Genomic DNA, 57,671 nt, shown 5'->3' on the forward strand with positions numbered 1-57,671 from the left:
AGCAGTCTGCCAAGGGAAATCAGGCAACTGTCAAACCTGGAAAAGCTGGATCTTCGTAGAAATCCAGTCCCCATTCCACCAGAGATTTTGGGGCCGAAGGTTTACTACCAAAATCCGGGTAATGTGAATGAAATTCTCGATTTCTATTTTCGGGTGCAAGATCCAGCAGAAAGCGAACCCTTCTACGAAGCAAAATTCTTGATTGTTGGCGAAGGAGGAGCCGGTAAAACCTCTTTAGCTAATAAAATCAAAAACGAAACCTATAAACTCCAGGCAGAAGAGAAATCAACCCAAGGCATTGACGTGATTCGGTGGCACTTTACACAGCCCAATGGCAAAGATTTTCGTGTCAACATCTGGGATTTTGGCGGTCAGGAAATCTACCATCAAACCCATCAGTTTTTCCTCAGCAAGCGTTCTCTCTATGCTTTAGTTGCCGACACTCGCAAAGAAAACACTGATTTTTACTGGTGGCTGAAAGTTGTCGAACTCTTGAGCGACAAAAGCCCAGTTCTCATCATCAAAAACGAAAAACAAGACCGTCAGTGCGAAGTCAATGAAGGCCAGTTACGAGGAGAATTTAGCAATCTGGAGAAAATACTGGCAACCAATTTCAGTAAATCGCAAAGTTTTTTCCAAGAGAGCGATCGCCAATATTTTGTAACTTGAGATACATTTTCTGCGAAACTATCTTAACCCGTAGGCTGGGATAAATTACTTTTACTTATAGTTAAGCAACTTTTAACGATTGCTAACCCGATGGAATATAAATACCTTTAACACTTCCATATTTGCGCTCAACAACTTGACGTAGAAAAGCTAACATTTGTTTAAGACAGAAAAGGTTACGATAAATTAATCGCCTACCCTTTCGTTTTCGACTAATCTTAAACCAAAGAAGATAAACCCAAATATTGACTAACACAAAAGAAATACCAACATATAATAATCTCAATACGGGCTTCTTATTATTTGTTCTGATTCGACATAGATTTTTTAATCTATAACTGCTTTCAATTCCAAATCTTTTTCGATAATCTTGATGAATGTAAGATAGGTTTATTTTCGACTTATAAACAACATAAGCAAAGTATTCAATACCATGTTGTTTTCTTGTCCCTTTTTTGTATTTGCAGATAATCCATAAGCTAAAGGTAACATTATTATCTTTCTCTTCACCCATTGTGTAAGTAGTTTTATAACTACTTCTGCCTTTAAGAAATTGATTTACACCACCCTTTTTTCCTCTTCTAATCGCTGGCATTATAAAGGGAATATCCAAGGCTTGCAACCACCTGATTACAGCGATACTAAAAAATCCTCTATCCAAATACAGTGTTTTTACATTTACTTTAATAGTCTCAAGTTCAGCTAATAAGTAGGTGATAATGGCAACATTTGTATCTAACCAACGTACTCCTCTAATCGCCAGTGTAATCCGTTTCCCCTTGGTTAATATATATAAAGTTGCATAGGCATAAAAAGAACAAGTTCCTGACTTAGCCTGACTTCTATAAATATAAGGGTCTTCATCACTATCAGGTTTCCCATAGTAAGGAATTAAATTTAAATCAATGGCAATTTTATGATATGCATTTTTAATACGATGAGGAATTCTACTTTTGAGAGCTAAATTGATTTGATTTTCTAGCTGCTCAAAATTATTGATTTTATCTAAGTGATACCTGATATCGCTACCACATGGACTACTATTTAAAACTTTTGTTGTATTCTCAATACTATCTCCACTACTTGCTGCTCTCACTAATATTTCAAATAGAGTTTTCTGATCGCAAACTCCTTGGGTCTCAATAGAAATATTTTCACTTAAACAATCCAGAACTTCGTCAAGGGTTTCTGAATCAGTTAGTGCAAGCTGTTTTGGTAAAGTCGTCAATGGTCATTATTTGGGTGGATGTACATTCTTGATAATTTCAGTTTTTGAACCTCTTTTATTGAATATAAGTTTTAATTATAAAATAGGTATTATTTAGAACTAACTTCTACTGAGTGTCTACTTAGCGATCGCTCTTTAGCAAAACTTTGCGATTTACTGAATTTAGAAAATAATCGCGGTTTAACCGAGATTAAAAACGCGATTCAGCTTTACATCAGCAATCTTGACCACGTTGGCACACCTTTACCAAAACTCTGGGTAAGAGTCAGAACCGCCTTAGAGAACGATTCCCGAAATTACATCAGCGTTGAAGAATACTTTAACCTTTGCCGAGTCAATAATTTAACTGACCGTAAAGACATGCTGCGCTTGAGTAGCTATCTTCACGACCTCGGCGTTTGCCTCCACTTTCAAGATGATTCTACACTCAAACACTACGTCATCCTCAAACCGGAATGGGCGACAACTGCCGTTTACAAAGTTTTGGATAATCAAGCTGTCAAGGAAAATCTAGGTTGTTTTACCAAAGACGACCTCAAAAATATTTGGCAAGATGGCGAATATGCAGATATGCGAGATGAACTCCTGCAATTAATGATGCAGTTCAAGCTTTGTTACGAAATCCGCGATCGCCCTAACAATTATATTGCGCCTCAATTGCTTTCCATTGAAAAAGCTAAATATACTTGGGATGATACCCACAACCTTATCCTACGCTACACCTATACATTCATGCCCAAAGGCATCCTCACCCGCTTTATTGTCGAGACGCACCCTTGGATTGAACAGCAAAAACTCGTTTGGAAAAACGGTGTTGTTCTCAACAAAGATCAAACTCGTGCTGAAATCATTGAAAACTACAATCAACGGGAAATTAAAATCCGTGTAGCCGGAAACCGTACAAAAGAATTGATGGCTGTCATCACCCATGAACTCGAAAAAATCCACAACTCTTACGAACGTTTGGAATATCAAACTTTAGTTCCTTGTAATTGCAAAAACTGTGAAGGAAGCCGGACTCCTCATGTTTATTATATGGATGTGCTGTATAGGTTTCGATACGCTCGTCAGTACGAGATCCAATGCCAGAAAAGCTTTCAAATGGTAGATGTCCGCAGGTTAATCGATGATGTAATGTTCCAATCCGCTAAAGCAGATGAGGAAATCAACCCCCAAGTTACACCGTTGCAAAGCGAACTGGAGCAAGAGAGAAATGAATTGTTGACGCATCGGTTACGAGATAGCAAACAAGTAGAAAAAGGTATCATGAATAGTCAATCTGCAATAGAGTTCGAGAAGGAAATTTTTATCTCTTATGCTTGGGGTGGAGAAAGTGAGCAATTTGTCAATAAACTGGATGAAACTTTCCAGGCAAAAGGAATCAAAATCATCCGCGATAAACGCGATTTGGGCTACAAAGGACTAATTAAATCCTTCATGGAACGCATTGGACGCGGTAAATGTGCGATCGCAGTTATTAGTGACAAGTATTTAAAATCTCCCAATTGCATGTTTGAGCTAGTGCAAATTGCTAAAAATGGTGAATTTTATAATCGAATTTTCCCTATTGTGTTAGCGGATGCCCAAATTTATAAGCCTGTTGCAAGACTTAAATATATTAAACATTGGGAAGACGAAATTAAAGAATTAGACGAAGCTATGAAAGGGGTTTCCGCAGCTAATTTGCAGGGATTTCGTGAAGAGATTGACCAATACACCGAGATTCGCAACACGATCGCGGAACTGACTAACCTGCTAAAAGATATGAACACACTCACCCCTGATATTCACAGCAAATCAGACTTTGAGGAATTGTTGAATGCGATCGCACACCGTTTAGATGAGTAAAAATAGACTATTAGTGAAGTTTAAAGGTGAAGCGTTGTCTCCGACGGGCTACTCCTACGACCTTTTTACTCGAAAATTTGTGTTCCAATTACGAATTACGTTAGCGGAGCGGGGCGTTAGCCCATTACGAATTACGAATTGGTATTAGCCACCCAAAAACCTGCTCAACCGTCAAATCCAGTGTTAAAAACTTTGGTGTGGGAAGACAATCGCTACCTATCAACTCAATAGGTTCCTGTCCTGGTGAAAATGCTAAAATCAGTCGTTCCTCTGGATCGATTAACCATCCTAGCTGAGTACCATGTTTAAGGCAGTGCAAAATATTACTGATAACTTTAGTAGCTCTCTGCTCAGGTGAGAGAATTTCTACAGTCCAGTCGGGATAAATTTCAAAAGCATTGGGTACTTCACCATCAGCTTCAAAAGGGATTCGCTCCCAAATGAATACAGCAGCATCGGGAACAATAGAACGTCCACCAAAGCTACAACGCAATTCTGGAAAGGCGAGAGCAATTTGTGACGTTTCGGCAACTTGATTTACAGCATCACAAAACTTGAGTTGCAGACGAGAGTGTTTGCCTTGAGGCATAGGTTTCTGGTAAATTTGACCGTCAATAAACTCACTGGCAGGCTTGGTTTCTGGCAGTTTGAGGAATTCTTCGAGGGTGAGAGACGAAGGAGTTGCTGTTGTCATCGCCTTGAGTTCAGTATCATTGCCACTCTGCCAAAATTTTATCGCTTATATTTTCTGCTGAGATAAATCCATCAAATTTGCCAGCTTGTAAACTACCCGCGCCCCAACATTACCATCCCACTCAGCATCCCCAACTTCGCAGAGATCAAAGCCAATAATTTTTCTCCCACTATTGATCAATTCTCGGAACAGACAAAAAGTTTGCTCTAATTCCAACCCACCTGGAACAGGAGTACCTGTACTCGGACACAGTTTTGGATCTAGACCATCTATATCAAAGCTAATATGAACATACTCAGGTAAATGACTGATAATTTCTCGACATAAATCAATCCAAGTTGTTCCAGAGTAAAGCTTTTGCTTAATAGCTGGGTCGTAATAAGCAATAATGCGACTATCAGATTGGTCAATCATTTGCACTTCATCATGACTAATATCACGCAAACCCACCTGCACCAGCTTGGAAATTTGCGGTATTTTCATCGCATTAAACATAATAGACGCATGGGAAAACTCAAATCCCTCATAAGCATCGCGTAAATCTGCGTGGGCATCAATATGCAAAATGCCATAGTTTGAGTATTTAGCCGCTAATGCTTGAAAATAACCTAAAGGTGAACTGTGATCTCCACCAATAACCGCAACTCGCTTACCATGATTAATTGCTTCTTGACAATTTTCAAACAGCCATTGATTAACCTGTTCACCAGCCTGATTAATTTCTGTCAGGACAGGTGTTAAATCTGGTGTATCTGAGAGTTGTTTACCTTGGGCTAATCGCTCAATAATTTTTGCTGCCAAGGTGCGATAGTATGTGTTCTTCTCTAAAATATCTTGGGGAATTTCCACCATGAAAATTCCCTGCTTCCAACCATTAGGGTTATCAAAATCGAACAAATCTAGTTGAGTCGAAGCATCTAGAATTCGCTGTGGGCCATTAGCAGTGCCAGCGCCATAGGAAACAGTGACTTCCCACGGCACACCAAAGACAATCAGGTTTGCAGACTCGTAATCGCAAGGCAAACCTAAGAGATTGCCATTTACTTCACCTACGCCGCTGGGATTGTAGTCTTGTAGTTGATTACTCATCAAATATCTTCTGGATTTAGGTAGATGGACAGCACGCCGCCGAGTGGACATCTGCATTGTAATACAAACAAACAAAGTAAAAAGTGGGGAAGAAGAACTATTGATCCATACCCAATCCCCAATTCCCAATAACTATTTACCAATATCTTCATTCCATAGTTCGGGGTTAGCTTCAATAAACTCACTCATCATTTGTTCGCATTCGTCAAGATTAAGATCAATTACTTCCACACCGTGAGATACCATAAATTCTTTAGCACCAGGAAAAGTTCTGGATTCTCCAGCGATGACTTTTTTAATGCCAAATTGTACCACTGCCCCAGCGCACAAGTAACACGGCATTAAGGTTGAATAGAGTGTTGTACCTCTATAACTGCCAACCCTTCCAGCATTGCGGAGACAATCGATTTCGGCATGGGTGACAGGATCGCCGTCTTGCACACGTTTATTGTGTCCTCTGCCGAGAATTTTGCCATCCTTGACGAGAACCGAACCAATGGGAATTCCACCTTCTTGTCTGCCTTGTTTGGCTTCCTGAATTGCGGCTTTGATAAACTCATCCATATTAATAATTCTCCTTTTATGTCAAAACAACTAGTATTAATGGATCACGATGGTGGTGTAGATGATTATCTAGCAACTATGCTGCTGTTGACGATGGATCATATTGAACTCCTTGGTGTTGTCGTCACTCCAGCAGATTGTTACGTTCAACCGGCTGTTAGCGCCACACGTAAAATTATAGATTTGATGGGATTTTCTCATATCCCGGTTGCAGAAAGTACTGTGCGCGGGATTAATCCATTTCCTACTCTCTATCGCCGTGATTCGTTTATCGTTGACCATCTCCCCATTCTCAATCAAAGGGAAACCATCACTACGCCTCTGCTTGCCGAAACAGGTCAAGATTTTATGATCCAGGTGTTACGTGACGCATCAAGCCCTGTAACGTTGATGGTAACGGGGCCGTTGACGACGGTTGCAGTAGCATTGGACAAAGCACCAGACATTGAAGCCAAGATTCACAAGATTGTGTGGATGGGGGGTGCATTAAATGTCCCTGGTAATGTAGAAAAAAGTCTGGAAGCGGGACAAGATGGTTCTGCTGAATGGAATGTTTATTGGGACGCGGTTTCAGCTGCGCGGGTATGGCAAACCCAAATTGAAATTATTATGTGTCCTTTAGATTTAACTAACAATGTCCCTGTCACATCGGAATTAGTGCAAAAAATGGGACGACAGCGCCAGTATTCCATCTCTGATTTAGCTGGACAATGTTATGCACTAGTTATCCCCCAAGATTATTATTTTTGGGATGTTTTAGCAACAGCTTATTTGGGACATCCAGAATTTTATCAACTGCGCGAATGGGAAACAGAAATTATCACCACTGGCCTTAGTCAGGGGCGTACTAAAGTAGTACCCGGTAGTCGGAAAATTTATGCAATGGATAAAGTCGATAAAGATGCTTTTTATAATTACATTTTGCAGCAATGGGCAAGATAAAAATAAGCCACTACAGCTTATAGTTTTGCTTCATGAGATAAGAGATCGTTTCCTTAATAGTAATATTCATAGTGTTGCCCAAAGAAATGGCTTAATACCAATTTAATGTGAAGTTGCACATATCTTGATCCCCCTAAATCCCCCTTAAAAAGGGGGACTTTGAATTCCCCCCTTTATAAGGCTACGGTGTACACACAAGTCCTAAATGCATTCATTGAGTCTCTGACTCCATGCCAGATCGGAGGCAGAGCCTCCACGAGGAGCATTCCCATGTAGAACATGGGAACGAGATAAAAACGAGGTAAACGAGATAAACAAGAGAAGAATGGAAAATCAAGCTTTTTTCGACTTGTGTGTACACCGTAGCCTTTATAAGGGGGGCTAGGGGGGATCGAATTCTATGCAGCTTCATAAAGAAATGGCTTAAGTCAAGGCTTCAGTTAGCTAAGTCTGCGTAGGATTAAGAAGCAGAGGGGCAGGGAATGTGGGCAATACTTGTCGGGTTTTGGGGAAAAGTAAAGAAAAAACCTTGAACCTTTTCCCCAAACCCAATTCCGAGTTAAGAATACAAAACCCAAGCAGTATTGGAAGTGTGGGGAGTTTTCTGCCCCATCTCCTCATCTTCTCCATACCTTATACAAAACCTTAGAAGAATCCTCTTGTCGGCAGAGGTGTGCCGTTAATTTCGTAGTCTCCGATTGCACGGGCTTTGAAGTGACTGGGGTTATGTGATGCCAAAGTCCGGGCGTTTCGCCAATGACGATCGTAGTTGTAGCTTTGCTTGGTCGTTGAAGCTCCACCAACTTCAAATAGTAGGGTAGCAGAACGTAGTGCCAAGTCATCGACAATCAATTTGGCTTTGGCTGCACTTAAAGAAGCTGCTAGCGCTGCTGCTGTTTCCGACTCTTCACCCTGGGCTTGGGTAGTAGAGAGGCGATCGCGATCGCGCTCGGTTGCCCCCAGCGCGATAAAATCCAACAGGGTTTGCAGTTCGGGAGAGTTGGCTGTGACAGAAGCAGAGAACTCAAAGGTGGAATCTAAAGCTTTTTCTTCAATGTGGGTCATGGTTTTTCTCTCTGAATATTTTTGGAATAGCTACATTTAGCTGACAGATGCGGTTGTGGGCTGGAAGAAGCGGTTAGTAGGGCGAGCAAGTCCCAGATTTTCGCGCAGCGTCTTGCCTTCGTACTCCTGGCGGAAAATCCCACGTCGTTGGAGTTCTGGCACAACCTTGTCTACAAAATCATTCAGCCCTTCAGGAAGAAAAGGGAACATAACATTGAAGCCATCAGACCCTTCCTCGGTCAGCCATTGCTCCATCTCATCGGCGATCGTTTGGGGTGTACCGACGAAAGCCAGCCCACCATAACTACCGATACGTTGCGCCAGCTGACGAATCGTCAGGCTCTCACGTTGCGCTAAGGCGATTACTCTTTCTCGTGAAGAGTGACCACCGTTATTCGGTGGGATTTCTGGCAAGGGGCCATCCGGGTCAAAACCCGAAACGTCGTAGCCAATAGCACTATTGAGGCTGGCAATTCCACTGTCATAATGTACTAGGCTATCCAAATAAACACGCTTGGCCTGTGCCTCTGCGACGGTTTCCCCCACGATGACTAAAGCACCTGGAAGGATTTTTATGCTGTCTGGGTCACGTCCGATTGCCTGCGCTCGTCCCTTAATGTCCGCAAATAAAGCTTTGCCAGCCTCCAGATTACTAGCAGGTGCAAACACAGCCTCGGCGGTTTCGGCAGCTAATTGCCGTCCGGCTTCGGATGCGCCTGCCTGAACGATTACCGGCCAACCTTGGACAGGTCTGGCGATGTTCAATGGCCCTCGCACCGAGAGATATTTTCCCTGATGATTCAGAACGTGAAGCTTTGCAGGGTCGAAATAAATCCCTGCTTCCACATCCCGAATAAACGCATCATCAGCAAAGGAATCCCAAAGACCTGTGACAACATCATAAAATTCTCTAGCCCGCCGATAGCGTTCATCATGCTCTACCTCTTCTTCTAATCCAAAGTTGAGGGCTGCGTCTGGATTGGCTGTGGTGACGATGTTCCAGCCAGCGCGACCGCCACTGATATGATCGAGAGACGCAAAGCGGCGAGCGATGTGGTAAGGCTGGTCATAAGTCGTGGAAGCGGTAGCTGCCAGCCCAATGTGTTCGGTGACGCTGGCAAGAGCAGAAAGCAGGGTAAAAGGCTCGAAAGAAGTGACCGTATGGCTGCGTTTGAGCGCGTTGACTGGCATATTCAGCACCGCTAAGTGATCGGCCATGAAGAATGCGTCAAATTTGCCTTGTTCTAGTTTTTGAATAAATTGTTTCAGCGCTGGGAAGTTGAAATTAGCGTCAGGCAAAGCCCCAGGATAGCGCCAAGCGCCAGTATGTATGCTGACTGGGCGCATGAATGCACCTAGTTTTAATTGCTTCGATCTGCTCATCTTAAATGGGTTATTTAGTGAATACAAGTTTTTAAGCATGGGAAAGACAGCCGATGTAACGGGCGATCGCTTTTGCAACTCAAGAGTCGCTAGTCACGAGCGCGATCTGCGCTTCGCTATCGCAGTCGTAACCTTTACTACCCACGGTTTGGATCTCTGTAGCACTCACACGCGGTTCTGCTCTACATACTTCAGCCTCGATCTTTAGTCTTTCAATAAGGCTGAGGTATGTCCCCACTGTCCAGTAAAGACAAATTCTTTCAACGGCTTGCGGACACGGGGAGCCAGTTCGCGATCGCGTAGTCCATCAGGGAGGCTTTGGGGATCGCCAGGATAACCAACTGTCACTACAGTTGCAGGCTCATAGTCTTCTGGAATTTGGTATATTTCTCTCGCGGTATCTGCATTAAATCCCGCTATTTGATGGGCAAATAAACCAAGAGAAGTCGCCTGAAGGATCAGGTTTTCTAAAGCCAGCCCGACATCATGAAATGCATGTCTGTTTGTTTTCCCGTCGTCAGTAAGGATTTTAGCGACTGCAAGTATCAGTACCGGAGCATTTTTCGCCCATCCTTGATTAAACTCCACCAAGGTACTAAGTAGACGATTGTATTCCGTTGAGTCATCTTTGGTGGCAACAATAAAGCTCCAAGGCTGATGATTGTAGGAAGAAGGTGCCCAACGAGCTGCTTCTAGCAATGAGAGTAGTTTATCCTGCTCAACTGAGCGATCGGCAAAAGCTCTAGGACTCCAACGACTCTGGATCAAGTCATGAACAGGGTATTGTGTTTGGGCAAGTTTCTGCGTCATTTTAATGAATTTCCTTATCGATACTCAGTAAGTTGCCAATTGAAGATAACTAGGATTAAGAAACGGAAACTTTTAGCCTTTTTTAAAAAACTTAGCAAAGCTAACAATCTAGGCTTTCATTGATTTTTAGATGTAAATAGTGAGCTAGCATGAGCAATCCAGCATTGTAGGATAGAAACAACTTTGTTGATTAATTATATAATACGGTAAATTTATCGATTTATAGTATTATACTTTCAATGGCGATCGCTTCCTTTGATATATTGCTTGTATTTCTCCATGCCCATTGACTATTTAGCGTGAAGGATTAACCCGTGGTCAAACTAATTTTACCGATAGAACTTACTACCGAGATTGAGCCACACCTACCATCGGATACAAAATTTGTGCGGGTAGATAGTGATGGTAATTTTGATAGCGATCCTAGTGATGCTGAAGTTTATCTCAATGGGTTTAAATTGAAGCCAACCACTCTACATAAGGTGCTGGCGGCTGCTCCTGGAATACGTTGGCAACAAACTCCTAGTGCTGGTGTAAATCACATTTTGACACCGATTTTTCTCGAACACGATATTATTCTGACTAATGGCGCGGGGGTTCATGCGATTCCGATTTCGGAATTTGTCTTAAGTTTGATTCTCTATCACGCCAAACAGTTACGGCAATTGCAAGCAGATCACGATCAACGCAAATGGGAAAAAAGCTGGTTAGTACTACCAGAGTTAGCAAATTCAACTGTGTTAATTCTTGGTACTGGAAACATAGGTCAAGCGATCGCAGCTCGGATTAAACCATTTGGGGCGAGAGTTTGGGGCGGTCGTCGTCATCCACAGCCTCTAACAAATTTTGATAAAGTCGTCGGCACAAATGAATGGCACGCATTGTTACCAGAAGTTGACTATATAATTGTGGCGACACCTCTAACACCAGAAACCAAAGCCTTAATTGATGAAACAGTACTGCGATCGCTACCCAGTCATGCTTATTTAATTAATGTCGGTCGAGGTGCAGTTGTGGATGAATCAGCCTTAACTAAGGCTCTCACTGAAGGCTGGATTGCAGGTGCAGGATTAGACACAGTTTCTATTGAACCCTTACCGCCAGAAAGTCCTCTATGGTTATTACCTAACTTGTTTATTACACCCCATACTTCCGCAATTTCCCCAGCATTAAAAGGACGCATTACAGACTTGTTCCTTGATAACTTAGAGCGTTACCGAGGCAATAAGCCTTTACGGAATGTAGTCAATAAGAAAGCAGGATACTAATTGACTGTTAAAGAAGAATTCAGAAGTCAGAATTCAGGAGCGGAGCCGGAGACTCCGAAAGCTCCGGTCAGAATGAATCAGTGGCGGGTCTGAATCCCCCACTGATTAAAGACCACTAAATCTTTGATTTAGTGGGGGTCTTAAACCCTGGATTCATCCACTATGAAGTTCAAAATTCATTCTGTTAGCGGTAGCGGGGCGTTTAGCCCATTCTGGCTACTGACTCCTGAATTCTGTTTCGATAAATTTATAAAGCGATAATTATGAATACAAAAACTTTTCAAGTCTCGGCGGCACAGAGTGTAATTACCACTGATGTCTTAGTTCTGGGTGGCGGGCCGGCTGGTACTTGGGCAGCACTTTCAGCAGCAAAGCAAGGTGTCCGTGTCATCCTAGCGGATAAGGGGTATTGCGGTACATCAGGGGCAACAGCTCCATCCAATACTGGCGCATGGTATCTTCCCAAAGGCGCAGAACGTGATGCAGAAATTGAGCGTCGGCTGTCTCGCTCATCAGGACTTGCCGATCGCCGTTGGTTGCAGCGTGTGATTGAGCAGGCACAAATAGGTTTAGATGATTTAGGGGATAACGGCTATCCTTTTCCTTTTGATGAGCAGGGCAATCCCTACCGTGCTAACTTGCGCGGGCCAGATTATATGCGCTTCATGCGCCAAAGAGCGATCGCAGCTGGTGTACGCATTCTTGATCATCATCCCGCACTCGAACTACTTTGGGCCGATGGTGCGATCGCAGGTGCGGCAGGTATTCATCCCCGCACTGGGAATCGCTGGGAAGTCAGAGCAGGTGCCGTTGTGCTGGCGACTGGCGGATGCGCTTTTCTGTCTCATGCATTAGGTTGCGATGGTAATACCGGTGATGGTTATCTCATGGCAGCAGAGGCAGGAGTCAGGCTATCTGGAATGGAATTTTCCTCACAATATGGCTTGTCACCCGCTCATACTTCCGTGACCAAGGGATTGACCTTTACCTTCGCCAGTTTTTATCTGGAGGATGGCTCTCCCTTACCGGAAACTGGGGAAGACCGAGCTGTACGTATTGCACGCCAGTTGCTTGCGGGTGAGAAAGTGTATGCCTTGATGAATCGCGGCAACCCTATGGAACATGAATGGTTGCGCCAGGGTCAACCTAACTGCTTTCTCCCATTTGAGAGGATTGGTTTAGATCCATTCCAGCAACCCTTCCCAGTGACACTACGTTCAGAAGGAACTGTTCGCGGCGTAGGTGGACTGGAAATTATCAACAATGATTGCGCTACAAAAGTGCCGGGACTTTATGCCGTCGGTGATGCAGCCTCTCGGGAAAATCTGACAGGGGCAGTTTCAGGAGGGGGAAGCCCTAATGCATCCTGGGCGATCGCTAGTGGGACTTGGAGTGGTCGCGCAGCAGCACTTTTTGCTGCCTCTTTAGGCGACAAAGCCGGGACACGCTTGGTTCGTGGTTTAGGTCAAGCAGGTTTGCGTCCCCGTAAACAGCCGCTAGAGAATGAGCTAATATCGGAAGCGATTAGTGCTGTTCAGGCTGAAACCTTGCCGCTTGATGTTAATTTCTTTCGTTCTGGAGCGAGGATAGCGCTATCACGTCAACGTTTGGATGCAGTATGGACAGATATTCGAGATTATCTAGTAGGTGAAGGTCGCAATGCTCTACGCGCACGGGAAGCTGCGGCGATGGCGGCCACAGCTCGCTGGATCTGGGCGAGTGCGGATGCACGTAAAGAAAGTAGAGGAATGCACCGACGCATGGATTTTACAAAAACTGACGTGCAACAAACAAGAAGAATATTTACCAGTGGTATCGATGATGTTGTGGTTGTCGCCGCAGAAAATCAGTTGCAAGAGGTAGCGTAATGATTGAAATTGTTGATAGCGATCGCTGTATCGGCTGTGATATCTGCGTAAAAGTTTGTCCGCGCGATGTCTTTGATTCTGGAGACGATGGAATAGCTGTAATTGCTCGTAAATCAGATTGTCAGACTTGTTTTTTGTGCGAGTTGTATTGCCCTGTTGATGCGCTCTATGTCTCGCCTTATGCCGAACTGGATGATGAGGTTGATACAGAACAGTTAATTACCCAAAACTTACTGGGTAGTTACACCCGTAACATGGGTTGGCATCATGGCAAAATGGGAGGGACTGACAAAGATCCAACTCAACAACTTAGAATTTTGAATAGGGCAAGACAGGATAATGCAAGATTGAATGAAACTTAACGAAGGCAGGAGGCAGGAGGCAGGGGGCAGGAGACTACCTAATTTAGGATGATTGCATTTACGGACTATAGCCTAGTCATAAAAAGGCTTTGAACGTTTTCGGAGATGTCTAGTAGACGCGCTTTGCGTAGCTTTTTGTAAAGACAAGATACTATATCTGCATACACCATAGTTGCAGATAGCGATCGCCCAGCCCCTAATAGTCCGCCACACAAAGTTTACGTGGTGGCGTTTAGGCAAAAAGAGGTAAAATCAAGGCTTTTAACCCGCGTAAGCGGGTTTTGCCTGTGCAACCATGACTTCCAGCCGCCTGGTGCAAGATTACTCTATGGGCGATTTCCAGATGGGTGCTGATGCCCTAGTATAGGATGGGGTGTGTAAGGTTCTTCTAAGAATTTGCGCTCTTGATCAGAAAGCTCTAAATCCACTGCCTCGACAGCCTCTTTAAGATATTCTATCTTACTAGCGCCAATTATGGGAGATGTCACACCTGGTTGATGCAATAGCCAAGCTAGGGCAATTTGTGTGGGTTTCACACCTCGTTTTCCGGCTAATTCAACTACGCGATCGACTACTTGAAAATCTGAATCTTGATAGTAGAGATTGTGAGCAAATTCGTCAGTTTTTGCCCGCAGTGTTTGGCCATGGTCTGACTTACTGCGATTTCCTGCTAAAAAGCCCCGCGCCAAGGGACTCCAAGGAATAATACCAATCCCTTGATCTAAGGCTAAGGGTATGACTTCTCGTTCTTCTTCCCGATAAACTAAGTTGTAGTGATTTTGAATTGATACAAAACGAGTCCAGCCGTGAATGTCTGCTGTATAAAGGGCTTTAGCAAACTGCCATGCGTAAACACTAGAAATTCCTAAGTAACGGACTTTACCTGCTTTGACAATATCATGCAGTGCTTCTAGGGTTTCTTCAATTGGTGTTTCATAGTCCCAACGGTGAATTTGGTACAAGTCTACATAATCAGTCTGTAGCCGCCGCAAAGAAGCATCAATGCTGTCAAAAATATGTTTGCGAGATAGTCCTCGATCATTTGGGCCATCGCCGACTTTGCCATGTACTTTAGTAGCAATCACAACTTGATCCCGTTTGGCAAAGTCTTTTAGCGCTCGTCCGACAATTTCTTCACTAGCACCCAAGGAATAGACATCGGCGGTATCAAAGAAATTAATCCCCAATTCCAAAGCCAGTTTGATAAATGGCCGACTTTCTTCTTCTTCTAATACCCATTCGCGCAATTTACGCGAACCATAAGTCATCGTGCCTAGTGTAATACGGGATACTTTGAGTCCAGTTTTGCCAAGATTTACATATTTGATCATACTGTTTGCTCTCTTTTGTTGGGATACTTAATAATGTTGTGACGTTTTTACAGCCAGTTGAGACATCTCCAGAAATTAAATATGCCTTGTCTAGAAACCTTGTAGAGACGTAGCAGTGCTACGTCTCTACATCTTTTTTGGAGATGTCTAATGAAGTTAGGCGATCGCAGCTTCAGCAACAGCCGCAGTTTTGCTAAACTGATTTACTGGACGAGGTAAACCAAGATTTTCCCGCAAGGTTCGTGCTTCATATTCTGTACGGAACAGACCGCGACGTTGCAATTCAGGAATTACCAAGTCTACAAACTCATCTAATCCTCCGGGCAACCAGGGCGGCATAATATTAAAGCCATCTGCCCCGCCATTGACAAACCAATCTTCTAGTTGATCGGCAATTTGTTCTGGTGTGCCTAAAATCTGACGATGCCCACGCGCTCCAGCTATCGACAAATACAGTTGTCGAATCGTTAAATTTTCTCTCTTAGCTAGGTCAATCAGAAGTTGCTGACGGCTTTTACCCCCGTTAGTCTCTGGTAGCTCCGGCAACGGCCCGTCCAATGGATAGCCGGATAGGTCAAATCCACCAATCATTGAACCAAGCAAATTTAAGCCGACCACCGGATCGATCAACTCTTGAATCTGATCGAATCTATCTTTAGCTTCTTGCTCAGTTTTGCCGATGACTGGAAATACACCAGGCATAATCTTGAGATGGTCAGGTGAGCGTCCGTATTGAGCTAGTCTCCCCTTCACATCTTGATAAAAAGCCTGAGCTTCTGCCAAGGTCTGCTGGGCAGTGAAAATTACCTCCGCCGTTTGTGCAGCCAGATTCTTACCATCCTCGGAAGACCCAGCTTGAATGATCACCGGATAACCCTGGATGGGACGCGCCACATTTAGCGGGCCGCGTACTGAAAAATGTTCGCCTTTGTGGTTGGGAACGTGCAGTTTATTTGGATCGAAGTAAATACCCGATTTTTTATCATGTAAGAAGGCATCGTCCTCCCAACTATCCCAAAGTTTCGTGACAACATCCACAAACTCTTTGGCACGCTCATAACGTAGGGTATGCTCCATGTGTTTTTCCCGATTGAAGTTTAACGCTTCAGCTTCAGTCGCGGAAGTCACGAGATTCCAACCGGCACGACCGCCGCTGAGATAATCTAGTGATGCAAACTTGCGGGCGAGGTGATAAGGCTCGTTGTAGGTAGTGGATACTGTTGCTGTCAAACCAATGTTTTCCGTTACTACAGACAGAGCCGACAACAGGGTAAGAGGTTCAAAGTGGACGAGTTTCCCATTTCGGCTTAAAAGGTCGGCGCTTTGATTGCGTTGGCGTAGCCCGCCGTAGGCATCGCGCACAGCCACGCCGTCTGCAAAAAAGATCATGTCAAATTTGCCGCGTTCCGCCGTTTGTGCCAGCCTTTTATAATGCTGAAAGTTCAAACCAGCGTCAACTTCCGCTTCAGGGTGTCGCCATGATGCTACGTGATGGCCAGTGCTGGGCAAAAATGCACCTAGTCTAAGTTGAGGTTTTTTTGTAGTCATGCTTTTTTCTGTTTGGTAAGAAGTGTTTTTAAACGCAGAGGCACGCAAAGTAAGTGCAGAGGAACGCAGAGTTTTGCCGAATTTATACAATGTTGTACTAAGGTGTTATGAGTTATACACGCTAGTTTTTTTAATTTTGAATTGCTTACACTGGCTGGGGTTTGAGTAAATCTGTTTTGGTAACAAATTCACTAAATGCACTTGCAACTTGCTGTGGTAATGCGATGCCTGCGGCGGGCGTAGCCAACGCTTGGGCGATTTGCTGCATATAGGGATAAGTGGCTGGTCGCCTACCGATTGTAGTACCTAAATAACGCTCATCTCCCTGTGTAGGCAAATACCAAAAAACTTCCATTTTCCTATCTCCTGGCGCTATTTATGGCTAATTGTTTCCGGTGTTATAGCTGCATATTGTTCGCTAGTCAGCATCGCTTCCTTAATATTGATAGATTTAGGAATCACTTTTTCTTTGGCAAATAAATCTGCAATTTTCTGTTGATTTTGCATGATTTCTGGCGTAATTGGTCTTAAACCGTAAGTTCGCCTTTCAATCATTGTTGTTAAAATATCTTCATCAATTTTGAGATGAGGAATAGTCAGTTTTACAACTTCCGATCGGTTTTTCTCACCCCATTGCCCTGTGTTATCTATCTCCTCAAGAACTAATCGCACTAATTTTGGGTTTTCTGTAGCAAATTTTCGTGCAGCCATATAATATCCGCCCTGAGTAGAAATGCCACTAGCATCTCGCAAAACACGAGCATTGGCCTTTTTTTGTACCACAGCTAAATAAGGGTCCCAAGTTACCCAGGCATCTATTTTCCCTTGAATAAAAGCATCACGGGCTTCTGAAGGAGGGAGGCTAATGGCTTGAATATCACTATATTTCAAACCAGCCTCTTCTAAAGCTTTTATTAATAAGTAATGGGAAGCAGAACCCTTTTGAAAAACTACTTTTTTACCTTTGAGTTCGGCTAAAGTCCGAATCGGTGAATTATTTTGGACGATAATTCCGCTTCCTTTACCAGTACTGGGCTTATTACTAGCAACATAAACTAAAGATGTACCAGCAGCTTGGGCAAATATCGGGGGAGTCTCGCCTACAGAGCCAATATCAACTCTACCCACATTCATCGCTTCCATCAGTTGTGGCCCGGCGGCAAATTGCGCCCATTCCACAGAAACACCTAAAGGCTTTAGACGTTTTTCTATCAATCCTTTAAGTCTGACAATATCCCCAGAACTTTGATATCCCATTCGGACAACTTTGGTTTTCAAACCATTGGTTGGATTTTCTGAATTTGGGGTTTGGACTGAGCAACTGATTAAGGTTGTTGAGATTGTTAATAATCCAGGTAAAAGTAATAGTGAAAAATGTTGGAAAATCTTAAATCGTGGCTGTTTGAAGGCGGTAATCATGGACGTGATACTTTGTTTTTTATTTGCTTTTGACTAGTCGTAGAGGCGCACATTTGTGCGCCTCTAGTGTTGTATTGCTCCTAACCTAAAGATTTAGACTTTTTGAAGCTGAAGGTTCTTTTGGAACAGTTCTTGAACGTTTTTCCAAGCATCGGCAGCAGCTTCGGCATTGTAGCTGGCGCGATGATTGCAGAAAAAGCCATGTCCTGCACCGGGATAACGAAAGATTGCATGAGTAATCTGATTTTTCTTCAATTCAGCCTCAATTTGTTCTGTATGTTCTAAGGGGATTCCCTGATCATCAAGACCAAAGAAGGCGTAGATGGGGCCTTTAATCTCTGAAGTGCGGGTGATGGTTGGTTCTCCACCGCCAGGAGTTGAGTTAGGAATACCGCCACCATAGAAGGAAGCTGTAACTTTAATGTCTGGTAAAGTGGCAGCTAGGTAAACAACGTGACCACCAAAGCAGAAACCAATGGAACCGATCGCATCTCCTTGCACATTTGGTAGACTTCTTAAATAAGCGATCGCAGCTTTAATATCACTCAGTATTTCATCGGCTGTTGTTTGCTCCTTATAACCTCTCCCTTGCTGCACATCTTCAGGAGTGTATCCACCCTCAAAACCGGGAGCAGTGCGTTGAAATAAATTCGGTGCAATCGCTACATACCCGTCTTTAGCAAATTTCTCAGCAACTTCCCGAATGTGAATGTTAACCCCAAAAATTTCCTGAATCACGATCACAGCTGGGAAGGTTCCCTTTTGGACTGGTTCAGCTAAGTAAGCATCAATTTGCAAATCTCCGTTAGGGACTTTAACTTGACCGGTGCGAATTTCTGTGTTTGTCATCTTAGAATTAGCCTGTAATTGCTTTCAGGACGCGATGTTTTATGGTAGTTTTTGCACAATACTACTTAAAATATATCGAGTTAACGTAGTTTAAGAGTAGTATTTCACAAACAATGCGTAAAGGCAAGTCATTTGATTTAGATGTAGATGGATATAAGACCGTGCCAAGAATCCGATGCTGAATTAGTCAGTGCGCTATGGGATGAGGTGTAGGCTGTTGACTTTGTGGGTTTTTAAGTGATATTATTCATACAATGATGATGTCGCTTTTTCTAAAGAAAGTAAACCGTGAAAAAGCCAAACAAGAAGGTAAACGTCTTGTAGTCGAAAACTTATTACAAGTTCGTTTTGGTTCATTAGATAAAGAACTTCAAGCAATTATTGAATCAGTATTAGCATTACTCCCTGAAGAATTTACTCCATTGCTCATGCAATTGTCACGGGAGGAATTGATTGCTAAATTTGGCAGACACTGAATAATTTTTCCGGTTAGACCTAAAACTAAAGTTTTGATACATCTTTAGGCAAGCTTGAACTGCCTTCTCTTGTAAATTGGTTTATAGCGATCGCCACTGTCAATCTAACCAGGACTACGGCTAAAGCTCGTAGTTCAAATAGTGTATACTTTTCAAATTTCAAGAAAATTTTTTACTTAATATAGTTCTGTTTAGCCATAGATTTAGAGTATTTTCAAATAATTAAGGCTATAATTACCTGTATGAATTTTTATTTTATTTAAATAAAATACTTGAAATACTATTAGTAAAAAATAAATTACTTAATTGGATTATAAAACAGAACATAAGGTACATAGAAAATATGTATATAATTTATCCTGCTTAATTATCTAATAATTTATATTCTAAAAATCTCAAAAAAATACTTGATTTCACACATTATTAGCTATACTAATATTTAGATAGGCTAACACTAGCCAAAGAATTATAGTGTTTATCGTCTGAGTGAGTTACATCTGGTTGCAGTGAGGGGCTAGAGGCGAAGATGTACCTCATACAATTAAGGACTGCCATAACAGGTATTTCTGAAAATACAGGATGCATCAGAGGAGTTGCTTGTTTTATCTGAAATGCTAGTGCATCAATTGCTGTTTTTTGTAATTTCTCAGAAATCAGTCTCAATAACTTCACCTACCACCATCTATAAAGATGAGTGGGGACTAGGCAGCAAAATTGGTAAGTAAGAAAAATAGGAGATAGAGAAAGAATAATACTCCTAACTCTTCATTCTTGGCTGTTTTGTACTTATTTTTAGCACGAGGAAAAGCATGAAAAACACTCAAGTAACAATTAACGAACCCCTTAGCGAAACAGGTTGCAAATCTAACCATAAACAGCTTAATGGTCAGAAAAAACTCACTTGCACAAAACCACCACAACCAGGTGCAACCCAAGGAAATTGCCCTTTTGATGGAGCAATGGTTTCTGTCGGAGCTATTACTGATGCTGTTCATTTAGTACATGGTGCTGTTTCTTGTACTCACAATCCTTGGGCAACTCATGGTAGCCTCTCTTCAGGCTCACAATTATACCAAACTGCTTTTACTACTGACTTTAGTGAAGGTAATATTGTTTTTGGTGGAGAAAAGAAACTGTACAAAGCGATTGTGGATGTTGCTCAACGCTATCATCCTGCCGCTATTTTTGTTTATGCTACTTGTCTGTCTGCTTTGATTGGCGATGATATTGATAGTGTCTGCCAACTTGCTACACAACAAGTTAATATCCCAGTTATCTATGTAAATGCGCCTGGATTTCTTGGTAGTAAAAATTTAGGAAATCGCATCGGTAATGAAACTTTATTGAATGCTGTCATTGGTACAGCCGAACCTGAATTTACCACACCATTCGATATTAATATTGTTGGCGACTATAATGTTGCAGGTGAAACGTGGAATATCTTACCATTATTCCAAAAAACGGGAATTCGCGTTCTTTCTAAAATTACAGGTGATGCTCGTTATCAAGAAGTTTGCTATGCCCATCGCGCCAAATTAAATGTAGTGCTTTGCTCAAATGTAGCTATACAAATGGCGCAAACTATGGCGGAACGCTATGGAATTCCTTATATTGAAGAATCGTTCTATGGTGCGACCAACTTAAACGATTGCTTGCGGAATGTTGCGACCAAATTAAGTATATCCTTGGGAGATAGTGTTATTGCCTCTGAACTGCAAGAACGTACAGAAAAGTTAATTGCTCAAGAAAATGCTGCTCTAGATATTGCTTTAGCTCCTTACCTTGCTGATTTAAAAGGTAAACGGATTATTCTTTCTACTGGTGGTGTGAAAAGTTGGTCGCTTATTTTAGCAGCCCAAGATTTGGGAATGGAAGTTATTGCAGCTACGGATGGCAAAACAACAGAAGAGGAGAAAGCTAAAATTCAACAATATCTTGGTGCAGATGCAATGCTTTTGTCTGACACAACTCCCCAGGCATTATTAAAGGTATTACACCAAACAAAAGCTGATGTGTTGATTACTGGGGCTGGAAATAAATATACAGCACTCAAAACGGGAATTCCTTTTTTAGACATTAACCATGAACGTCACCATGCTTATGCTGGTTATGCAGGTTTGGTGGTACTAGCACGCGAACTACATGAAGCCTTGTATAGTCCTATATGGGAGCAAATTAGCAAACCTGCTCCTTGGGATGAAAAAATCAGCTATCAGCTATAGGCGCAACTTTCTTCTGCCAAGCTGATATAATTTATCGTCTTCCACTACACTTTTAAGGTGTGGTGGAAGATGCTTGTTTTCCAAATATCTGCTTTGTTGTACAAAGAGAAGCGACTTGTTTACCGAGCAATCCAACGGCTTACTGCTGGCAATTGTGCAGAGAACCAGAGCGCACCTAAAATAATCAGACTACCACAGACAATCAAGGCATTAGTCGCACCAAAATTATCTGCCAAAGTCCCAGCTAACAAATTCCCAAAGGGCATTGTACCCACCATTGCTAGGGCGTAAAAACTCATTACCCGTCCGCGCTTATCCTCGGTAACTAGAGTTTGAATAATCATATTACTACTGGTAATGTTGAGGATAGAAAAGCAGCCTACAAATACCAGAATGATTATAGATAGCCAAACTTGACGCGAGAGTGAAAAGAATATCAAACTCATCCCAATCAATACTTGAGCGACTACAATCAAACGCTCTAAGCCTACAATCCCTCGTCTGACACTTAGATACAAACAAGCAAACAACGAGCCAATCGGTGCTGAAGTGCTGAGGTGAGCCATCGTTGTTGCGTTTCCATTGAGAATCTTTGCTGCAAAAACAGGCATGAGCGCGACATGAGACATCCCGGCGAAACCATGTAACGCTAGCATTAATAAAATTACTCTAATAGGCTGGAATTTCCAGACATATTCAAAGCCCTCTCGCAATTTTTCCAAAGTATCGCTAATGCCCGTAAGGGGTTGCATCTGTCTGGCTGGCAGCCGCATCGCTAGCAAGGTAAATATGGCAGGAATATAGCTGAGGGTATCGTAAAGAAAACAATATTTTACCCCTAGTGTAGCAATCAAAATCCCGCCCATAGCAGGCCCCACGACAAGAGAGGAACTTAACATTACTGAATTCAAGGCGATCGCATTACTCCAATCAGCGTGATCGTCTACAGTTTCGGTGACGATTGTATGGCGCACGGGCATATCTAATCCCTTGAGCAAACCATTGAAAGCACTCAGTACTAAGAGGATAGGAAAGGTAATCCAATTGGTAAAGGTGAGAATCGTTAAAGCCAGGGAAACGCTAATTCCCAATATCTGCACCACTATTAACAAGTCACGCCGACTCCAGCGATCGGACAATATGCCCGAAAAGGGAATCAGTAATAAGGTAGGTAAAAATTGTACAAACCCTGCAACACCCAACAACCAAGGCGATTTAGTCAAATCGTATACCAGCCAAGGAATAGTTAACTGCTGGGTCATAAATGTTCCAGACATTGATAGTAACTGTCCCCCGAAAAATAGGCGAAAGTTACGCCAGCGCAAGGCGGGTAAGTAGTGGTAAGTGATATTACTGATGCTTTCCCCTAGTTGTCTATTCCAAATTTTCATGAGGAAAATTTTATTATGGTCTACTAATAATTAGATTAACTAATAATTATCAAATAATCACGTAGTTTACTGCCCAAGCATCGCTGATCTGTCTGAGCTAAGGCTTTTGCACATTGACATCGAATCACTATAGAAGAGGATTTGTCTGAAAAACATAGGAAATTACTATTTAGCTACTGCATACTACGATAAATCTATCGGAATAATGTATGATAATTTCAGTTATACTCCCAGCATTGGAATGTTGCTATCAGAGTATCGGCAAAATTCCCAAGGAAATAGGCGAGTGTGAACACCTCCTGATAGATCAAACTCTGGAGAATCCTAATGGGCTACAAACATATAGAAGTTAAACAGGTAGCTGGTTTCATCGGTGCAGAAATCGGCGGCGTAGACCTTTCCCGCTCTCTTTCTGAGGATCAAGTCCAAGAAATTCGCAAAGCGCTATTAAAATGGAAAGTCTTGTTCTTTCGTGGTCAGAACATCGATCATGCTGCCCAGGTCGAGTTCACATCTCGTTTTGGCGAAGTGACTTTCGCCCATCCCTTGGGAGAGCCTGAACCAGTTCCGGGATTTCCCCAGATCAAACCTGTAGACCGTAGACTCTATGAAAAGCAATATGGTTTTCGCACTGGCGGCCCTTGGCACACAGATGTAACGGCAGCGATTAACCCACCAGCAGCGTCAATTTTACGCGCAGTTAATGTCCCTAGTTTCGGTGGTGACACCCAGTGGAGTAATCTCGTTGCTGCTTATGAGGGACTCTCAGCACCCTTGCGATCGCTAGCTGATACATTAAAAGCGGAACATCGCTTCAATGGAGGCGGTTATCAACCCCGCAACAATAAATTCGACGAGCGCATTGCTGTCAATCCCTTGGTTTCTATTCACCCAGTCGTCAGAGTTCATCCTCAGACTGGTGAACGTGCCTTGTTCGTAAACCCTGGCTTCGTCTCCCGCATTGTTGATGTGTCACCAGAAGAGAGCAGACTGTTGTTAGAGTTGTTCTTTAACCAAGTTACCAAACCTGCCTATACCACCCGTTTCCGTTGGAACAACGGTGATATCGCCTTCTGGGACAACCGCGCCACCGTGCATTTGGCTCCTCAAGATTTGGATCATTTAGATGTTGAACGTCTCCTCTATCGCACCACCATCACAGGCGATGTTCCAGTAGGAGTTGATGGTTCACGTTCAGAAGTGGTTCAAGGTGAAGCTTTCAGCGCTGAAGTACCAAGCGTCTTCAAGCAGAAAGCTGAGTTTAAGGAAGCACAACCAGTTCTTTCCTAAAGCTGAATTATAAGTCATGAGTGCTGAGTAAATTAAAAAGTACTCAGTACTTATGAACGCAGACATTAACCCCTTGTAGAGCAACAAGGGTAACTTTTGCATGACCAGTTGATCGTATAGTCCTAAATCTAAGGAGATCCGATTATGACATTCACGGCAAGCCGGATTGATATTACACCCACCGAAGCGGCTCTTGGTGCAGTGATTACCGGATTCGATGTTAATTCTGTAGAACCAGAGGTAATTCTACAACTCAAACAGGCATGGCGCGTAGCTTGCGGGGAGACAAAATGGTTTAGAATGCTTATATTGTAAAGAGTGTAGCAATTTGTGGTAAAAGAAAAAGAGTCTTCATTCGCAACAAGCTCCATTTAATGATAATGTTACCAGAATTCTACGAGACAAACCTCAAGCGAGAATTGGGACGTGCAGAATATTTATTACTAAAAATCCTGATAAATTTATTACAATCTATTAAAACTGTTAGCATTGAAGCATTGGCTACTGCTTTACCTATCCCCATATTTTTTGAAAGTAGAAGAAATAAAGTTCAAAGATTTTTATCTTTAAATTACATAAATATTGAAGAAATTTGGTTCCCGATTATTAAAAGCTGGTTAGAGATATATTTTCCCTTAAATGAAGTTATTTATTTAGTAATTGACCGAACTAATTGGGGGTGTATTAATCTGTTAATGATTAGTGTAGTTTGGGATAAAAGGTCTATTCCGATATATTTTGAGTTGTTAGACAAATTAGGTTCGAGTAATTTTGATGAGCAAAAAGCTGTTTTCAATAAAGCATTACCCATTTTTAATAATTATAAAACTGTTGTATTAGCAGATAGAGAGTTTTGCTCTGTGAAACTAGCTAACTGGCTCACAGAGAAGAAAGTGTACTTTTGCTTACGTCTAAAAAAAGATGCATTTATAGAGGTAGAACCTGAAGTTTGGCTGCAATTAAAAGATTCAGGTTTATCGCCTGGAGTTTCTTTCTTTTATCAAGGTATTAAATATACAAAAACTACAGGATTTATCAGTTTCAATCTTGCGGCTAAATGGAAACGGAAACGCTTTGGAGTTGCGCCAGAGGAAGGTTGGTTTATCCTGAATAATTTAGATGATTTAGATTCAACGATTATTGCTTATAAACAACGTTTTGATATTGAAGAGATGTTTAGAGATTTTAAGAGTGGTGGTTATAATTTGGAAGATACTAATGTATCAGGACAACGGCTAATTTCCCTAATATTATTAATCTCGCTTGCCTATACAAGCGCAACAATATCTGGTCAAAAAATTAAACGTATGGGTGTTCAAAAATATGTCGGTCGAATTAAAGAATCTGGGCGGATTGTTCGACGACATAGTAGTTTTTATATTGGTCTTTATGGCGACAATTGGGTTAATTTCATGGAAAATTCTTATGAGTTAGTCACCGAATTATTGAGATTAAGTCCTAATAAGCGTAAGTACTACCAACAAGGAGAGAAGGCTATGAGGCTTATCCTATCTGCATCCTAGCCCTTTTTGTCGCCCCGCAAGCAGAAGAACAGGCTTGGGAAAAAGCCAGAAATATTTTAGGACGGATTCAAGAACAACGAGGAGGTGCAAAAGTCGCTCCTCCAGCTAGACCACAGGCGGTAGGATCGCAAAGGTTACTGGATTTCGCAGCTAAAAGCGAAATCTACGATAAGCGTTTATGGACACCGATCGCTGCTGCTACTGGTGCTGCTGGCAATACAACTGCGCTAGTAGAAACACCTGAACAAGTTGCAGAAGCTTTAGTTGATTACTATGACGCAGGTGTAACTACCCTGTTAATCCGGGGCTTCGATCCGCTACAAGATGCCATTGATTATGGGCGCGAAGTTATTCCTTTAGTGCGGAAAGAAGTAGCAAAACGAGAACGCCAAGCTGTTGCAGTTGGAAGATAGCGATCGTGGTACAAACATCTACTAGAACTGTTGAATTAATTACAGACCGCACTAGCAAAGTTGAGTGCGATCGCAGCAAAGCCAATAGATTAGTTATCTACCAAATTTGAACGATGATCCTTAGCCATCACCCCGGTTCGATTGTCGGTAGCGATCGCTTTCTGGCTCCGACAGATTTTGCCAACAGCCCCCTCTCCCAAGCGTTGAAACAGCCTGTATTGCTGGGTTTATTTTTGCCCATCCAAGCAGGTGGTTGGAGTGCCTCCACACTACCACGCACTACAGACTGGAGCTTTGAATATAATAAGGCTCTAGTGCTGCAAGCCGAAGCGCTGGGGTTTGATTTGATATTTGCGTTGTCACAGTGGTTGCCCAAAGGTGGCTATGGCGGCGTGTTCAACGGCCAAGCCCTGGATACATGAAGCATATTTGTGTGATTTTTGATTTGGACGGAACGTTAGTTGATAGCGAGCGGCTTTGTAACCAAGCTTTTATTGATTTGCTACCTTTTATCAACGACTCCGTTGAAAGTCTGATTCGTCGATATCGTGGCAGAAAGCTAGCTTTAATCTTAGCGGACATAGAAATGAAGTATGGCGAAAAGCTGCCCAGAGATTTTGAGGCAACATATCGTCACCGAGTAGATGAATTATTTGAATTTTACTTGCAACCAATCACAGGCGTTCCAGAGATGCTAAAAACTCTGGAATATCCTGTTTGTGTTGCCTCAAGTGCGCCAATAGCCAAAATTCGCAAGGCTTTAAATGTAACTGGTCTGTCGCATTACTTTGGCGATCGCTTGTTTAGTTCTTATGATATTGGCTCGTGGAAACCCGATCCCGGTTTATTTTTATACGCAGCAAATAGAATGGGATTCTCGCCTGAATATTGTGTTGTCATTGAGGATAGCGATGTGGGAATTGAAGCTGCATATTCAGCAGGAATTTATGCTTTGAAATATTCTAGAGAGGAGGAAGTAGAGAAACAAGTCAATGTATTTTCTAACATGAAATATCTTGTAAAACTGCTCGATAAAATTTCTTTGATGAAATGCGATTACTCATAATTCAATACAATTCAATAAAGGTTCATTGTAGTAGTACTTCAGCTTTCAAAGGTTGAGTTCAACAAATATAAAAAATCCCCAAACAATAAAAAACTCCACCCACAGATCGGAGTTTTTATTAGAGGTTGTTTGAAAAGTGGTATGTTGTAATTTTTATCGAATTATTACCCCCCTTAATCCCCCCTTATAAAGGGGGGAAATCAGAAAATCCGGTTCCCTCCCCTTTATAAGGGGAGGATTAGGGTGGGGTAAAAAATATTTGATACATCAATTATGACTTTTCAAACATCCTCTCAGGGTCAGTAGTCAGTAGTCAAGCCAGATTCAGTTGTCTTTAGATTTTTTTACGAATCAGATATCAATTCTCATGCTATATCATGTCAGCCAAAAAAGTTCTTGACTTATTTTTCTCTAAGAGGTAAGTTATCAATATCGCAATAAATACGGTAACTCTATCGATATAAAGTATATATTAACTTCAAACAAGGTAAAGTTTTTCAAATTAGTTTACACTGATGGTAATTTTTGATGAAAAATTGCTAGATTTTCGACTATTATTACGTCATAAATTTACACAGTAAATGTTTTAGAAATATTTAGTCTGAATTTTAATTTATTTTTGTTAGCAGTCACCACCACTGTGTTAAAGAAAGTTTTTTTAGTAATGTTATTAATTACAGGAGTAGCAATGGCATTCATCATTTCTCCTGCTTTTGCCGCTACCGTAAATTCCTGTCCATCAGAAATGGTAATGATTCCCGGTGGGACATTCACAATGGGATCGAATAATTCTGGTTTGATAGAAGAACTATCAGCTCAAGAGGTAAGAGTTAGTTCCTTTTGTATCGATAAATATGAAGTGACAAATGCACAGTTTGCGGCATTTGTTAAAGCTACAGGGTATGTGACAGTTGCAGAGCGCCCTTTATCAAAAGAAGAGTTTCCCGACTTGCCAGATGAGCAGAGATTACCAGGTTCCTTGGTGTTTGAAATCGCAAAACCAGGGGCAAAACAACTGAGTTGGTGGCATTGGCAGACTGGGGCGAATTGGCGACATCCATTTGGAAGAGAAAGTGCAATCGCACATCAAGATAATTATCCAGTCGTTCATATTGCCTACGAAGATGCTGTAGCTTACGCTCAATGGGCAGGAAAATCCTTACCCACCGAAACCCAGTGGGAATACGCCGCCCGTGGTGGGTTAGATGCTGCAACTTATGCCTGGGGCAACCAGTACTCTGAGAAAAAAGCTAACACCTGGCAAGGAATTTTTCCCTTTTTCAATACCAAAAGTGATGGTTACGTGGGTATTGCCCCGGTTGGTTCTTTTCCGCCAAATGGTTATGGTCTGTATGACATCACAGGTAATGTCTGGGAATTGACCTCCGATTGGTTTCGTCCAGGACACAACCAAAAAAACCACAGTGTCAACCCAAAAGGCCCAGAACAAAGTTTTGACCCCAACAAACCCACCGAAAACGCTCTACACGTAATCAAAGGTGGCTCTTATTTGTGTGCGATCAACTATTGCAGCCGCTTCCGCCCAGCAGCGCGAGAATCTCAAGCCCCCGACACGGGAACTACCCATATCGGATTTCGCTTAGTGAAAAACCTGACTATAGAAAGGATGAAGAATGAAGTTTGAATCCAAGCCCTGGAATTTGTTTCCAGAAATTGCAAAGGCGATCGCTTTATCTTTGCTCATCACTTTGTTGATGGTCAATGGCCCCGCCCTAGCAGCTACATCCCAAGTTTTACCCGTTCCTCTGCCAGAGTTCAAAGGTAAAATCGGCCTCACCTACAAAGAATCACAACCAGACTTTCCCCAACCCATAACCGCCCCAGCCAAAGCACCCAATGTCTTGCTAGCGATCCTAGATGATGTGGGCTTTGGACAAGCGGGTACTTTTGGCGGCCCGGTGGACACTCCAAATTTGACGCGCCTAGCCGAAAGAGGATTACGCTACAACCAATTCCACACCACAGCCCTGTGTTCGCCTACCAGGGCAGCTTTGTTAACTGGACGCAATCACCATTCAGTTAATACAGGGGTTGTTGAGGAATTAGCTACAGGTTATCCTGGCTACACAACAATTTTGCCTAAGAGTGCCGCCACCGTTGCTGAAATACTACGACAAAATGGCTATAACACAGCAGCTTTCGGTAAATGGCACAACACCCCAGACTATGAAACGAGTGCCGCAGGGCCTTTCGATCGCTGGCCTACAGGGTTAGGATTTGAGTACTTTTACGGCTTTCTTGGCGGTGATACTAATCAGTGGAGTCCTGCCTTAGTAGAAAATACTAGGCGAGTAGAGAAACCAACCAATAAGCCAGATTATCACCTGACTCCTGATTTAGTAGACCATGCGATCGCCTGGATTCGCAACCAAAAATCCATTGCTCCTGAAAAACCCTTTTTCGCCTATCTCGCCACTGGGGCTACCCATGCACCCCACCACGCCCCCAAAGCTTGGATTGACAAGTACAAAGGCAAATTTGACCAAGGCTGGGATAAATTACGCGAAGAAATCTTTGCCCGTCAAAAACAACTGGGTGTGATTCCAGCCAATGCCCAACTCACTCCTCGCCCCCAAGAACTACCAGCATGGGATTCCCTCACAGCAGAACAGCAAAAACTCTATGCCCACATGGCTGAAGTATTTGCTGGATTTTTAGGTCATACAGATTATGAAGTAGGAAGGCTGATTGATGCCGTTGACCAACTTGGTGAACTGGATAACACCCTAGTCATTTATATTGTTGGAGACAACGGTGCTAGTGCAGAAGGCGGTTTAACAGGCAGCGTCAACGAACTCCAAGTCTTCAACGGTGTACCCGAAAATCTGCAACAACTGCTAGCTGCTTATGATGACTTGGGTAGTCCCAGAACATTTAACCATTTTCCGGCGGCTTGGGCATGGGCAGTCAACACTCCCTTCCAATGGACAAAGCAAATCGCCTCTCACTTTGGCGGAACTCGTAACCCCTTAGTGATTTCTTTGGGCACAAATATTAAAGACCAAGGTGGCATTCGTAGCCAATTCCATCATGTAATTGATATTGCACCCACCATTTTAGAAGTAGCGGGAATTACTGCTCCTAAAGAAGTGAATGGTGTTAAGCAACAACCAATTGAAGGTACTAGCCTTGTTTATACCTTCGATCGCCCTGATGCTCCCTCTCATCGTCAAACTCAGTATTTCGAGATGTTGGGCAACCGAGCCATTTACGATGAAGGTTGGGTAGCGGCAGCGCGTCACGGTCGCTTACCTTGGGAACGAACTGTCAAAGGGAACTTTGATACAGATGAGTGGGAACTGTACAACATTACAGAAGATTTTAGCGAAGCGAACAACCTAGCAAAGGAAAACCCAGACAAGTTAGAAAAACTGCAAAAGTTGTTTTTAAAGGAAGCCCGCAAGCACCAAGTATTACCACTAGACGATCGCATCGCTGAAAGATTTGATGTTAAAATTCGCCCCAGCTTCACCAGAGGACGCACAACTTTCACCTACTATCCAGGTACAGTTGGCATTCCAGAAGGTAGCGCCCCAAACCTGAAAAATAAATCCTTCAGCATCACAGCTAATGTAGAAATTCCTGAAAGTGGGGCAGAGGGTGTCCTGTTGACCCAAGGGGGACGCTTTGCTGGTTGGAGTTTTTTCCTTGAGGATGGCAAGCCTACCTATGCCTACAACTACGCCAATACTGCCCGCTACATCATCCAATCAAGAGAAAAATTGCCCTCTGGTAAATCTACACTTCGTTTCAACTTTGATTATGACGGTGGCGCTGTAGGTGCAGGTGGAATCGGCAAACTATTCATCAATGACCAACAGGTAGCCGAAGGACGTGTGGAAAAAACCATTGCTTACCGTTTAGCCCTAGATGAAACATTTGATGTTGGCAGAGATACAGGTACTCCCGTTGTTGATACTTATCAAGTACCGTTTGCCTTTACTGGTAACTTACAGCAAATCAGCCTGGAGTTGAAGTAATTAAGATTGGGGCATTGGGCATTGGGCATTGGGCATGGGGCATGGGGCATTGGGCATTGGGGAGATAAGCTTGAGTGTTGAAACTTCGAACTTGAACACTAAGCCTTCGAGCTTGAGCATTAAGCCTTAAACCTTGAACATTAAGCCTTAAACCTTGAACACTAAGCCTTCGAGCTTGAGCATTAAGCCTTCGAGCTTGAGCATTAAGCCTTAAACCTTGAACATTAAGCCTTGAACCTTGAACATTAAGCCTTAAACCTTGAACATTAAGCCTTAAAGCTTAAACATTAAGTCTTTGAACTCGAAACTTTCAACTTTAAATTTCCCCCATGCCCCATGCCCAATGCCCAATGCCCAATGCCCAATAACCTTCATCAATCATGAATGAAATTTTAGTAGTAATCGATAAACTTTCACTTTTCACATTTATTGTTTGCACTATGTTGGGTGCAGGTTTAGGTTTAACGGTACAACAGATTTGGAAACCACTCCGCAGCCCTCGACTCGTCATCTTGTCTTTACTAACAAATTTTGTATTGGTGCCAGTTTTTGTTTATCTGCTAGTACAAGTAGTACCTTTAAGCAAACCACTCAGAGATGGTTTACTAATTATGGCACTAGCATCAGGCCCGCCAGCTTTGCCTAAACTTGCTCAAATAGTCAAGGGGAATATAGCTTTTTCTGTGGGATTAATGATGTTGCTGATGCTGGGTACTATTTTCTATATGCCGATTGTACTACCTTTAGTAGTGCAAGGTGTGCAAATTAACTCTTGGGACATTGCCAAACCCTTGTTGTTGCTGATGGTTAGTCCGTTAGTGATGGGATTATTTATCAAAGCCAAATTTGCTGCGATCGCTCCCATTATCCAGCCAATTTTATTCAAATTATCTAGTTATGGATTACTTTTCGGTTTAGTAGTCAGACTCTTCATTCACACCAACGATATCATTAGCTTATTAAAAACAGGTGCAATCTTTGTTTGTGCGATCTTTATTATATTCTCCTTTAGCGTCGGTTATCTTTTAGGTGGCCCTGACATTGATACTCAAAGAGTACTAGGAGTCGGAACAGCCCAACGCAATTTTGCCGCAGCATTATTAGTCGCTACGAGTAATTTTGACGATCCCAGCGTAGTCAGCATCATCATGGTGACAAGTCTATTAATGATGATGATAGTTCTCATTGCTGGGCCAAAGTTTATAGAAATAGACCAAGCAACAGATGCACAGATCAAACAGGTAGAGGTGTAAACTTGGCATTTTCCCCAGCAAGCTATCAAGAAAAATTGAGGAACCTAAAATGCTGATTTATTAGCAATAAAATTACTATATAAATCCAGTTTTATTTGTGAAATTATTTGTGTAGTAGATAGGCAAGAAGCAAAAGTTACCAGGAGCAGGATTCTAAAAGATCAAGTGTACCGATTTTTGAAAAAGATTAGGAGAAAATGCCCGTTTTTTCAAAACTTAACATCTAGTGTTCGCTAGCTGTTGAACTTTGTTGTTAGTAGCAAAATTCAACATTTTACGATGAGATATTGCGGAACGCACCATGCACTTGTCGATTACCACTCATTACTACTACTGTTTGCTTGATCGCATTAACTCGCCATTCTCGATCGACTCGAACCAACTGATGAAGGTAGTTTCCTGGCGTATCAAACCGATCTTGTCCAGCTTCAAGTTTAGGATCAACTCTATAAATGCAATACGCTGATTTACAAGAAGCTACATTTTCTTTGATTGTTACCTCATGATTCGTGCTGATATGCAAAGTCCGTAATCCTGACAATGCATCAACTCGTTGTTGTACATATTCTTCTGCGGTCACTTGTCGAGGTATTTCACCTCAAAAGTCTAAATAATCAATCTCAATTTCATTTGCTAGATAGCCTCGAACTTTTTGCCAATTATTTTCATCCAGTGCTCATTCTGGCAACAGTAAGCCTTTTTCAGTACGTAATCTACAACTTGTTTAAATTTAGGTTAATAAAAGGTTATGTAATTTTAGAAGCTACCTTATAATACCTTTAAACTACAGTAAACCGCGCGGAATACCGCATTTATTACATAAGGGGGAAAATTTTGAGTATCAAAAAACACTATAGATACATAACGAAGCCAGCTCACTCTTGTATTGTCAAGCTTTGGGAAGCTATAAGACACTGGTGGTTTATATCCTTCTTTTTGGTGGGAATCAGCTTAAGTCTAGTCATGACGGCTTGCTCTGGTGTTAACGTTGATAAGACTGGTGATACTAAGGCCACTTCTGTTGATAATGTCAAGCTAACGTTTGTTTCCTATTCGGTGACAAAAGACGCATACGAGCAGATCATTCCCAAATTCGTAGATAAGTGGAAAAAAGAGCATAACCAAAATCTGACTTTTACTCAAAGTTATGATGGGTCTGGTTCTCAAACCCTAAATGTAATTGATGGTTTAGAGGCTGACGTAGTACACCTATCACTAGCCCTTGACGTTGAGAAACTTGTTCAAAAAGGTTTTATTCAACCCGCCTGGGAAAAAGAAGCTCCAAATAATGCAATTGTCACCCAATCTGTAGTTGCAATTGCCACTCGTGAAGGGAATCCCAAAAATATTAAAACTTGGTCAGATTTGGCACGCCCTGGTGTGAGTGTAATAACAGCGAACCCGAAAACATCAGGTGGTGCGCGCTGGAATTTTCTGAGTTTGTGGGGTTTCGCCACAAAAACTAGCAATAATGAGATTCAGGCATTAGATTTTATTTCCAAGGTCTATAAAAATGTACCCTTGCAGCCCAAGACTGCTCACAATGCCAGCGAATTGTTCTTTAAACAACGTCAGAGTGATGTCTTACTCAATTATGAAAACGAAATGATCCTATCAAAACAAAAGGGCGAAAAGTTTTCGTATGTTGTCCCTGATGTCAATATCTCTATTGAAAATCCTATTGCTGTAGTAGATAAAAATGTTGAACAACACGCTACTCGAAAAGTTGCAGAAGCATTTGTCCAATATCTCTACACTCCAGAGGTACAAAGAGAATTTGCCAAAATAGGGTTTCGTCCTGTTGATACTGCGATCGCAAAACAACTCAGTAGCGATTTTCCTCAAATTAAAACTTTGTTGAAAGTTGAGGATTTAGGAGGCTGGAACAGTATTGGGCAGAAATTTTTTAGTGAAGGTGCTATTTTTGACAAAATTCAAGCTCAGAAACCCTTAAGCTAAATTGCTGAAATTTTTCGACTCTAAATTTGAGGACTCTGGACTATGAGTCATACTAAAAAAAGGCTCATAATTCCAGCACCAGGACTACCTGAACTTATAGCTAGTATTTTTTCTGTTACCTCGATTTGTTGGTCTTTGAGGACAGAAATAACCTCCTCATCAGTTAACCTTTGGAAAGGTATGATTTGACACCTACTCTTGATAGTGGGTAATAGCTTTTGAGGATAGGACGAGATCAGGATATTGGTTCTTCCAGCGTCTTGAGAAGTTTGTTGGCGGCGGTAGGGTTGAGCATATCTGCTTCGTGGATAATCACCACCTTTTGCTTGGCCTTGACTGCACTAGTTGACAGAAATTCAATTACTTCGCGTACCTGCTCTACTCGAATAGACTGCTTTATTTCTCTATGAAACTCCTCTATTTTCCAACGAATTTTACACACCTTTTGTGCAACATCCGTAGAGCTTTGAGATAAATCGTTGGTTGCGACATAATCCGTTCTATCGGTAGAGATAGTAAATTTCATCCTTAACCGATTTTTCGACGCACCCGCTACTTATTCTCTCATAAAATTTTTATTGGAATCTACTTTATTAGTTACTATCAACAATTCCAAAAAGGGCTGATTTTAAAACACCTTTTTATCGTACTAAAGTACCAGTAAGTAGCGATCGCCTGTGCCAGTTGCGTAAGTCCTGAGCAGCTAGGCGTTAGTCAAAAGTAGTGGTTTTTGTTATTGCCATAACTGACTAATTAACCACAGATACTTCTGACAATTTGTAGAAACTCCCGTAAAACAGGTGTCATATCCTCTTGTCGCCACACTACAGCCGTTTCTACTAATGGTGTTTTTTCTTCTAAAGTGCGATAAACTACACCAGCCCTTTGAAGATTTTGCAAAGAAGACGGTACGATCGCAATCCCCATTCCCGCTGACACCAGCCCGATGATTGTTTGCATTTGGATTGCTTCCTGAGTCACTTTTGGACTGAAATTTCCTTGCTGACAAAGACTCAGGATTTGATCGTAAAGTCCGGGGCCCAAATGGCGGGGGAACATAATAAAATTTTCGTCTTTTATTGATCGCACTGAAATATTTTCTTGTCTGGCTAAGAAATGAGTTTCTAGCAAAGCTACAATTAGTCCTTCTTGCTGAATGCATTCTTGATTGAAAGTGTTGTCTTCTAAAGGTGGATGAGCAAAGCCTACATGGATGTGGCGATTCTGTAGTGCTTCTTCTTGCTGAGTTGTCGTTAATTCCTGCAACACTAACTCCACCTCTGGAAACTGTTCTCGAAACCGCCGCAAAATCACAGGCAGCAAATCGTAAGTTACCAAGCTGGTGAAACCTACTCGTAGTTGTCCTTTCTCACCCCTACCTGTCCGTTGAGTCAGATCAATTGCCTTGGATAGTTGAGCAAACAATTGATAAGCTTCTTGCAAAAATACTTGTCCGGCTTCCGTTAGCTGCACCTGTCGTTTAGTTTTGCGTTGAAAAAGTTCTACCCCTAGTTCCGCTTCTAGCTGCTGAATTTGTTGGCTTAAGGGCGGTTGAGCGATGTGAAGTCGCTCTGCGGCTTTACTAAAGTGTAGTTCTTCAGCTACCGCAATGAAGTAGCGCAGGTGTCGCAGTTCCATAGTTTTGATATTTTATAAGTCTTAAATATCTATAAATATATATTGGACATATTAAAAATTGCTACATATCATACTCATATATGCAAGTCAGAGGATGATCTAACTATGTCGGAGAATTTGAGAAGCCAAATTGTCACGCAAGGGGTGCAGCGATCGCCAAATCGAGCTATGCTGCGTGCAGTTGGTTTTAAAGATGAAGATTTCAACAAAGCCATTGTCGGCATTGCTAACGGTTACAGTACGATCACTCCCTGTAATATGGGGATAAATCTACTGGCGCAACGGGCAGAAGTTGGAATTAAAACCGCCGGGGCGATGCCGCAAATGTTCGGCACGATTACCATTAGCGATGGGATTTCGATGGGAACTGAAGGGATGAAATATTCCCTCGTGTCGCGGGAAGTTATCGCCGATTCCATAGAAACTGCCTGTACTGGACAAAGTATGGATGGTGTGCTAGCGATTGGTGGCTGTGATAAGAATATGCCAGGGGCAATGCTAGCGATCGCTCGGATGAATATCCCCGCTATCTTTGTCTACGGTGGTACAATTAAACCCGGTCACTACAACGGACGCGATTTGACTGTTGTCAGTTCTTTTGAAGCTGTTGGTCAATACAGTGCTGGAAAAATTGACGAAAAGGAATTATTAGAAGTTGAAGGTCGGGCTTGTCCTGGTGCTGGTTCCTGTGGGGGAATGTTCACAGCTAACACCATGTCTTCAGCATTTGAAGCGTTGGGAATGAGTTTACCCTATTCCTCAACAATGGCGGCGGAAGATGCCGAAAAAGCCGACAGCACGGAAAAATCGGCATCTGTGCTAGTCGAAGCTATCCGTAAACAAATCTTGCCCCGCCAAATTATCACCCGCAAATCTATAGAGAATGCCATCTCTGTGATCATGGCGGTAGGTGGTTCGACAAATGCAGTGCTGCACTTTTTAGCGATCGCCCGCGCCGCTGAAGTAGATTTAACTATAGACGACTTTGAAACAATCCGCGCCCGTGTTCCCGTTTTGTGTGATTTAAAACCAAGTGGTAAATATGTCGCTACAGATTTGCACAAAGCTGGTGGCATTCCGCAAGTCATGAAAATGCTACTTGCACATGATTTACTACATGGGGATAGCATTACTATCAGCGGTCAAACCATTGCAGAGATATTAGCAGACATCCCCGAAGAACCATCTGCCAATCAAGATGTGATTCGGACTTGGAATAACCCGATGTATCCTCAAGGACATTTAGCCATCCTCAGAGGTAATCTGGCAACGGAAGGGGCTGTCGCCAAAATTACCGGGGTGAAGAAACCAGTAATTACCGGCCCCGCACGGGTATTTGAATCGGAAGAAGCCTCTTTAGCTGCAATTTTGGCGGGTAAAATTCAAGCTGGTGATATTCTCATAATCCGCTACGAAGGGCCTAAGGGCGGCCCTGGAATGCGAGAAATGTTGGCTCCCACTTCGGCAATTATCGGTGCTGGTTTGGGTGATGCAGTGGGATTAATTACCGACGGACGCTTTTCTGGTGGTACTTATGGCATGGTAGTTGGTCATGTTGCTCCAGAAGCAGCAGTGGGTGGTGCGATCGCGCTTGTAGAAGAAGGCGATAGCATTACTATTGATGCACCCGCTCGTTTATTGCAGTTGAATATATCCGAAGAAGAATTGGCCCGTCGTCGTGCAAACTGGCAACCTCCTGCACCACGTTACACTAAAGGCGTGTTGGCGAAGTATGCCAAGTTGGTATCTTCTAGCAGTCTTGGGGCTGTGACAGATTTAGACTTGTTCAATAACTAGTTATTAAAGTTTTGAGAAGTGAGGAGCCAGAATAAAGATGCCTCCTGGCTCTCTACTTCAGGCTAGATTCAGCGCTATTGACAAGCTTCTTTAGATTTAAAGAAGGGCAAATGCTTTTGGCGTTAATGAGATTTTTCCTTTAGTACTATAAGTGTTTACCTGACTTTTCACGGGATGTGGAAAAGAAATATGGTTCGCGATTAATAATCGCGAACCAATCAAATGAATTGAAGATGATCTGTGCTGTTTAATGTAAGGTGCTGGTAGTTAAAAAATTTTGGGTGTAATGAAATTACTAGAAGCAAACCCGTACCGTAATTGTGATTTAGGTGACAAGCGCTTGACCGACAGAGCAGTGTTAATTGCGGAGGCTTTAAAAGTAAAATATGGTCATCCGCTATCAGAAATATTTCAAAGCGCTAGTGACCTCAAACGCGGTTACGAATTTTTTTCTAACCCTAAAGCTACTTTTAACAAATTGACTCAACCATCTTTTAAACAGACGGCACAAGAGATTTATGGCATACCAATAGTATTAGCGGTAGGAGATACTACTTATCTGGATTATAAAAAAATCTTAGAAAAAAGAGATGATTATGGACCTACAGGTAATGGTGGGAACGGGCTAATTTTACATAGTTCTATAGCTTTAGACCCAGATTTTGGTCAACCATTAGGACTATTATGGGAAAAATTGTGGCATCGACAGCACAAAGCATCTCCACCACCAGGGGAAACATCTACGACAAAAAAAAAGCGTTTAAAAAAAGAACGTTTAATCGCGAAGAATAGAGCTTTTAAAGAGAAAGAATCTTATCGATGGGTTGAAGCTTTTCAAAAAGTCAACAAATTATTTAAAGGTTTAGAAATGCCTGATGGTGGACTACTCACAAGAGTGATTCATGTCTTTGACCATGAAGGAGATATTGCAGAAGTATTCGCACTTCAACGTAAAAATAAAAATACAGGTGTACTTGTCAGAGCCGCTCACAATCGTTGTTTATCAGGAGAAAACTCTTATTTATGGGAGTATGTAACATCCCAAAAAGTTCAGTTTATCAAAGAGGTTAAATTACCTGAAACTAAAAAGCGAAAAGAAAGAACTGCGACTTTAGAAATCAGGTATTGTCCAGTCTCAATAAATGCTCCATCTCGGTTAAAAAAATCAGGCAATTTTAACGTTTACGCGCTCTTTGCAACAGAGATTAATGTGCCAGACGGATGTGAGCCAGTTACGTGGATGCTAATGACAAGTGAGTTAGTTTCGACACAACAAGATGCGGAACAAATTCTCCGATGGTATACGTATCGCTGGCGGATAGAAGAGTATCACAAAATACTAAAATCTGGCTGTAAAGCGGAAAGTTATCGCTTGGCAGGTGAGAGTATGTCAACAATGTTGGGTTTCTTAACAGTTATTGCAGCACAATTACTGCGAATGACTTATTTACATCGTAATTCTCCGCACAGTTCGGCAGAATTAGTGTTAACAAAAATACAAATGGATGTGCTACTTGCTAGTACTCCATCCAAACAAAAAAAGCCCCTAGAGCTTACAGTTGATTGGGCAATTAGAGCAATTGCACGTCTAGGGGGATACTTAGAACACAGGAAAAATAGCCCTATTGGGATACAAGTTTTGTGGCGAGGTTGGTTGGAATTAGAAATCTTGTGCCAAGGTTGGTTGCTACATGAAAATCTAAAATGAATATATTGATTTTAGTTACTCAACAAAGTTATAGAGGAATATGGTTCGCGACAAGCAGTCGCGAATCGCGTTATTTGATTTTATGCCGAAAGACCGGAAAACTATAGCCCAAGAGGATTTACAATCGCGTATAGACAAAGTTATCGACATGTTGGAGCGTCTTGAACTTGAAGTCGCTGCCATACACAATTCAATGCCTATTGCGCCACCTAGTTGTAGGATAGCTCGTTAACAAGCATTGGGACGTAAAGAATTTTATTGGTACTATAAACTACATGCTACAACACCAATATTTCCAACTCGGAGTGATGGCAAGCTTTCCAAGTACAAGCATTTAGGTAAGGCTGGTAGTCTTGCCTACATAGATGCCATTGAACAAATTACTGCAAGGACTAAAATTGAAGCTTTAGATCGTTCGATTGAGACTCTCAAACAGGGTTTAAAAGATTTAGTCGAAGAAACCTCCAAATATAATAAAGAATAGCAAGTGGTTCGCGATAGTCTATCGCGAACCACTCTTTCTTTTCCACATCCCGTGAAAAGTCAGAAGTGTTTACAAGCTGCTTTAAACGTTCAACAGCATTGTCCTGAAAGATGAAATAGTTAGCTTGGTTACTGATAATCAGCGATAGCTCAGTTGCCCATTGCTCATAGTTAGAACTACCAATAATACCGATAGAAGACTGAATATAATTAACAAGAATGCTGTCATTGAGACCAAAGCCACCTTCACCCCAGATGCAAGCACATTGCAGCAAATACTCGTAGTCCGCGAATACTTGAAACTGGGGATTCCATCTAGGAGCATTGCTTCGGTAGTGGACGAAACCATTGCTGTCGAATATCTCTTGTTGCCATAGAAGCTGCTGTAAGGAGCAGCAATTGCTAGGCGAAACAAACGGCTTTCCTTGGCGAATAACACTACCATTACGGATGACATCGCGGCGGCGCTGCTGTCTTGCCATGCTGTATCGGACATTGGGATGTTGTTCAAAGTACTGCCGCATTGAGGCAACGAATTCAGGAGCAATGCTATTGTCATCGTCCAGGTATGAAACAATGTCACCACCAGCTGCATCTAGTCCCAGGTTACGAGCGTAGCACAAGCCAAAGCCACTGCTCGGTAATGGGTGTTCCATTTCAATGTAACTGATGGGAAAATCAGCTTTTGCCCTAATGCTATTGATGATATCTTTGGTATCAGGATTAGCGCCATCATTGATGACGATCCACTCGAAATTGCGGTCAGTTTGACTTTGAATGCTTGGCAGTGCAGTAGATGCCAGCTGCATAGGCCTATTGTAGGTTGCAGTAATGATTGATAGTTTCAAAACTCTATACCTCTATCAGTTGATTGCGTTATCGAGGATGTTGGAGGCAGAGGGCAGGATAGCGCAGCGTTAGCGAGTCCGCGAGCGTCGGCAGGAGGAAAACTGCCCGACGCTCCTCTCCTGAGCTACCGCTACGCTATCTGTAACAGCCCGCGACCATAGGGTCTTGGGTTTAAGACAAGAACTCCAAAAATTCTAGTTTTGTGGCTCTTTTTCATGAGGGGTTTGAATCTAGGGTGTTGACTCTGTACCATTTAGCCCGTAAGACTTCATGCAAAAAATAACACGAATAATTTTCCCAAAAATTCCCGAAAAATGCACAAAGTCAACAGCCTAGTTTGAATCCTATAAGTGAAAAAACCTCCTGCCTCCTTCAACGTACAATTACGTATATTAATTGCAAATAAAACTACTTCATACACAAATGTAAGTTTTAGCGTAGGCGTAGCCCGCCGAAGGCATCGCACCTTTTTTGTCTGACCTCACAAAATCGCGTTGCTCCCGTTTGCCTGAGATTGAGCAATCACCCGGCGCAAATGCTCTTGATGATCGTCACCCCATTTTCCCAACGCCTCGATCACCGGCAGTAAAGTTTCTCCAAACTCGGTTAATGTGTATTCAACCTTGGGGGGCAACTCGGCGTAAATCTTTTTGGAAATCAGCCCGTGTCCTTCCAGTTGATTCAACTGCACGTGCAACACCCTACGGGTTACTCCCGGAATCTTTCTTTCTAAGTCGCCGGGGCGCTTAATACCTTGCGAAATAAAATAGATGAGGTGGATTTTCCACTTACCGTACAAGACTTCCCTGACGAGATCGAGCCCGCAATTCAGTTCTATCGGAATCTTTCTTTTGTACATCATCGCCACATCCTAAGCTCGACTTTATCCATTTTAAAATGTCAAACTCTGGGAGTCCCCCAGCAGAGCTGGGGGGGTACTTAATGTACTAACGCATGAGTGATATTTGATACTTCTCAGACATCCCCTAACAAAATTCATTGTATCAAATTGTCATAGGGATAATTTTATCTCCTTTGGACTTCATTATCAGTATTTTCAGCCTGTTACCACTGCGCGATAATTTCAACATGAACACAAATACAAACATATTCAACATGAATACAAATACAAACATACGAATTGATTCCACCGAACTACTCGGCAAAAAAGTTTTGGTAACAGGCGGGACAAAAGGCATAGGCGAAGCGATCGCTACACGACTGAGGCAAGCCGGTGCAACGGTCATGACTACCGCTCGTTCAATTCCCGAAAACCTTCAATCGCCTGACCTGTTCATAGGGACTGATCTCAGCACACCCGATGGGGCGAACAAACTTGTGCAGGAAGTATTCGCTCGTTTCGGCAGTGTGGACATTTTAATTAACAATGTCGGCGGCTCCTCTGCGCCAAGTGGTGGCGCGCTTGCTCTGACAGATGGGGATTGGCAGCAGGCATTCAATGACAATTTATTCGCCACCGTCCGTTTGGATCGGGCATTTCTGCCCCGGATGCTTAAACAGAAGTCAGGTGTCATCATCCATATCTCGTCTATCCAGCGTCGGCTCCCACTTCACGACGCGACATTAGCGTATGCGGCGGCAAAAGCGGCGCTGACAACATACAGCAAAGGGCTGTCAAACGAAGTTGCCTCCTATGGGGTGCGTGTCAACACCGTTGCGCCCGGCTTCATCGAAACGAAGGCGGCTGAGAGACTCATCGAGACATTAGCTCAGAAGGCCGGCACTGACCTTGATGCTGAACGTCAAGGACTGATGGACTCACTCGGAGGAATCCCGATTGGACGACCGGGCCGCCCCGAAGAGGTCGCGGAGCTTGTCGCTTTTCTGGTGTCTGACCGCGCCTCTTACATCACAGGCGCTGAATATGTCATTGACGGAGGAACGATCCCGACCGTCTGATGCCCAAGCGAGAACAAATCAACATTACGAAATTTGGAGGTACTGATTCTTCACCTCCCAGCTAGGGTGTTGACTTTGGGTAAAAAAGCAATAAGAGAGCGCAGATATTACATTAGTAAGGTTAAACCAGGTTAAAGTTTAGAGTTTAAAAACATCTTAAACAACTAAAAATATTGCAAATTTGCAGAAATTACCCATCCAAATTACGTTTGGTCAACATATCAATAAAGAGAATGGACATGAGAAGATTTTGCCCAAAAGCTGTATAAGCACCGCTCCAATTCCAATTTTGAAATTCATCTGTGATTAACAGGACACAGCAAAAGCTAGTAAATAAAGTGAATATATACACTGGATAAAATAATTTATTTGGTATATCCTTCAACTCAGATTGCCCTTGTTAAAAAAGATGGATAAGGCATGAACTCGTAATCAAATGCAAGCGCCGTCGATAAAAGCCCTATTCGCAAGCGTCTTCCTTTGGGAAAAGGGCTTTCATTGCCACAATACTTGTCTCTTGCTACTAATGCTGACCTTGGACGCATATGCCTCTACTCAAGATTGTACTGAATTACCTGTAGCTGGAAGCGATAAGCTCTTCTTAAACCTTCTTCAAAGGATACGAAGACAGCTCCGGCTTGCTTCTTTGTTCGCAATAAGTACATAAAAATGTGAGAAAATTGACTTCGTAATTCATGCCAAATTTTAAATTGCTCAAAGTCAATTTTATGAAAAAGAACTATGTTCTCCTGACATACGCCTTATTGATTTGCACTGCTGCGCCTCAAAAAGCTCTAGCAGATGAGGTTTGGAAAACGGAAGAATATAAAGTGGTTTATCAAGAAGATCGTAATAAAACTGCCGTGTGGCGGTATGGTAGCGATGGAGTAATCTTCATTGATGGTTTAGCAGGAGTGTTTAATGACCGAGGTTCATACAATGGTTATTGGGTACAAAAGTCTTCATCGGTACGTTGCGATACCTATAGAGAAGGGGCAGATGGGAAACCTACCTATCATTGGGGCAGATTTAAAGTCACTTTCATTGATTCAAAATTCCCCTCCCGTTGGAAAGCTGATATTAGCCTTTGCGATCGCAATCCTGTGATGACTTTAAACGGTACACCTGTTACACAGTAATCACTATGTAATCAAGAAGTGTAGGTACGTCACCAGTACTGTCTGTTTGCCCCATATCCTCAATATTCTCAATATGAATATCGACCGATTGCAAGAACTTAAGCAAAAACTCACGAATGACGCAGACTTGTCCGATATCTGGCTATTTTATATGGATCATTTTGCGGATCATCTAGAATTCACTGACATGGGTGAGCCTGCCTATAATGAATATCTAGATGCTGTCCTCCAAAAAACTTGTCAGCAGATGTTTGACAGGGCAATAAAGATTAGTGACTGTTTGCTGATCTACATAGCTCCGTATCATTTTTTTCATGGAGCTTTTCAAATTGAAGGGCGTATTGGAGGTGTGATTTATTTCGAGGATGTCAAAATTGGGTTAATTGCAGTGTCGGCAGATTATCCTCCTACCGATGCGGTTAAGTATTCACGTTTTTCGGAGGTAATTCAACTGTCTGCTCCTAATGGCAACGATTACAATTGAGAGAAGCACAACTATAGATATTTCAAGAAGTACGTAAGCGTAGCCCGCACTTCTCTACGAGACGCTCTTGCTAGCTTGCTTCGACGTTCGCGTAGCGTCCTGTAGGGAAGCGGTACGGCAAGCTCAGTGACCACCGCAGGCACAGTATTTCTTGACAGGGCAGGCACAGTTTTCAATTCATGTTATTAGAACGAGGTTTTGTTGGGTTGCAACAAGACAAGACAATTTCTTAAGGGCAGTGACTATCACGAAAATACTCTACTGAGTTATTCACTTCACTAAACATAGACATCGCCAATTCAATTATCCTGCTCATAAAAACAAAACAATGCCTAATTTACATCACTTTCAGCCTTAACTGAACCGTATTGGCTTAGAAGGATTGAATTTACGTTAACAGTGTTGTTGTTTTTTGAACAGTGACAACAGCAAACACAGAAGTCCCATTACTATCAACGATACTGAAGAAACAGATTCTGGGACAGGCTGAGGGTTTTGCACAGGCTGATAATTGATGAAATTTCCTTGAATTGGGCTGAGTGATTCCAAAAGTTGCTCAATATCGCCAGATATATTAGTGTCATTACCAACACTTTTAGAAGGGATGAGGCGGTTAAACGTTTGGCTACTCGATTCATCAAAATCTCCTATGAACTCAAGAAAATTTTGACCTATTTTACCTATAAGAGAGTCTATCAGATTGTTAACATCAGTCTTGATCCCTAATGAGGATAACTCTAAACTGCTGAGATTATTGACGTTTCCAATTGTTGTATTGTTAGTATTCGCCAACCAATTGCCATTACCAATAATTTTATTTCCACTGGTAAAAACCCAGTTCCCATTACCAATAATTGTGTTATTAGTACCGAAGTCCCAATTGCCGTTTCCAATGGTTGCGTTGTCACTGCCGAAGTGCCAATTACCATTACCTAATGTTGAATTATTACTTCCGTCGTCCCAATACCAGTTGCCATTACCAAGAGTTGTATTACTATTTCCAAATAGCCAGTTGCCATTACCAATGGTTACGTTGTCATTATTAAAGTTCCAGTTACCATTCCCAATGGTTACGCTGTTACTGCCATAATCCGAGTTAAAATTACCAATAGTTGCATTATTACTACCAAGATTCTTATTACCATTACCAATCGGTGCGTTGTCCTTATTAAAGGTTTGGCTACCAGGATTAGATGTATTCCCACCGTTACTAAAGGGTATGTTGTTACCAAGGACTTCTTTCAATGGATCGAAAGGCGATTGTTGAAGCAGACTTCTAGCACCTGCTATAGGATTACTGCTACCTGCAAATGGGTTGGTAGCCCCACTTGGAATTGGATAAACACTGCCTGCAAACGGGTTACTACCTCCTGCCAATGTGTTATCAATACCTTTGAAAAAGTTATCACCTAAAATTGACTTTAATCGATCAAATATTAATTGCTGAAGCCCACTGCCAGCATCGCCTGCAAAGGGGTTGATACCGCTACCTGGAATGGGATTGTTACCGTTACTTAATAACCGATTACTACCACCTATCAACGGGCTGCCTTCAGCAGACAAACTGACATTAGCTGCAAAGGAACCAACGCTGTTAGGGACACCTGCACTTAAGGGATTAACTCCACCATTAAAGGGATTGACAGCAGACTCTTCCATTGGCACTAATTTTCCTATTTTTAGTTAAAAATTTATGGATAATTTACTACTTTTTATACCAATTAAAAATTTACTAAACCCAAAATCTCTCTAAAATAAAGGCTTTAATAATTTTGCTGTCAAACTAACAGAAAATATTGCTTAAATTCCTACCTGTAAAGAGTTTTAGTCCACCAGTACCACCACCTTCTCCATTACCAATACCACTAAATATATTGGTGAGGTCTTCTTTACTGAGAACTCCTTCCAATCGACCGAAGGGTGATTGTGAAATTTAATTGCTCCCACTATTACTTGAATTTTCTGCTATTAGATCAATCCTCGTTATTGGATAAAAATTTCGTTAGTATTGCAACATTAAATAGACAAAGCTTAAGTTTATTTAATGACTTGAACGTTACCAACACTAGTTAGTAGCTACTAGATTACTTAGTTATCTCCACATGTAGATAAGAAATTTTTTATCAATGTTACTTACATCTAAAGTTTATATAATTTAATTTTGAAGGACAATGCAAAATATTTTGATATATTTATCAAACTTGTAGATATTTTTAGATTTCACTTAAAAAATTAACTGAAATGTTTGTATAAAAAATTTAATTTGGGTTAACTATTATATTGCAATGAATAATCTTTTGATAAACTTGCCATTTTTTTAGATATTTAATTAATCTGCCTTGATCCGGGGTTATCTCCCTTCTGTCACTTTCCGGGTATTCTGAATAGGGATATCTCACCTGCATTCTTAAAGCCACGAACTGTTATGCCTGTTATATCTACTGTTTTTCCAATTCTACTTTTTGCAGCATCAAAGTACTCAGCTTTTGCTTCTATTTCTCCCCAACCACGCAAATCGCCGTTATTAATAGCACGATTAATACCAAAGAACTGTTTAACTCCTCTGCCAGCAAATGATCCTGGCATGGATTATTATGAGCAGCGTTACCGAGAGCGAATGGTTAATAACCTCTACAAGAAAGCGATTGCTTTTGGTTTTGAACTTATTCCTCAACCCTCAGCAAATCTGGTTTCTTAGAAGAGGGTTAAACATCGTTCTGTTATTCATGGCTAAAAATTTCATTAAACTTCCCTTGTGCTTGCACTCTACCAGCTTTCATCACAATAATCTGGTCAGCGCGGCGCAATACAGAAGGACGATGAGACACTACAAGACAGGTAGGTGTCCAATTATTTTGATCTGGCTCTGTGCTTTTAACAAATATTTGCGACCACAACGCCAATTCTGTTTCCACATCCAAGGCACTGGATAGATCATCAAACACCAACAATTCCGATTGACGCACAAACATCCGTGCTGCTGCTACCCGTTGTATTTGTCCACCAGAAAGCCGTACACCTTTAGAACCAACCAAAGTTTCTAGTCCTTCATTCATAATCGCTAAATCTTGCTCAAACACAGCCATTTTTAAAGCTGTGGCGATCTCACACCAAAATCACAGTTACATGACACCAAAAAGCAAATTACAACTAGAGTTTTAACCTGCTAGTTAAGAATAGTTTTCAACTACCTTTCAAATATCTTTATGGTTATGTAGGTGCTGAGTCTATCCATAGACGGACTTTGTTTATCCATAGAAGGACTATTTTTGTCTATAAGTACTGGGATTTACCCCAAATTTTTTTCTAAAGGCAGCAGCAAAGTGACTCAGGTGAGAATAGCCAACAGCTTGGGCAACTTGGGCAACAGTCAAGCTTAATACCTCCCCCACCCTCTCACTCAATCTCTGTGCCAACATTCCGTGCCGCTATACAAGTTGCGATGTGCTTCCCCAAACTGCTGGGCAAACCCTTCAACCCTTCTTTGGGCGATTCGTATTTCCCGCTCCTTGTTTGTGGTAGGCATCAAATAACCTCAACTAACTGCCATTGCAAATAACTCATTCCAAATAAAAGGCACAATTAAATATTATCCCGCAGCCAATTTCTAAAAGCTTGAATTGCTTGGCTGCTACCAACAACTTGACTTTGCTGGACATATTGATTTACTAGCTCAATTATCGTAATATCTGGAAAAGTAGGACTAAAATTTGACTCTACATATTTTCCACCTTGCAAGATGTTAATTTGTAAGCCTTGTTTTCCATATCGCCAAAGTTCTGGTACTCTCAAAATTTGGTAATTATCCAATTGCGTGCGAGAAGTTAAATCAATTTCTATGGCTAAGTCTGGGGGTGGGTCTACACTTAAATTTATGCGATTTTTACCAATAACTGCCGCTTGATTTTGAATGTAAAAACAAGTATCCGGTTCTACTCCCTGACTCATTTTTTCACTTTTTAAGGTAGTTGAACCTAAAGCATCATAATTGATACTTAGTTCATTCAGTAAAATTTTGACTATATCGCCAATAATTTCTTTGGCTTTTTCATGTTCGGGTAAGGGAACCATAATTTCTAAAAAACCATGACTATAGGAAATTCTGGCTGCGCGATGTTCTCCTAATTCCGCCAAAATATTTTCAAATTGCTGCCAGCTAACGTCCTCAAGTAACAGTTGCTGTCCCGGTTGAATCCTCAATTGTCTTAACTCTAAAAGCATAAAGATTCATCCAACTCTTTTACTACAATATATCGACCCCGCAACACACTAATTGCCGCATTCATCCCCTGCGGACTCATTTCAAACATCTGCACAAAACGGGCAATTTCCTCAGCCGTAGTTTGCCGCCAGCATTCACTAGGCATCGGATTCAGCAATCAGCACTACAGTGCGTTGTTCATTTTTAAACGCACGTCCCAAAGGCCCCAGTTTGATGTAATTGTCTAAATTCTCGACTTTGGAATTGCTAGCTTCCCCTATGCGAGCAAGTTGAGCATCGTGCAAACGACCAACAGCGTCGTAAGTGTAGAGTCTATCCCTGGCTCTAGTTGTAGACTTAATATACCAAGTTTCGTAGGGTAAACCCAACTCGTAAGCTACCGCCTGCGCTAAAGTGGTTTTACCGCATCCCGGTTCACCTTTGAGCAATAGGGGACGTTTTTCTAAGAAAATGGCAAGATTAACAGCTCCGATGAGTTCGGGTGATGGTAAGTAAGGAGAAAGCCCAGATTTTTGGCACTCCTGGGATGAAATTGGCTTGCCTGCATAATATTGCTTAGGAACGTGGATTTAATAAGATCCAGAAATTGAGGATGCAATGATAGGCTGAAGTTATCTATAGGTATCCTGTGTGTAATATGAATTCCTACTCATCCGAAGTCGAAGCAAAAATGCAACGTCTTTACCAGTCCTTGTCAGAGAAAGATCGTCGTCGTTATGCAGCGATTGAAGCTCTAAAACTGGGATGGGGGGGAATTAACTACATCAGTCAACTATTTGGGTGTGATGACGACACCATTCGGTTTGGGTTGAAGGAACTGGAAGATGAAACAGCGATGAACATGAGTGAGATTCGTCGCAGTGGAGGAGGACGCAAGTCTAAGGTTGAAACTATCGAGGGTCTAGATGCAGCATTTCTAAAAGTAGTTGCTGAATATACGGCAGGCTCACCAATGGATGAAACAGTGAAATGGACTAACCTAACTCGACAAGAAATCGCTCTGCTTTTGACTGCGGAGGGAATCAGTGTTAGTGTCACCGTCGTAGACCAACTGCTTGAACGTTACCACTACCGTAAACGCAAAGCCCAGAAACGGCTGGCAACAGGGGAACATCCACAGCGCAATGAACAGTTTGAAAACATTGAACACATATCATTGTGTCTTATCAGGCCGCAGGCAATCCGGTTTTGAGCATGGATACAAAAAAAAAGAATTGATTGGAAAGTTGTATCGTCCGGGACGAATGTATACAACTGAAGAGATTGAGGTATTCGACCATGATTGGAAATCTCTGGCAGATGGAGTGGCTATTCCACATGGCTTGTATGACCTGACACAAAACGTTGGTTACATCCAGATTGGTACTAGCCATGATACGGGTGAATTTGCCTGTGATTCCATTCGCTATTGGTGGCAAAACTATGGCGCGGTGCATTATCGGTCGGCGAGTTCGATTCTCCTGATGTGTGACGGTGGTGGCAGCAATAGTTCCCGACAATATTTGTTCAAACAAGATTTGCAAGCCTTGGTCAACGAACTCGGTATTGAAATCCGCATTGCTCACTATCCCCCTTACACTTCCAAATACAACCCTATTGAGCATCGGCTGTTTCCACATCTGACCCGTGTTTGTCAGGGCGTGATTTTCGATTCGGTCGAAATGGTTAAAAACTTGATGGCAAATGCCAAGACCCAAACTGGTCTGAAGGTGTTTACAACTATCTTGACTCAGGTATATAAAACAGGTCGCAAAGTCACAGGGGATTTCAAGCAAACGATGAAAATTGTGTTTGATGATTATTTGCCCCAATGGAATTATACTGCCAAGCCACAGGTGTGATAATTCTGGATCTTATTTAATCCATATTCCTTACCATTGGCGGTGAGTACACTTGCTAAATCAACCATTTCGCCAAGCCTCCTTCCCAACTCAAATCAAAGTGCGTGCAAATTTCTTCATAGACAAATTGAGGAATGCCGTTATCGGACTTTTCCCATAATCGCTGATAAGTTAAATCAGCAGGGATCTGCAAATCACGAAAGACTTTCATATCCCTTAACCAATCTTTTAAGATATCGGGTGGAAACAGACTAAGGGGTGGCAAGTAGAGGGGAATTCGGGGATATTCCGGTTCATCAAATTCCTTTGCTAGCATGACTTGTGATTTACAAACACTACCACCGCTATGGTGAATACCAACCACCTGAAAATCATCATCGAAAACAGGCGACCCCGATGAACCTGGTTCTGTACTAGTAGTATATTGCAATACTTTATTATCGGTGTAAGCAACAAAGTTATTCTGTATGGAAATTTTCTTCAAATGACCGCCAGGATGTTGAATAATTGCCACGCGGTCATCTCGCCGCATTAATTTACTTACGATAAAGTCTTTATCTTCATCCCCAGTGTAAGGCTGAATATAGTTGAGGAAGACAGCGAGGGCTTCTTTATCGTAAGCAACTCGTCCAAATTGAGCTAAAAATCGCACCACTTCCACAGAAACACCCATTGGCGCACCATCCAAATCTAACCGCGCCAGGATAATATCTGCTTGGGCTACACCTTGTAATGCACCTGCGACTAAACGACGGCGATCGCGCACGTTAGCAAAGTCGGGTAAATTCTGTACGATGCGGGTAAGGCACTGGAAGTCAGGTGTGGATAGCTGTACGGTCACGGTTACTGTATCCTATGAAACTGATGTTTATCTGGGTTAACCTGCAATCTCCCATCTATATTGCTGGCTGGAAAGCGCTTGACTCGGAAATTCCCGTGGGTTTCTAGAAGTTGAGTGATCGCTTCTGCGTCAGATGCCGGGGTAGTAAGATGCTTGTAGTTACCTGTTGCTGAATTTTTAAGGAAAGGATACTTGTTGATACCTACTACCAAAGCATCTCGGCTCATGTGAACAATGTGAAAATAAGTTTTTGACTAAATGTATAGATTACAACCATCAGATCATAATCGACAAATGATAAGTTATACTCATATTGTTTTGTGACTTTCTTAAAGATCAATAAAAAGTTAGAGCTAAAAAAGCTACTTAAAGTATATTTATTTTGTGGATTCTCAAAAAACAGAAATATGAATAATTTTCATTTGTATGTATAATTAATAAATTTTAACAAAAAATCAGCTTGCAGCACAAACAACTAATTATGAAGCCATTCCTATTTGTAACTGATTTAGACCATACACTTGTGGGTGATGATCGCGCATTAGAGGAACTCAATGGTGAGTTAGATAGGCATCGAAAAACCTATGGAACAAAGATAGTTTACGCAACAGGGCGTTCGTTAACGTTATATGAGCAGTTAGCAACAGAAAAAGCCCTGTTAAACCCCGATGCTTTAATTACTTCTGTAGGAACTGAAATATACTTCAACTCTAATTATGAGACTTCTGACACAGAATGGTCTAAAAAGTTATCAGTAGGTTGGAATCGTGATTTAATCGCAGAAACAGCTAGGAAGTTTGCGGAACTGATACCTCAGCAAACATCTGAACAGCGTCCTTTTAAAGTTAGCTACCTTCTTAAAGAAGAAGCCGCAACAGAAATCTTGCCACAACTTAAGTATTCACTCGAAAATCTAAATATAAAATTCAATTTAATCTATAGTGGTGGTAAAGACCTCGATATATTACCTTTTGATGCTGATAAAGGTTTAGCTGTTAAGTATCTACAACATAAATGGAAACTTGATGCTGAAAAAACTGTTGTTTGTGGCGACTCAGGTAATGATATTGCTTTATTTAGTGTGGGAGAAGAACGGGGCATTATTGTAGGAAATGCACGTCCTGAATTACGTAAATGGTATGAACTAAACAAAGCTGATTATCATTATCTTGCAACATTATTCTACGCAAAGGGTATTTTAGAAGGTCTACGTCACCATAGTTTTATTTAATATTTAATTAAAAAATTTTGTATAATTAAATTTTTAATTATGATTCAGCTATAGCACCTAAAGCTATAAGAGTCGTCAGTTGAGCTTCATTTAAACCTTTAACACCAGAAATTTTCATACCTTCATAAGGTTTACTATCTGGTTCTAATGTATCTATACATTCACCTGCCCATGTATCCCATATCTTGATAGTTTGATCTTGGCTACTACTCACTAGGATACCGCCTTTCGGACAAAAGCGAATAGATTCAATAGCTCCTCTATGTCCCCTTAGAATATGAATACACTTTTTAGTCTTAATACTCCATAGACGAATTGTTTTATCATGTCCACTACTGGCTAAACCTATACCACCAGGATGAAACGCCACACAAAGTATTCTATCTTCATGTTCTTCAAAAGAATAGATACATTCTTGCTTTTTGATATCCCATAGTTTCAATTTATTATCAAAACCTCCACTGACTAAAGTATTACCATCTGGACTAAAAGCAATTGAATGTACTTGATTATCATGCGTTCCCAAAATCTTGACTTCATCGGTATGTAAGTTCCACAGACGGATAGTTTTATCGCGGCTACTACTAGCGATAAAATTGCCATTTGGACTAAAAGCTAATGACAAAATTCGACGAGTATGTTCATTTCGAGGCCATCCATCAAGAGTCTCACCTAGTATTTTGTTGGAATATTTAGACTTACTTAAATCCCATAAAATTACTTTACGGTCGTTACCACCACTAACTAATTTTTTGCCATCTGGACTAAAAGCGACTACTCGAACTCTATCTGTATGTTCTCTCAAAACATCTTTATATATATATTGTCCATTTTTAAGTTGCCAAAGACGTATAGTATTATCCTCACTACCACTAGCAATCATTTCTCCATCTGGGCTAAAAACTACTGACCAAACCCAATCCGTATGCTTGAGTAGTTTTTGAATATACTGTTTATTTTGAATATCCCATATACGTATTCTGTTATCTTCACTACCAATTACAAGTTTTTTACCACATGGGCTAAATGCAACAGACCAAATTCGATTGGTATATCCTTGTATAGTTTTTTGACGTTTCCCTGTATTAACATCCCAAATTTTTATTGTATGGTCATCTCCACCGCTAACCAGTAGATTAGATTGTTTATCTTGAGGACAGAAAGAAACTGCACGTAACTGATTTTTATGTGCACCTAATTTTCGGAAGCATTCACCATTCTCAATATTCCACAAACGTATATTATGATGTTCATCAATGCCACTGGGATTTTCGTCACTACTACCACTGGCAAGAATTTTACCGTCCTTACTAAAAGCAAGTGTCCATACCTGCTTTATTTCAGACTTATTGAGAGTTGTAAAAGATTTTTCAGAATTTATTTTCCATAACTTAATAGTTCCATCCTCACTTCCACTAGCAACAGTAGTACTATCATGATTAAAAACTACACAACGTACTGTTTTAGTATGTTCCCTCCATGTATATAAAGGTGCAGGATGTGTAACATTTTTTATATCCCATAATATTACAGTTCCATCTTGACAAGCACTAGCTAAAATATCGTGTTTATTAATTGCAATAGAACTTACTTGGTTAAGTATTGATATTTCCTGATGAAGATTGCCAGAACTAGCATTCCATATAGCAATACGTTCATCGCCTGCACTTACTAGAATTTTGCCATCTTGAGTAAAAGCAACTGAATAAACACATTGATTATCCTTAATTTCCTTAATTTTCTCTCCTGTCGTAACATTCCACAATCTTATAGTTTTATCTTCTCCAGCGCTGGCTAGAATAGTTCCATCAGGGCTAAAAGCTATTGACCAAATTTGGCTATTGCTTTGTTCATCACTGAATAAACGAACTTGCTTGTAAATCTTAGTTTGCCACAATCGAATATTACCATTAGTTTCTGCTGTAGCGAAATACTCTCCATTATAGCTGAATGCTATTGAATCAATACAACCTAAATTTTCAGCAAAATTTGCATGAGATAAGTCAGAATTACTAATATCAACTCCCTGTAAATCCTTATCATGCAAGTCAACATACCCAAGAGGAATATTAGAGAAATTAGTATTTTTTAAGTTTACATCTAATTGCAAAAGTAGATTGATAATATTTCCACCTATGTTGCCTTTGATTGGATGTTTTTGCCGCCAACTTGAAAGCATTAAGTTTAGGCGTTCTTGTATTGGGTATTGACCAACCATTTTATCTTGGTGTAACAGTCTGTCTATAATTGGCTGAATAATACGACGTTTTTGGATATCTTTAATATAGTCTTTTGCTTGGGCATCTAGAAGAGGATAATCATTAATTAATTGCGAATTTTGATTACAAATATCATCAACGACTTCATTAACAATTCTTTCAGTTACATAATCCATAACCATCGGTACTTGAGTATAACCGTAAGCAGTCTCTTTAATCAAAGAAAGATTTTTTAATTTCTCTATAGAAATATTCTTGCTAGATATTGCTGAATTAACCTCTGCTGATGTGATAGGTTCACTTTTTATTGCTAGTAAATACATTACCTTCTTCTCATCACGATTAAGCCCAATAAATTGTTTATTTAAAAGTTCATGAATCTCTTCAAAAGCATTAATATGGCTACCATATTTACAATAATATTCAACAAAATTTGATATATCACCATCATATTCGCTCAATATCCATCGAGCTGCAATTTCTAAGACACCAGGATTTCCTCCATAGTAATTTACAAAATATTCCCAATCATCTTCAGACCCTGGTTGCGTATGTAAGCCATATAAATTAATTTGTATATCTTCACAATTTAAGCCTTTAACTTTGAACTGATAAGAATTTTTTTTAACTTTTGGTTCTTCTAGATTTTGAGGAGATTCATGACAAGTTATTAATATACTACTTTTGTGCTGCTGTAGTGCTGTTTGTTCCAAAAATCGTCCAAATTGCTGCCAGCCTTCTTTATAGACTTTTCCAAGATCATCTCCGTCTAAAATCTCAGTTAAATCATCCAATACAAGCAAACATTTATTATCTTTTAGATAATTAATCAAGCATTGAACTCTATCAGTAGAAGATAAAGTAAAATTTTCTGAGTTAACTGAGAAAAAATTCAGTAGGTCATTTAATATATCTTCAAAAGAAGAAGCAGTCCGAAGATTTTTCCAGATAACATATTGAAATTCATTCTTCACCCTTTCAGTTAATTTAGCTGCCAAACAAGTTTTTCCAATTCCTGTCATGCCAACTAGTCTAACCAAACGGTATTTTCTTATGAGAATTAAATGCTGAATTTCTTCTAATTCCTCTGTGCGCCCAAAAAAATTAATATCAAATATATTGTCTGCTTCCTGTAAATATTCTCTACAGATGTTTAAGTCTATTGATGATGACTGGGATACAGGCTTATTGTCACTTTTTAGTTGTAGTTGTGATTTTTGTCTACTTCTTCCTTCTATTAGCTTGATAGGTTCGCCGTGATTGCTAATCAGTGGAGATTGGGGAATTTTTGTTTTGTAATAGTAAACTTGTAAATCTTGCTGCACCGAAACTGCTAGTTTTTGGTTAGTTATCCACTCGTACTCTGGAACTTTCTGAGGGTCAAGTCCTTGCAAAAGCACTCCTGTAAGAACACCATGTTTACCATCTAACTGCTGATAGGCAACTTCATAATCGCGGGATGCAGCAATAAAAAAACGGTCAGATCCTGAACCTTGTCTTCCCATTTCTGTATCTTTGAAATTCAGCAATTCTCCACTAAAACAGCAATCTAACCAGATGACTTGTTGCTGCACTTTACTCTCCTGTAATATTCTTCGCAGTGTTTGAAGCGACATACCCCATAAGTGTTTACTTGGACTTGCGTCACTGGTTGCCAAAAAACTTTCTGTTAAACTATTTAACTGCTTTCGTAGCCCGTGTCCTGCAAAGAATAACAATGCTGTTTCTGGAGGTTTCCCACTTTTTGGGAGAAATAAATTGGCTATTGCTTCTTCTAATTCTTCTGCTTTCAGGAGTTTATCTGGGTCAACTTGAACTTTCCCATTAATATTTCTGGCTGGCAAACGTGTGACGCGAAAATCGCCATAAGTCTCCAAAAGTCGAGCGATCGCTTCAGCATCTGTTCCAGGAGTAGTCAGATTTTTGGCTTGACTAGCTGGTGTATCCTTGAGAAGAGGATATTGATTTATACCAATTATTAGTGCATCTCGCGTCATAATAGATAATTTTACTACTGTGTTATTAAGTGGAAGTACAACTTAATGAATTCTTCCGTTACCAAAACTCTACTAGCTCTGTTACTGGCGCTGAAAGAACTGGAAATTCCTTTGAGTAAAGATGAACAAGGACTTCTGCAAAATGTAGGACAGCAACTAGCTCTCGCTAGTGATGACTGGGAGTTTATTGAAATTGAAGCAGAATTAACTGCCATAATTCAGGCAAATTTAGCCTTAAATCATATTTATCAGTCTAACAAAGTCAAATTAGACGCTTTAGACGGCCGAATCCCTAGAGAATTGTTACCAAGCCTAGCTTACTTAGAGAAAGAACTATTCGGAGAGACAAAAGAAATTATTACCTTTGACGGTCAAACCAAAGGTGAACCCAACAATCAACCAAACCTGGTAATTAGCCTTACCAGTTCCATCCTGCGTCTTTCCAACCAAGACCACACTGTTAAGCAGCTACCTTTTATACAAGAAATCTCTGACTATGTAGAAAACTATCGTTACTTTAATACTTACTTTGCAAATATTGATGCTCGCATAACTGTTCCACCCAGCGAACCCTTAATTCACGAACAGACTTATTTATTGCTTGTAGACATCAGCCCAGAACGAAAAGGAATAGAGAATGAGCCGACTCCATTTCCAGATCAAGCCTTGGCTCAGGTGTGGAATGACTCGGAATCCCTACCTCTAGATTTAGTGGTGGCTTCTAAGGACTTTAACATTGATGCAACAGTCAAAAAGCTAACCTTACCCCGC

58 protein-coding genes and 3 pseudogenes (1 of these 61 running past the window's edge) are annotated in these 57,671 nt (G+C 41.4%); 28 read left to right on the plus strand and 33 right to left on the minus strand.

Translation table 11 applies throughout. The features are described from left to right. Positions 1–627: pseudogene (locus RRG12_RS09970) on the plus strand (ADP-ribosylation factor-like protein); the annotation flags it as partial. A gap of 124 nt (positions 628–751) precedes the next feature. On the opposite strand, the gene RRG12_RS09975 reads toward RRG12_RS09970, so the two are convergent. Next, entirely contained in the window at positions 752–1,897 is a 1,146-nt protein-coding gene (locus tag RRG12_RS09975) for an ISH3 family transposase (protein ID WP_420759152.1), read from the minus strand. Positions 1,898–2,197: 300 nt separating this feature from the next. Between RRG12_RS09975 and RRG12_RS09980 the strand changes: the two genes are divergently transcribed. Then, positions 2,198–3,745 carry a COR domain-containing protein gene (locus RRG12_RS09980; RefSeq protein ID WP_420759222.1) on the plus strand — a complete coding sequence of 516 codons (1,548 nt, stop codon included), beginning with the start codon at positions 2,198–2,200 and terminating at the stop codon, positions 3,743–3,745. A 124-nt stretch (positions 3,746–3,869) separates the two neighbouring features. On the opposite strand, the gene RRG12_RS09985 is transcribed toward RRG12_RS09980, so the two are convergent. The 3 genes from RRG12_RS09985 to RRG12_RS09995 all read right to left on the minus strand — a co-directional run bounded on the left by RRG12_RS09985 (position 3,870) and on the right by RRG12_RS09995 (position 6,092). Continuing rightward, positions 3,870–4,439, minus strand: a complete 570-nt coding sequence (locus RRG12_RS09985) for a Uma2 family endonuclease (RefSeq protein ID WP_420759153.1) — start codon at positions 4,437–4,439, stop codon at positions 3,870–3,872. Positions 4,440–4,484: 45 nt separating this feature from the next. Then, on the minus strand, positions 4,485–5,528 hold the full coding sequence (speB, locus tag RRG12_RS09990) for an agmatinase SpeB (protein WP_420759154.1): 1,044 nt from the start codon (positions 5,526–5,528) through the stop codon (positions 4,485–4,487). Positions 5,529–5,660: 132 nt separating this feature from the next. Next, positions 5,661–6,092 (minus strand): nucleoside deaminase, encoded by a 432-nt coding sequence (locus tag RRG12_RS09995; RefSeq protein ID WP_069073137.1) that lies wholly within the window; start codon positions 6,090–6,092, stop codon positions 5,661–5,663. An 18-nt stretch (positions 6,093–6,110) separates the two neighbouring features. Here RRG12_RS09995 and RRG12_RS10000 point away from each other — a divergent pair, with 18 nt between their 5' ends. Beyond that, positions 6,111–7,034, plus strand: a complete 924-nt coding sequence (locus RRG12_RS10000; protein WP_069073136.1) for a nucleoside hydrolase — start codon at positions 6,111–6,113, stop codon at positions 7,032–7,034. 645 nt (positions 7,035–7,679) lie between these two features. Here the strand turns inward: RRG12_RS10000 and RRG12_RS10005 are convergent. Both RRG12_RS10005 and RRG12_RS10010 read right to left on the minus strand, forming a co-directional pair. After that, positions 7,680–8,099 (minus strand): hypothetical protein, encoded by a 420-nt coding sequence (locus RRG12_RS10005; RefSeq protein ID WP_420759155.1) that lies wholly within the window; start codon positions 8,097–8,099, stop codon positions 7,680–7,682. Between the two features lie 36 nt (positions 8,100–8,135). Next, positions 8,136–9,482: an LLM class flavin-dependent oxidoreductase gene (locus tag RRG12_RS10010; protein ID WP_420759156.1), complete on the minus strand. Its 1,347-nt coding sequence runs from the start codon at positions 9,480–9,482 to the stop codon at positions 8,136–8,138. A gap of 37 nt (positions 9,483–9,519) precedes the next feature. Between RRG12_RS10010 and RRG12_RS10015 the strand changes: the two genes are divergently transcribed. After that, positions 9,520–9,690 (plus strand): hypothetical protein, encoded by a 171-nt coding sequence (locus RRG12_RS10015; protein ID WP_176727179.1) that lies wholly within the window; start codon positions 9,520–9,522, stop codon positions 9,688–9,690. Here the strand turns inward: RRG12_RS10015 and RRG12_RS10020 are convergent. Beyond that, on the minus strand, positions 9,687–10,292 hold the full coding sequence (locus tag RRG12_RS10020; protein ID WP_069073981.1) for a nitroreductase family protein: 606 nt from the start codon (positions 10,290–10,292) through the stop codon (positions 9,687–9,689). The genes RRG12_RS10015 and RRG12_RS10020 overlap by 4 nt on opposite strands. 314 nt (positions 10,293–10,606) lie before the next feature. On the opposite strand from RRG12_RS10020, the gene RRG12_RS10025 reads away from it, so the two are divergent. The 3 genes from RRG12_RS10025 to RRG12_RS10035 all read left to right on the plus strand — a co-directional run bounded on the left by RRG12_RS10025 (position 10,607) and on the right by RRG12_RS10035 (position 13,790). Beyond that, a complete protein-coding gene (locus RRG12_RS10025) occupies positions 10,607–11,560 on the plus strand; it encodes a D-2-hydroxyacid dehydrogenase (RefSeq protein WP_420759157.1) in 954 nt (317 codons plus the stop codon). Between the two features lie 263 nt (positions 11,561–11,823). Beyond that, a complete protein-coding gene (locus tag RRG12_RS10030; protein WP_420759158.1) occupies positions 11,824–13,428 on the plus strand; it encodes an FAD-dependent oxidoreductase in 1,605 nt (534 codons plus the stop codon). Further along, positions 13,428–13,790 (plus strand): 4Fe-4S dicluster domain-containing protein, encoded by a 363-nt coding sequence (locus tag RRG12_RS10035; protein WP_069073978.1) that lies wholly within the window; start codon positions 13,428–13,430, stop codon positions 13,788–13,790. The genes RRG12_RS10030 and RRG12_RS10035 overlap by 1 nt, the downstream gene beginning before the upstream one ends. A gap of 326 nt (positions 13,791–14,116) precedes the next feature. Here the strand turns inward: RRG12_RS10035 and RRG12_RS10040 are convergent, their stop codons facing one another. From RRG12_RS10040 to RRG12_RS10060, 5 genes are all read right to left on the minus strand, one after another. Next, a complete protein-coding gene (locus RRG12_RS10040; RefSeq protein WP_420759159.1) occupies positions 14,117–15,121 on the minus strand; it encodes an aldo/keto reductase in 1,005 nt (334 codons plus the stop codon). A 156-nt stretch (positions 15,122–15,277) separates the two neighbouring features. After that, positions 15,278–16,669, minus strand: a complete 1,392-nt coding sequence (locus tag RRG12_RS10045; RefSeq protein ID WP_069073977.1) for an LLM class flavin-dependent oxidoreductase — start codon at positions 16,667–16,669, stop codon at positions 15,278–15,280. Between the two features lie 145 nt (positions 16,670–16,814). After that, a complete protein-coding gene (locus RRG12_RS10050; protein WP_069073976.1) occupies positions 16,815–17,024 on the minus strand; it encodes a hypothetical protein in 210 nt (69 codons plus the stop codon). A 17-nt stretch (positions 17,025–17,041) separates the two neighbouring features. Beyond that, positions 17,042–18,088, minus strand: a complete 1,047-nt coding sequence (locus RRG12_RS10055; RefSeq protein WP_420759160.1) for a sulfonate ABC transporter substrate-binding protein — start codon at positions 18,086–18,088, stop codon at positions 17,042–17,044. Positions 18,089–18,181: 93 nt separating this feature from the next. Continuing rightward, the gene (locus RRG12_RS10060; RefSeq protein WP_420759161.1) at positions 18,182–18,937 is read right to left on the minus strand and encodes a dienelactone hydrolase family protein; all 756 of its coding nucleotides are present in this window, start codon (positions 18,935–18,937) and stop codon (positions 18,182–18,184) included. 254 nt (positions 18,938–19,191) lie between these two features. Between RRG12_RS10060 and RRG12_RS10065 the strand changes: the two genes are divergently transcribed. Continuing rightward, positions 19,192–19,413 carry a hypothetical protein gene (locus RRG12_RS10065; RefSeq protein ID WP_069073973.1) on the plus strand — a complete coding sequence of 74 codons (222 nt, stop codon included), beginning with the start codon at positions 19,192–19,194 and terminating at the stop codon, positions 19,411–19,413. Between the two features lie 432 nt (positions 19,414–19,845). On the opposite strand, the gene RRG12_RS10070 is transcribed toward RRG12_RS10065, so the two are convergent. Beyond that, positions 19,846–20,076, minus strand: coding sequence for a hypothetical protein (locus RRG12_RS10070; RefSeq protein WP_420759162.1), 231 nt, complete (start codon positions 20,074–20,076; stop codon positions 19,846–19,848). Between the two features lie 146 nt (positions 20,077–20,222). Between RRG12_RS10070 and nifE the strand changes: the two genes are divergently transcribed. Then, positions 20,223–21,635 (plus strand): nitrogenase iron-molybdenum cofactor biosynthesis protein NifE, encoded by a 1,413-nt coding sequence (gene nifE / locus RRG12_RS10075; RefSeq protein WP_420759163.1) that lies wholly within the window; start codon positions 20,223–20,225, stop codon positions 21,633–21,635. A 119-nt stretch (positions 21,636–21,754) separates the two neighbouring features. Here the strand turns inward: nifE and RRG12_RS10080 are convergent, their stop codons facing one another. After that, positions 21,755–23,026 (minus strand): MFS transporter, encoded by a 1,272-nt coding sequence (locus tag RRG12_RS10080; protein ID WP_420759164.1) that lies wholly within the window; start codon positions 23,024–23,026, stop codon positions 21,755–21,757. Positions 23,027–23,353: 327 nt separating this feature from the next. Here RRG12_RS10080 and RRG12_RS10085 point away from each other — a divergent pair, with 327 nt between their 5' ends. The 6 genes from RRG12_RS10085 (at position 23,354) to RRG12_RS10110 (ending at position 27,318) form a co-directional block, all read left to right on the plus strand. Continuing rightward, positions 23,354–24,316, plus strand: a complete 963-nt coding sequence (locus RRG12_RS10085) for a TauD/TfdA dioxygenase family protein (RefSeq protein ID WP_420759165.1) — start codon at positions 23,354–23,356, stop codon at positions 24,314–24,316. Between the two features lie 144 nt (positions 24,317–24,460). Then, entirely contained in the window at positions 24,461–24,631 is a 171-nt protein-coding gene (locus RRG12_RS10090; RefSeq protein WP_420759166.1) for a hypothetical protein, read from the plus strand. A gap of 65 nt (positions 24,632–24,696) precedes the next feature. Next, positions 24,697–25,839, plus strand: a complete 1,143-nt coding sequence (locus RRG12_RS10095) for an IS4 family transposase (RefSeq protein ID WP_420759167.1) — start codon at positions 24,697–24,699, stop codon at positions 25,837–25,839. Beyond that, positions 25,833–26,252, plus strand: a complete 420-nt coding sequence (locus RRG12_RS10100; RefSeq protein ID WP_420759223.1) for an LLM class flavin-dependent oxidoreductase — start codon at positions 25,833–25,835, stop codon at positions 26,250–26,252. Before RRG12_RS10095 ends, RRG12_RS10100 begins: the two co-directional genes overlap by 7 nt. A 113-nt stretch (positions 26,253–26,365) precedes the next feature. Continuing rightward, positions 26,366–26,674 (plus strand): hypothetical protein, encoded by a 309-nt coding sequence (locus RRG12_RS10105; protein ID WP_420759168.1) that lies wholly within the window; start codon positions 26,366–26,368, stop codon positions 26,672–26,674. Continuing rightward, positions 26,671–27,318 carry an HAD-IA family hydrolase gene (locus RRG12_RS10110; protein ID WP_420759169.1) on the plus strand — a complete coding sequence of 216 codons (648 nt, stop codon included), beginning with the start codon at positions 26,671–26,673 and terminating at the stop codon, positions 27,316–27,318. The genes RRG12_RS10105 and RRG12_RS10110 overlap by 4 nt, the downstream gene beginning before the upstream one ends. A gap of 570 nt (positions 27,319–27,888) precedes the next feature. Here the strand turns inward: RRG12_RS10110 and RRG12_RS10115 are convergent. Then, positions 27,889–28,092: a hypothetical protein gene (locus tag RRG12_RS10115; protein WP_420759170.1), complete on the minus strand. Its 204-nt coding sequence runs from the start codon at positions 28,090–28,092 to the stop codon at positions 27,889–27,891. 1 nt (position 28,093) lies between these two features. On the opposite strand from RRG12_RS10115, the gene RRG12_RS10120 reads away from it, so the two are divergent. The 3 genes from RRG12_RS10120 to RRG12_RS10130 all read left to right on the plus strand — a co-directional run bounded on the left by RRG12_RS10120 (position 28,094) and on the right by RRG12_RS10130 (position 32,572). Then, positions 28,094–28,963: a formylglycine-generating enzyme family protein gene (locus RRG12_RS10120; RefSeq protein ID WP_420759171.1), complete on the plus strand. Its 870-nt coding sequence runs from the start codon at positions 28,094–28,096 to the stop codon at positions 28,961–28,963. Continuing rightward, positions 28,953–31,319 (plus strand): arylsulfatase, encoded by a 2,367-nt coding sequence (locus RRG12_RS10125; protein WP_420759172.1) that lies wholly within the window; start codon positions 28,953–28,955, stop codon positions 31,317–31,319. Before RRG12_RS10120 ends, RRG12_RS10125 begins: the two co-directional genes overlap by 11 nt. 380 nt (positions 31,320–31,699) lie before the next feature. Continuing rightward, positions 31,700–32,572 carry a bile acid:sodium symporter family protein gene (locus tag RRG12_RS10130; protein ID WP_420759173.1) on the plus strand — a complete coding sequence of 291 codons (873 nt, stop codon included), beginning with the start codon at positions 31,700–31,702 and terminating at the stop codon, positions 32,570–32,572. A 274-nt stretch (positions 32,573–32,846) separates the two neighbouring features. Here RRG12_RS10130 and RRG12_RS10135 read toward each other — a convergent pair whose 3' ends face one another. Then, positions 32,847–33,152 (minus strand): hypothetical protein, encoded by a 306-nt coding sequence (locus RRG12_RS10135; protein ID WP_420759174.1) that lies wholly within the window; start codon positions 33,150–33,152, stop codon positions 32,847–32,849. A gap of 383 nt (positions 33,153–33,535) precedes the next feature. Here RRG12_RS10135 and RRG12_RS10140 point away from each other — a divergent pair, with 383 nt between their 5' ends. Next, positions 33,536–34,531, plus strand: a complete 996-nt coding sequence (locus RRG12_RS10140) for a sulfate ABC transporter substrate-binding protein (protein ID WP_420759175.1) — start codon at positions 33,536–33,538, stop codon at positions 34,529–34,531. Positions 34,532–34,578: 47 nt separating this feature from the next. On the opposite strand, the pseudogene RRG12_RS10145 reads toward RRG12_RS10140, so the two are convergent. The 3 genes and pseudogenes from RRG12_RS10145 to RRG12_RS10155 form a co-directional block, all read right to left on the minus strand. Then, positions 34,579–34,931: pseudogene (locus RRG12_RS10145) on the minus strand (hypothetical protein). After that, positions 34,908–35,045 (minus strand): annotated as a pseudogene (locus RRG12_RS10150) (IS701 family transposase); the annotation flags it as partial. The pseudogenes RRG12_RS10145 and RRG12_RS10150, both read right to left, overlap by 24 nt. Before the next feature lie 239 nt (positions 35,046–35,284). After that, complete coding sequence (locus tag RRG12_RS10155; RefSeq protein ID WP_420759176.1) at positions 35,285–36,169, minus strand: LysR family transcriptional regulator; 885 nt, start codon at positions 36,167–36,169, stop codon at positions 35,285–35,287. A 105-nt stretch (positions 36,170–36,274) separates the two neighbouring features. Between RRG12_RS10155 and ilvD the strand changes: the two genes are divergently transcribed. Further along, positions 36,275–37,966 carry a dihydroxy-acid dehydratase gene (gene ilvD, locus RRG12_RS10160; protein WP_420759177.1) on the plus strand — a complete coding sequence of 564 codons (1,692 nt, stop codon included), beginning with the start codon at positions 36,275–36,277 and terminating at the stop codon, positions 37,964–37,966. Between the two features lie 286 nt (positions 37,967–38,252). Beyond that, positions 38,253–39,674, plus strand: coding sequence for an IS4 family transposase (locus tag RRG12_RS10165; RefSeq protein ID WP_420759178.1), 1,422 nt, complete (start codon positions 38,253–38,255; stop codon positions 39,672–39,674). Between the two features lie 428 nt (positions 39,675–40,102). On the opposite strand, the gene RRG12_RS10170 is transcribed toward RRG12_RS10165, so the two are convergent. Further along, positions 40,103–41,005, minus strand: a complete 903-nt coding sequence (locus RRG12_RS10170) for a glycosyltransferase family 2 protein (protein WP_420759179.1) — start codon at positions 41,003–41,005, stop codon at positions 40,103–40,105. Positions 41,006–41,487: 482 nt separating this feature from the next. Continuing rightward, complete coding sequence (locus RRG12_RS10175) at positions 41,488–41,868, minus strand: winged helix-turn-helix transcriptional regulator (protein ID WP_218107983.1); 381 nt, start codon at positions 41,866–41,868, stop codon at positions 41,488–41,490. Between the two features lie 137 nt (positions 41,869–42,005). Here RRG12_RS10175 and RRG12_RS10180 point away from each other — a divergent pair, with 137 nt between their 5' ends. The 3 genes from RRG12_RS10180 to RRG12_RS10190 all read left to right on the plus strand — a co-directional run bounded on the left by RRG12_RS10180 (position 42,006) and on the right by RRG12_RS10190 (position 44,549). Continuing rightward, positions 42,006–42,926 (plus strand): SDR family oxidoreductase, encoded by a 921-nt coding sequence (locus RRG12_RS10180; protein ID WP_420759180.1) that lies wholly within the window; start codon positions 42,006–42,008, stop codon positions 42,924–42,926. Between the two features lie 728 nt (positions 42,927–43,654). Beyond that, the gene (locus tag RRG12_RS10185; protein ID WP_420759181.1) at positions 43,655–44,065 is read left to right on the plus strand and encodes a hypothetical protein; all 411 of its coding nucleotides are present in this window, start codon (positions 43,655–43,657) and stop codon (positions 44,063–44,065) included. Between the two features lie 73 nt (positions 44,066–44,138). Further along, on the plus strand, positions 44,139–44,549 hold the full coding sequence (locus RRG12_RS10190) for a hypothetical protein (protein ID WP_069072469.1): 411 nt from the start codon (positions 44,139–44,141) through the stop codon (positions 44,547–44,549). A 393-nt stretch (positions 44,550–44,942) separates the two neighbouring features. Here RRG12_RS10190 and RRG12_RS10195 read toward each other — a convergent pair whose 3' ends face one another. The 9 genes from RRG12_RS10195 to RRG12_RS10235 all read right to left on the minus strand — a co-directional run bounded on the left by RRG12_RS10195 (position 44,943) and on the right by RRG12_RS10235 (position 49,199). Further along, positions 44,943–46,208 (minus strand): hypothetical protein, encoded by a 1,266-nt coding sequence (locus tag RRG12_RS10195; RefSeq protein WP_420759182.1) that lies wholly within the window; start codon positions 46,206–46,208, stop codon positions 44,943–44,945. A gap of 124 nt (positions 46,209–46,332) precedes the next feature. After that, positions 46,333–46,458 carry a hypothetical protein gene (locus RRG12_RS10200; RefSeq protein ID WP_420759183.1) on the minus strand — a complete coding sequence of 42 codons (126 nt, stop codon included), beginning with the start codon at positions 46,456–46,458 and terminating at the stop codon, positions 46,333–46,335. A 455-nt stretch (positions 46,459–46,913) separates the two neighbouring features. Continuing rightward, on the minus strand, positions 46,914–47,135 hold the full coding sequence (locus tag RRG12_RS10205) for a hypothetical protein (protein WP_420759184.1): 222 nt from the start codon (positions 47,133–47,135) through the stop codon (positions 46,914–46,916). A gap of 134 nt (positions 47,136–47,269) precedes the next feature. After that, the gene (locus RRG12_RS10210) at positions 47,270–47,635 is read right to left on the minus strand and encodes a hypothetical protein (protein ID WP_420759185.1); all 366 of its coding nucleotides are present in this window, start codon (positions 47,633–47,635) and stop codon (positions 47,270–47,272) included. A 177-nt stretch (positions 47,636–47,812) separates the two neighbouring features. Then, positions 47,813–47,941, minus strand: a complete 129-nt coding sequence (locus RRG12_RS10215; protein ID WP_420759186.1) for a helix-turn-helix domain-containing protein — start codon at positions 47,939–47,941, stop codon at positions 47,813–47,815. Between the two features lie 8 nt (positions 47,942–47,949). Beyond that, positions 47,950–48,075 (minus strand): hypothetical protein, encoded by a 126-nt coding sequence (locus RRG12_RS10220; RefSeq protein ID WP_420759187.1) that lies wholly within the window; start codon positions 48,073–48,075, stop codon positions 47,950–47,952. A gap of 56 nt (positions 48,076–48,131) precedes the next feature. Next, positions 48,132–48,770, minus strand: coding sequence for a Uma2 family endonuclease (locus RRG12_RS10225; RefSeq protein ID WP_420759188.1), 639 nt, complete (start codon positions 48,768–48,770; stop codon positions 48,132–48,134). Beyond that, a complete protein-coding gene (locus RRG12_RS10230; RefSeq protein ID WP_420759189.1) occupies positions 48,761–48,916 on the minus strand; it encodes a hypothetical protein in 156 nt (51 codons plus the stop codon). The genes RRG12_RS10225 and RRG12_RS10230 overlap by 10 nt, the downstream gene beginning before the upstream one ends. Further along, positions 48,909–49,199, minus strand: coding sequence for an AAA family ATPase (locus RRG12_RS10235; RefSeq protein WP_420759190.1), 291 nt, complete (start codon positions 49,197–49,199; stop codon positions 48,909–48,911). The genes RRG12_RS10230 and RRG12_RS10235 overlap by 8 nt, the downstream gene beginning before the upstream one ends. A gap of 209 nt (positions 49,200–49,408) precedes the next feature. Between RRG12_RS10235 and RRG12_RS10240 the strand changes: the two genes are divergently transcribed. Both RRG12_RS10240 and RRG12_RS10245 read left to right on the plus strand, forming a co-directional pair. Then, complete coding sequence (locus RRG12_RS10240) at positions 49,409–49,963, plus strand: ISAzo13-like element transposase-related protein (protein ID WP_218107992.1); 555 nt, start codon at positions 49,409–49,411, stop codon at positions 49,961–49,963. Positions 49,964–49,985: 22 nt separating this feature from the next. Next, entirely contained in the window at positions 49,986–50,612 is a 627-nt protein-coding gene (locus tag RRG12_RS10245; RefSeq protein ID WP_218107993.1) for an ISAzo13 family transposase, read from the plus strand. A 55-nt stretch (positions 50,613–50,667) separates the two neighbouring features. On the opposite strand, the gene RRG12_RS10250 is transcribed toward RRG12_RS10245, so the two are convergent. Together RRG12_RS10250 and RRG12_RS10255 are read right to left on the minus strand one after the other, a co-directional pair. After that, entirely contained in the window at positions 50,668–51,453 is a 786-nt protein-coding gene (locus tag RRG12_RS10250) for a trypsin-like peptidase domain-containing protein (RefSeq protein WP_420759191.1), read from the minus strand. Between the two features lie 2 nt (positions 51,454–51,455). After that, complete coding sequence (locus RRG12_RS10255; RefSeq protein ID WP_420759192.1) at positions 51,456–51,680, minus strand: hypothetical protein; 225 nt, start codon at positions 51,678–51,680, stop codon at positions 51,456–51,458. A gap of 254 nt (positions 51,681–51,934) precedes the next feature. On the opposite strand from RRG12_RS10255, the gene RRG12_RS10260 reads away from it, so the two are divergent. Further along, positions 51,935–52,684, plus strand: coding sequence for a sucrose-phosphate phosphatase (locus RRG12_RS10260; RefSeq protein WP_420759193.1), 750 nt, complete (start codon positions 51,935–51,937; stop codon positions 52,682–52,684). Between the two features lie 37 nt (positions 52,685–52,721). Here RRG12_RS10260 and RRG12_RS10265 read toward each other — a convergent pair whose 3' ends face one another. After that, positions 52,722–56,900, minus strand: coding sequence for a caspase family protein (locus RRG12_RS10265; protein ID WP_420759194.1), 4,179 nt, complete (start codon positions 56,898–56,900; stop codon positions 52,722–52,724). 45 nt (positions 56,901–56,945) lie between these two features. On the opposite strand from RRG12_RS10265, the gene RRG12_RS10270 reads away from it, so the two are divergent. Continuing rightward, positions 56,946–57,671 carry the start of a CHAT domain-containing protein gene (locus RRG12_RS10270; RefSeq protein ID WP_420759195.1) on the plus strand. Its footprint extends 1,461 nt past the window's final position, so only the first 726 of its 2,187 coding nucleotides appear in the window; the start codon lies at positions 56,946–56,948; the stop codon falls past the right edge of the window.

It is taken from the genome of Nostoc sp. CALU 546 (assembly GCF_048836525.1).

Coding starts and splice junctions, on each gene's coding strand:
- RRG12_RS10015 (WP_176727179.1), top strand. CDS start 9,520: ATGGGAAAGACAGCCGATGTAACGGGCGATCGCTTTTGCAACTCAAGA.
- RRG12_RS10125 (WP_420759172.1), top strand. CDS start 28,953: ATGAAGTTTGAATCCAAGCCCTGGAATTTGTTTCCAGAAATTGCAAAG.
- RRG12_RS10120 (WP_420759171.1), top strand. CDS start 28,094: ATGGGATCGAATAATTCTGGTTTGATAGAAGAACTATCAGCTCAAGAG.
- RRG12_RS10205 (WP_420759184.1), bottom strand. CDS start 47,135: ATGCCAGGATCATTTGCTGGCAGAGGAGTTAAACAGTTCTTTGGTATT.
- RRG12_RS10010 (WP_420759156.1), bottom strand. CDS start 9,482: ATGAGCAGATCGAAGCAATTAAAACTAGGTGCATTCATGCGCCCAGTC.
- RRG12_RS10020 (WP_069073981.1), bottom strand. CDS start 10,292: ATGACGCAGAAACTTGCCCAAACACAATACCCTGTTCATGACTTGATC.
- RRG12_RS10065 (WP_069073973.1), top strand. CDS start 19,192: ATGATGATGTCGCTTTTTCTAAAGAAAGTAAACCGTGAAAAAGCCAAA.
- RRG12_RS10040 (WP_420759159.1), bottom strand. CDS start 15,121: ATGATCAAATATGTAAATCTTGGCAAAACTGGACTCAAAGTATCCCGT.
- RRG12_RS10090 (WP_420759166.1), top strand. CDS start 24,461: ATGACATTCACGGCAAGCCGGATTGATATTACACCCACCGAAGCGGCT.
- RRG12_RS10095 (WP_420759167.1), top strand. CDS start 24,697: ATGTTACCAGAATTCTACGAGACAAACCTCAAGCGAGAATTGGGACGT.
- RRG12_RS10155 (WP_420759176.1), bottom strand. CDS start 36,169: ATGGAACTGCGACACCTGCGCTACTTCATTGCGGTAGCTGAAGAACTA.
- RRG12_RS10220 (WP_420759187.1), bottom strand. CDS start 48,075: ATGCCTACCACAAACAAGGAGCGGGAAATACGAATCGCCCAAAGAAGG.
- RRG12_RS10085 (WP_420759165.1), top strand. CDS start 23,354: ATGGGCTACAAACATATAGAAGTTAAACAGGTAGCTGGTTTCATCGGT.
- RRG12_RS10190 (WP_069072469.1), top strand. CDS start 44,139: ATGAATATCGACCGATTGCAAGAACTTAAGCAAAAACTCACGAATGAC.
- RRG12_RS10140 (WP_420759175.1), top strand. CDS start 33,536: ATGACGGCTTGCTCTGGTGTTAACGTTGATAAGACTGGTGATACTAAG.
- RRG12_RS10080 (WP_420759164.1), bottom strand. CDS start 23,026: ATGAAAATTTGGAATAGACAACTAGGGGAAAGCATCAGTAATATCACT.
- RRG12_RS10255 (WP_420759192.1), bottom strand. CDS start 51,680: ATGAGCCGAGATGCTTTGGTAGTAGGTATCAACAAGTATCCTTTCCTT.
- RRG12_RS10240 (WP_218107992.1), top strand. CDS start 49,409: ATGAATTCCTACTCATCCGAAGTCGAAGCAAAAATGCAACGTCTTTAC.
- RRG12_RS10000 (WP_069073136.1), top strand. CDS start 6,111: ATGTCAAAACAACTAGTATTAATGGATCACGATGGTGGTGTAGATGAT.
- RRG12_RS10055 (WP_420759160.1), bottom strand. CDS start 18,088: ATGATTACCGCCTTCAAACAGCCACGATTTAAGATTTTCCAACATTTT.
- RRG12_RS10045 (WP_069073977.1), bottom strand. CDS start 16,669: ATGACTACAAAAAAACCTCAACTTAGACTAGGTGCATTTTTGCCCAGC.
- RRG12_RS10210 (WP_420759185.1), bottom strand. CDS start 47,635: ATGGCTGTGTTTGAGCAAGATTTAGCGATTATGAATGAAGGACTAGAA.
- RRG12_RS10050 (WP_069073976.1), bottom strand. CDS start 17,024: ATGGAAGTTTTTTGGTATTTGCCTACACAGGGAGATGAGCGTTATTTA.
- RRG12_RS09985 (WP_420759153.1), bottom strand. CDS start 4,439: ATGACAACAGCAACTCCTTCGTCTCTCACCCTCGAAGAATTCCTCAAA.
- RRG12_RS10175 (WP_218107983.1), bottom strand. CDS start 41,868: ATGATGTACAAAAGAAAGATTCCGATAGAACTGAATTGCGGGCTCGAT.
- ilvD (WP_420759177.1), top strand. CDS start 36,275: ATGTCGGAGAATTTGAGAAGCCAAATTGTCACGCAAGGGGTGCAGCGA.
- RRG12_RS10225 (WP_420759188.1), bottom strand. CDS start 48,770: ATGCTTTTAGAGTTAAGACAATTGAGGATTCAACCGGGACAGCAACTG.
- RRG12_RS10185 (WP_420759181.1), top strand. CDS start 43,655: ATGAAAAAGAACTATGTTCTCCTGACATACGCCTTATTGATTTGCACT.
- RRG12_RS10030 (WP_420759158.1), top strand. CDS start 11,824: ATGAATACAAAAACTTTTCAAGTCTCGGCGGCACAGAGTGTAATTACC.
- RRG12_RS10035 (WP_069073978.1), top strand. CDS start 13,428: ATGATTGAAATTGTTGATAGCGATCGCTGTATCGGCTGTGATATCTGC.
- RRG12_RS09995 (WP_069073137.1), bottom strand. CDS start 6,092: ATGGATGAGTTTATCAAAGCCGCAATTCAGGAAGCCAAACAAGGCAGA.
- RRG12_RS10105 (WP_420759168.1), top strand. CDS start 26,366: ATGATCCTTAGCCATCACCCCGGTTCGATTGTCGGTAGCGATCGCTTT.
- nifE (WP_420759163.1), top strand. CDS start 20,223: ATGAAAAACACTCAAGTAACAATTAACGAACCCCTTAGCGAAACAGGT.
- RRG12_RS10230 (WP_420759189.1), bottom strand. CDS start 48,916: ATGCCTAGTGAATGCTGGCGGCAAACTACGGCTGAGGAAATTGCCCGT.
- RRG12_RS10130 (WP_420759173.1), top strand. CDS start 31,700: ATGAATGAAATTTTAGTAGTAATCGATAAACTTTCACTTTTCACATTT.
- RRG12_RS10195 (WP_420759182.1), bottom strand. CDS start 46,208: ATGGAAGAGTCTGCTGTCAATCCCTTTAATGGTGGAGTTAATCCCTTA.
- RRG12_RS10165 (WP_420759178.1), top strand. CDS start 38,253: ATGAAATTACTAGAAGCAAACCCGTACCGTAATTGTGATTTAGGTGAC.
- speB (WP_420759154.1), bottom strand. CDS start 5,528: ATGAGTAATCAACTACAAGACTACAATCCCAGCGGCGTAGGTGAAGTA.
- RRG12_RS10265 (WP_420759194.1), bottom strand. CDS start 56,900: ATGACGCGAGATGCACTAATAATTGGTATAAATCAATATCCTCTTCTC.
- RRG12_RS10060 (WP_420759161.1), bottom strand. CDS start 18,937: ATGACAAACACAGAAATTCGCACCGGTCAAGTTAAAGTCCCTAACGGA.
- RRG12_RS10260 (WP_420759193.1), top strand. CDS start 51,935: ATGAAGCCATTCCTATTTGTAACTGATTTAGACCATACACTTGTGGGT.
- RRG12_RS10110 (WP_420759169.1), top strand. CDS start 26,671: ATGAAGCATATTTGTGTGATTTTTGATTTGGACGGAACGTTAGTTGAT.
- RRG12_RS10005 (WP_420759155.1), bottom strand. CDS start 8,099: ATGACCCACATTGAAGAAAAAGCTTTAGATTCCACCTTTGAGTTCTCT.